The organism is Paenibacillus cucumis (ex Kampfer et al. 2016) (assembly GCF_019748695.1).
In the GTDB taxonomy this organism is placed as follows: Bacteria; Bacillota; Bacilli; order Paenibacillales; family Paenibacillaceae; genus Paenibacillus; species Paenibacillus polysaccharolyticus.
This window is the reverse complement of the sequence record NZ_JACLIC010000046.1, coordinates 57,672-115,342: the sequence shown is the minus strand read 5'-3', so window position 1 is coordinate 115,342 and position 57,671 is coordinate 57,672. Positions and strand designations below refer to the sequence as shown.

The following is a 57,671-nucleotide window of genomic DNA, read 5'->3' as shown; positions in this document are numbered from 1 at the left end:
CAGAGCGTGCTGGCTCCGTTATACGATTGACGGGAAGTCGCAGGAAAGTTATATACACTGCACGGATGAAAGGGTCGTTGAAGTAGCCCGCGCTACGGATGTCCCCGATTCGTTCCGTCTAAGTGACTTGGGTAATGTTCGTGAAGCCATTGATGTTCTGATTGAGCGGATGAGGTGGAGCGGCCATTCTCCAGTGGATAAACCGGCACTGATGTGTTCCAAGAAAAAGTTTTATGATGTCATGAACGGATTGAAGGGGTATGAAGTACAAACCGTGGCTGATGAGCTCTCACAGGAAACGAATGATCCTGAAGGTTCACTGGCATTAGCACGTTGTCTGGTAGGCAAGCAATCTGACGGAGAGCTCAGATTGCTTGTATGGGGACAGGAGGGCTGGCAGTCACAATCGGCGGCATTTACCGCGAGTGCAGCCTCCAACTGGTTATTCCGAATGAGCACGGCGGCTTCGGATGACTGGCTCGTTGCAGCGCTCACAACAAAAGAACAGTTTCACGAAATGCTGCTGGACTGGCTTAAACAGCCTGCAGGGGAAGAGGAAAGGTGATGGTAAATGCGCATTCGTGTGGAACCGGATGTGCTTCGGGCACTGAGCAGGCAGATTCAGTATGCAGCGGAGCAAATACAGCAAAAAATGACAGTGTTGGATCAGGCGATACATTCGCTGGATTGGGATATCGAGTCCCGTGCAGCGGTGATGAGCGAATGGAATCGTAGTAAACGGCTGGGTGAGGAAGCCCTTCGTCGTTTGATGGACTTAAGTGTACAGCTCGGGCGCAAGGCATTGTTATTTCAACAAGCAGACATGGAATATCGTTCCGTGCTGAGTCATGTCAATGTGGCCTATGGCAATGCGGTCAATATGCTGAATGTTCTTCAGAGTAGCCGCAGTGGCGATATCCTGCCTGCGCATGCTGCTGATGTAGCTGTTGTATCCGACCCGCTTTCCGCTATGGCGGCTGTGTATCGGATACAGGATAGTGCTCCACCTGATGGTTCTCCGGCAACCCTTGTTCAGGCTACACAGCCTGAGCCTGTTTCATGGAGATTCAGAGACCCCTCTTTTCGAGAAAGAAGAGGAACTGAACCTGTAGTTTCATAGCGGCCTACCAAATGTAGTACAACTGCACGTTAAATAAATTGTAAATAGTCTGTTAGTTGAAGTTTCATATGCTAAAAATGGGGTAAATAGGATTAGGTCCTTCGGCTTTTGTCCGAATGATCCTTGTATAGTACAATTTGAACAAACAAATTTAATTGCACACATCAAGGAGGAATTTAACAATGGCAGGACGTATTTTAGTTACCCCAGAACAACTGGATCAGGTTTCAAACCAATTCAAACAAAGTGGAGAGCAAAGTCAACAAATCGTATCTTCATTGACTCAATCCATCACAAGCATGGAAGGACAATGGGAAGGTATGACGAAGCAACGCTTCTTCCAAGAGTTCCAGGAAGCTAGCAAACAAATGCAATCCTTCGTTCAAACGTTGAATAGCATTAGTGTAGAACTTTCAGCAATCGCGACTAAATTCCGCACAGCAGACCAATCTCGTTAATCTGCTCTTACATAGGTCCAGACGATTTGATTATATGCATCGTCCTGGTCATATGCGGGCATCAAGTTAAAGATTGCAAGATTAAGGCAAAAACCGGGTGGATTACACCCGGTTTTTGCCGCAACTATGACACAAAAAACAGAGAGAGGGATGAGCATGTCTTTTCAACCGAATCCCGGCGATGAAGTGGTGATTAATGATATTGCCTATACGATTGGTCAGCATCCGGCTGCACCGGGGCTTGCTTATGCCCAAGCGGGAAGGCAAGGTATAGTTTATCAATTGATTCCCCGGACGGGTACCATTCATGGGGCCAAAGCACTAAAAGTATTTTTTCCAAAATTCCGTATCCCGGCTATGGTCTATCAGTCCGAGCATATGGAGCCATATAGTGAACTGCCAGGCTTGCGGGTATGCAAGCGTGAAGTGCTCACTCCGGAAAGAAACGGAGCGCTTATTGGAGAACATCCCGATCTGTTATATGCAGTACTGATGCCTTGGGTACAGGGTCTGACCTGGTTCGATGTGATCAGTGATCAAAAGCAGCTGACAGCGGAGGAAAGTCTGCAGCTGGCTAGAGCACTTGCAGGTACAGGTTCTGCAATGGAGCAACGTGGACTCGCACATTGTGATATGTCTGCTCCGAATGTAATGATTCCGTTTTTTTCCGAAGTGCAGAACTCGGCCCTGACTTCTGCAGTTGAACTGGTTGATGTGGAGCAGATGTACGGCTCCAAGATGGATCGACCAGATGCATTGCTTGCTGGTTCACCTGGTTACGCAGCCCATCGAACGGTGCACAGCGGCTTGTGGAGTTCTTATGCAGATCGATTTGCCGGAGCTGTTATTATCGCCGAGATGTTATGCTGGTCCGACCCCGCCATAGTAGAGAAAGCTTGGGGAGAGAGTTATTTTGATCAACATGAGATGCAGACTTCGAGCGAGCGTTATTTCGCGATGCGCGGTTCCCTTGAGAATCGCTGGGGCTCCAAATTATCAGATCTGTTTATCCGGGCATGGGAAAGTCATGATCTGAGCAGTTGTCCAACGTTTGGGGAATGGTACATTGCCCTTGCGTCTGTGGACACCGAGCAGGCTGAAGCCTTTCTGGCTGCTCTGGAAGCGCCGCAAGAGGATGTAACAGAATCTTCAGAAACTGATGTGGTTGCCACGCCAAAAGACTCTGAAACATCAACGAGTGTGAAACAAGATGCTAAAGCTGGAGATACATCGAATTCAAAACAATCTCCGGACCAGGAGGCCGTTGTAAACCGGCTGTTTTTACAAGCTAGAGCGCTGGAGGATGAAGACAAACCAGCAGCGGCCCTTGAGGTTTATCGGTCACTGTATCACTTCATTCCGGATAACAGTGCGATGCAGCTGGAAGTAGAGGCCGCGATCAAGGAACTGGATGCCAAAATCAACTCAAACACGGAGAGTACTGAGCCGGTAGTGATTCCATTCTACCGTTCCAGAAAATTCATGATCTCCTCGGCAGTGCTCATTGTACTGCTTGCCGGGGGTGTACCCACAGTTAAAATCCTTGCCGATCAGGCCGAGGTTAAACAGCAGGAGGCTGCTCGTATAGCCGCAGCAAAAGCGGCAGAAGATGCGGAAGCCGCCAAGCTCAAACAGGCAGAAGCCGAAAAGCAAAAGGCTGCAGAAGCGGCAAAGCAGGAAGCTGATGCAAAGAAAAAGCTTGTTGAGGCTAAACAAAAGGAAGCGGAAACGAAGAAACAAGAGGAAGAACGTAAAGCCTTGCAGGCTAAATACGAGAAGCAGGCTAAATATGAAGCTTATCTGGCGAAGCAGGAGCAACAGAAAAAAGAAGCAGCACGTAAAGCACTGCAAGCAAAATACGACCAGCAAGCGAAGTATGAAGCTTATATAGCGTGGAAAAAAGAAAATGACGCCAGAATTGCAAAGGAGAAGGCTGCTGCCGAAGCCAAACGTAAGCAAGAGTTGGCTCAGAAAGAAGCTCTTAAGAAAAGACGGGCTCAAAATGTCGTGACACTGATTGCAAGCTATAACAAGGCGTACAATGCACAAATAGGAAGAAAAACGGACAGCGCTCTTTCGTATGCTCGCGATTTCAAAAACCTATATAATACGGACGCTTCGTATTTTAAAGGTGTAGGTAAAGTGGCGGCACGAATGAGTGCGATCAACAAATTTTTGAGTAATTCCAAGTACTCACTGCCAGACTTATAAATTTATATTAAATAATAGAGGTGACACACTCTAGATGAACTACACAATTCAAGCATCGCAACGTACACCTGCACTTATTATTTATTTAATTGATATTAGCGCCTCCATGAATATGGTTCTGGACAATCGTCGCCGGATTGACATCGTTTATGATGCTTTATCTTTGGCGATCCGGCAGATGGTATTTCGTTCAACCAAAGGAAATCGGCTGACGCCGCGGTACCGAATTGCTATTTTGGCCTACAGTGACGATGTATATGATGTATTAAACGGGATTAAAGGAATCGATGAGGTTGCGGCTGTAGGTTCTTTGCCTGATTTGACACCTCGACGTTTCTCAGACTCCGCAAAAGCATTTTTGCAGGCAGAGAAAATTTTGCAAGCAGAAATACCTAACATGCAGGACTGCCCTGCACCACTCGTATGTCATATGACCGATGGTGTTGCGACTGGAGAAGACCCGGAGCCGATCGCCAAGCGCATTATGGGCATGAGTGTGCCGGATGGCAATGTTTTGGTTGAAAATATATTTATAAGTGATCATCTGCTGGAAGCTCCGATTGCAGAGCCTAGACGCTGGAAGGGGATCTCACCAGAGACAAACCTGCAAGACGAGCATGGGGAGAAGTTGCGTAATATGTCATCCGTGCTGCCTGAAAGCTATCGCGAAATGTTGGTGGAGGCAGATTATTTGCTAGCACCAGGCGCACTCATGATGTTGCCTGGTACTTGTGCAGAACTGGTATCCATTGGATTCCAGATGTCTGCTGCAACACCTGTAAGATAGGAGGGGAATCATGCGAGCAATGCGTATGGCAACATTGTCTGCCAGTGATCGAGGGGGACATGCGAAGCAGCAACAGGATAATTTTCGCTATGTAAGCATTCAGACTGGGGAACAGCCGTTAACTCGTTACCAAGGCAAGCTGAAATGCAGATACGGATATGGACGTGCAGCCGAAACCGTGAACCAGGGTGACGCAGGGCAAGACTTTGTTGCGATTCGCATGCAAGGTAATGTCTGTCATTTTGTATTGTGTGATGGAGTTGGCATGAGTTATCTGGGTGATTTTGCTGCGCGTTTTCTCGGTAGTGCGCTACTGGAATGGCTGGAAACGACGTCATCATTAACCGCTGAAGGGGTCGAACAGTTTCTGCAAAGTCTAACGGGTTCCGCATCTGAACAGTTAGAACAACTACAGCCCTTGGATACCTCGCCTCTTCTGCTACGGGAGGTATTGATGGAAAAGCGAAGCCAAGGAAGTCAGGCGATGTATGTATGCGGACGCATTGAACTCACATCTGGAAGACGAAAGAGCCGAGTATGGCTGGCATGGCAAGGAGATTCCAGAATCCGGCTCTGGCGTAATGGACAGGAGCAGTCGGAACAATTCCAAACACATTGCAAGACCAATGAGCGTTGGTCTACACGAGAAGGCTCCATAGGGGGGAGACCCCATGTTTTCGAAATGAAAGGTTCAGGAAGTGAATCATTTCGCCTTCAACTGTATACAGACGGACTGAATGATCTCGACGCCATTGGTACATACATCCCGGATGAACATATTCAAGTGTTGCTGGATGCCGCCCATACCGGCGGACTTGAGGATGATGCCGCTTTCATCGAACTGGAGTGGTGAACACGCCCTGTAACGAGGATCGTTTTCTGAGATAGATCTGCGTGTGGCTGGTGCAGATCGTCAGTGTATGTAACTGCCTGAAAATGAAAAAAGTTACGAGTGTTGATTTAAAAGCTGCTGGTTTTGGGTAATCTTGTGAAGAATTGATTGAAATAAAATCAGATTAAATCTTTACATAATTTCCAAGACGAAGGAGTGGTTGGGCTATGACACAACACAGCAGCAGATCACCATTTCAAGGTAAGGTGGCTATCATTACAGGAGCTGGCTCGGGAATCGGCAAGGCCACGGCACTCAAGCTGGCGAATGAAGGAGCGCATGTAGCGTTGTTCGATCTGGTGAATGATCGGATTTCAAAGACAGAAGCGGAGATTAATGCGAACCATGAAGGGGCTGCACGAGCATTCGATGTGGACATTTCCGATCCGGCACGGGTTGAAAAGGCTGTACTGGAAACGGTGGAATTGTTTGGAGGACTGGATATCGTTTTTGCTAATGCGGGCATTAACGGGGTGTCTGCTCCAATCGAGGAAATTCAGGTACAGGACTGGCAACAGATTATTACGACGAACTTGAACGGTACATTTTTCACTGTAAAATATGCTCTCCCACATCTGAAAAAACGCGGCGGCGGTAGCATTATTATTACGAGCTCGATCAATGGGAATCAGCGTTTCTCCAGCTTCGGTATGTCGGCGTACAGTACGTCAAAGGCAGGACAGGTTGCTTTTGCCAAGATGGCGGCTTTGGAGCTGGCGAAATTCAAGATCAGAGTCAACGTAATCTGTCCAGGTGCGATTGCTACCAATATTGATCAAAGTACGATCAAAACAGATGACCTGCAGGACATTATCATCCCGATGGAATTCCCGGAAGGACAGCAGCCACTCGCGGATGGACCAGGACAGCCCGAGCACGTTGCGGATCTGGTTAGCTTCCTCGCTTCCGGCGCATCCAAACATATTACTGGAGCCGAGATTGTGATCGATGGTGCGGAGTCTCTGCTGAGCTGATCAGGTAAACGATGGGGAAGTAACTGGATAAGACAGTAACCGTTATTCGTAGATGATTAGCCCACAAGCTGAATGTTAGATAATTGAATGAGTTTGGGTAATATCCATAAGTTATGGATGTCATATAGTCGTTCCTTCGGGACGGCTTTTTTTGTTATAATGCTAACATTCGAATACTGAGCTTATAGAATGATATCGAAACGGTAAGATATGCATTAGGAGCGATGATATGTACACTGATTTACCAATACAAGCGATTATTCCTGAGTTGCAGCAGCTGTTTTGTGAGCAGGACACAGGTGTTTTGATTGCTGAACCGGGCGCCGGAAAAACAACGGTTGTGCCGCTGGCAATGCTTGAACAGCCTTGGCTGGATGGCAAAAAAATTATTATGCTGGAGCCGCGGAGACTCGCTGCTCGTTCAGCCGCGTCGAGAATGGCAGCAACGCTGGGTGAAAAGGCAGGACAAACGGTCGGATACCGCGTACGAATGGATACCCGGGTAAGCCCAGCTACACGAATCGAAGTGGTCACTGAGGGTGTATTAACGCGTATGCTACAGCAGGATCAAGGACTTGAAGATACGGCAATGATCATTTTTGACGAGTTTCATGAACGACATCTTCACGGGGATCTGGGGCTTGCTTTGGCGCTGGAATCGCGGGCCATGTTGCGGCCGGATCTGAAGCTGCTGGTCATGTCGGCAACGCTTGACCCGGAACCGGTCTGTCGTATGCTGGGCGAAGATACACAAGTTGTGCATTGTAAAGGCCGTACGTTTCCGGTGGAAACGAAATATGCCGGGAAACCTGCCGCAGTTGAAATCGAGAGTTGGACGGCTCGTACCATTATTCGGGCATTGAGTGAAGAACAAGGGGACGTTTTGGTTTTTCTTCCCGGAGCGAGAGAGATTCATCGTACGGAAAGGGAACTGTTGCAAGCATCTCTTCCTCCGCAGGTCCTTGTACATACGCTGTATGGCAGTATGTCTGCCGAGAAGCAGGATGAAGCAATCCGGCCTGCGGCGGGTGGCTGGCGCAAGGTTGTGCTGTCCACTTCCATTGCGGAGTCGAGTCTGACTCTTCCGGGTGTAAAAGTGGTCGTGGATGCAGGACTCAGCCGGGCGTCGGCTTTCTCGCCAAGGACGGGTATGAGCCGGCTTGTCACACAGCCGGTCTCCAAGGCGTCCGCTGACCAGCGACGCGGACGTGCGGGGCGTATTGCCCCGGGGGTGTGTTACCGGCTATGGAGCGAGGAGGCTCATGGCGCGTTGCCTGAAGCAACACGCCCGGAGATCACCTCCGCGGATCTTGCGCCGCTGGCGTTGGAGCTTGCCGCGTGGGGTGTCCAGTCCCCAGCTGAGCTTAGCTGGCTGGACACCCCGCCTGATGCGGCTTACGCTCAGGCACAGGCGCTGCTGCGCCAGCTGGGCGGCCTGGACGACGCAGGCCGCCTCACGCCCTTTGGGCGGCGGATGAACACGCTTGGCGTTCATCCGCGGCTGGCCAGCATGTTGCTCCGCGCGGCGGAGCTTGGGCTGGCCAGCTACGCCAGCACGCTGGCGGCGCTGCTGCAGGAGCCGGCAGGCCTCCGCAGCAGCAGCGCAAGTGCTGGCGGCGCGGGCACGGACTTGCGCCCGCGCGTAGAAGCGCTGCTGGCCGCAGGCAGCAGCGGGGGGCCGCCAGCGGCAGCGGCTGGCGCAGACGGCGCTGCCGTGCGGCGCATGTTGCAGGAGAGCCGTCAGCTATGCTCGGCTCTCGGCAACATGGCGGCCGATCCGGTGCGGCCGGATGAGGACAGCTGCGGGTTGCTGCTGTCCTTTGCGTATCCGGACCGGATCGGGCAACGCCGCGAGGATGGCCGCTATCTGCTGAGCAGCGGCCGCGGGGTACGGCTCGCGGGGGCAGAGTCGCTGAGCCGTTCCGCCTATCTGGTCGCAGCCGAGGCCGACGACCAGGGGGCAGATGCGCGTATCCTGCTGGCTGCGCCAGTGCAGGAGCAGGCGATGCTGCGTGCCGCGCAGCATCTATTGCACGAGGAGGTGCTGGTGGCTTGGGATCGCACGACTAGAAGTGTGCGGGCACATAAGCGGCAGCGCATCGGAGCAATAATGATCAAGGAAAGCATGATTGCACAGCCACCGGAAGATCAGGTGCTGGAAGCACTATTGTCGGGGATACGACTGGAAGGGTTGGACATCCTGCCGTGGAGTAAAACATCGCGCCAACTTGCGGAGCGCATGCGTTTTCTGCATCTGCACATGCCAGACTGGCCTGATCTGATCGAGAATCATCTGACGGATGAGTTGCAGGAACAGCTTGCACCGTATCTGGCAGGAATGCGCTCGGCCGCTGATCTGAAGAAACTGTCCATGCATGATGTACTTTTTGGCGGACTTAGCTGGGCGCAGCGGCAACAGCTAGATGAAGAGGCGCCTACCCACATTCAGGTTCCGAGTGGTTCTCGGATTCCTGTGGATTACAGCAATCCGGAAGATCCAATCCTGGCTGTTCGATTACAAGAGATGTTTGGACAGCAAGAGACCCCTCACATCGGGGGCGGTCGCGTTCCGGTCACGCTGCATCTATTATCTCCGGCGCAACGTCCTGTGCAGGTTACAAGAGATTTGGCTAATTTCTGGCGTGAGACCTATTTTGAAGTGAAGAAAGATTTAAAAGGGCGATATCCGAAACATTACTGGCCGGATAATCCGCTTGAAGCGATCGCAACGAATCGTGCGAAACCGCGAACAACCTGATAATCAGGTTGTTCATAATCTACAGAAGTCAAACGGAACATGTCTATACCTACAGTCTGATGACAGAATAACCCTACGGAACGCTGTATTTTCACTTTGTCTTGTATGCCCCTCTCGTCGCGAAGCATATGCATCAGACGCAGATTTCATTTTGAGCGGGAACATCCCCGCAGTATCGCTGTTTCAGTTTTTTTCTATGGATGATCTCGTCATTTTTTGTCTCCAAAGGTATTCGGTCTTTTGGCTCAAATTAGTATTTATGCATATGATCATTAGCCCAGAGACGTTTGAAAGAGAGAATGACGGGTAATAACATAGCGAACCACTCAAATCCATGAGGAGGTATTCACTATGAAGAAGAAAATCGTAGGTGTGTTTAATACAGAGCGTGAGGCATCCGATGCTATTGAAAGTTTAAAAGCCGAAGGATTTACATCGGATGAGATATCTGTCGTAACGCAGGACAGAGATGAGCTGAAGGCTATTCGGGAAGAGACAGGCACAAAAGCGCCAGAGGGTGTAGCAGCAGGTGCAGCCACAGGTGGTGTGCTTGGAGGTGTAGCAGGTTTGCTTGCTGGCATTGGTGCACTGGCTATTCCGGGGATCGGCCCGATTCTGGCTGCAGGACCTATTGCCGCAGCATTTACAGGTGCAGCTGTAGGTGCAGGAGCCGGAGGATTGGTTGGCGGACTTGTAGGACTGGGTATTCCAGAAGAGGATGCGAGACAATATGAGGAGTATGTGCAGCATGGTAAAATTTTGTTGCTCGTAGACTCATCGGATCGGGATAGCGCGGTATACGATGTGTTTAACCTTAACCGTCAGACTCATTCCAACATCGATCCTGTGCATGGTGAAGATGTGAATACTGCTGATGCCCGTCCAGATCTTGATATGGAAGAACGCCGGATGGAAGCGCAGACCAAAGCTGCTCGTTTCGGCAACAACACCTTTTTGTAAAGACTGAACGCCACAGAACACATGCGGGCTCATTTGGGTTAGAGACTTGAAATAGCAATGATGCATGTGAACGATAAAACAGACTGAAGCCGGTCTCCGCTGAGGAGAGCGGTTTTTGTCCTCATACGGGATTCGGCTATGTCAGGCAGGGAATAACAATACATACAGCAACACCGCAAGCGCGAGGCCAATCACAAGCAACAGGAGACTGAGAAAGGTGATAAGTCCGGTAGTGGCTTGGAAGGTCTGCTCATTAATCTGTGTGCGTTTACGGTGGTAAGCAATGGCTGAACAACCAATGACGGCAATGCCGCCAAAGAGAGAAGTGATTCCCGTGATGATGGCAGCAAGATGGGCAATGCGGTCATAGGTGGTTGAATGAAAACCGAAACCGGCGGCAAGGAAACCGATCCCGGCCATTGCAATGCCTGTGCGCACCCAGGCGAGAAATGTACGTTCGTTAGCCAAGTGTTGTTGAACCGTTTTGGATTCAGGGATTCTGGATGATTTGTCAGACATTCGTTTTACATACCTCCAATGGATGGTTATCGTTTTTTATTTGATATTGCAAGAATTAAGAAAGGTAGGTTGAGTGATTTGCCTCGCAAAGAACGAATTACTGAAATCGAAACATTACGAGGCCTGGCCTTTGCAGCGGTTGTACTACAGCATTCAATTGCTCATTATTCGTTGGTTCCGCAGGCTGGACTTCAGGACGGCGTCGTGCTGGCCTTGCTACTGATGTTAGCGAAGTTTGCTGTGCCACTTTTTATATTTATAACCGGGATGGTGCTGTTCTACAACACAGGTGATAAGCTCCATTACGGCCAGTTTATGCGAAAAAGAGTCATGGATGTCATCTTGCCTTATGTGGTCTGGTCTCTTATTTATTTTATACTTGCCCCGCGTAACTGGGCAACATTCGGCTGGCAGGACATTCCGGACCTCGCTCTGAAGCTCGTGACGGGTAAGACGGCTTCACATTTCTGGTACATCATTATGCTCATTCAGTTTTACGTGTTTTTCCCGTTATTTTTGCGTGGTATTCGGTACGTGGTTCATCGTTACCAAGCCAAGGGGCGAATGCTCGCACTGCTGGGTTCAGGCGTCTTATTTCTGGTTCTATCCGATCAATTAAGGAATATTGCCGGATGGATGGAGCGGATGCAAATCCCCGTGCTGACAGATGCTTTTACAACCTATGCAGACCGTAATTTCATCTATTTCTTTTTTTATTTTGTACTTGGTGCTGCGGCAGGACTTTCGGTACAGCGCTGGAAAGAATGGATTAATCGGTTGCGCTGGGTCTACTGGTTGGTGTTTATAATCTTGGGTCTACGGTTTATGTATCTATTAATGCTGGAGTTTCAGAAACCCGAAGGAATTCAAATCCGATTTTATACCGTCAGCCTGATCAGGCCGGATATGATTTTGTTCCTGATTGCTTCCATCATGGTCATGTACCAATTAGCCAGTAAGCTTCATCACCATCGCGTTCTTTACTGGCTAGGATGGATTGGCAGTATGTCATATGGAGGATATTTGATGCACATGCTGGTACTGCGTTACAGTTACATTCCAGACGAATGGTTGTACGTGGCGTGGGGCTGGAATCCTGCGATACGCACGATTGTCACTTGGATTGTAGCACTGACCGTATCTTGTGTGCTGACTTGGCTGATCTCGCGTTTTAAATGGGGAAAATGGATCGTAGGCGTTGTACCGAAACACCCAAGCCAATAAAACACCTGCTTCGGACCAAAGATGATTATTTCATCATATGAAAAATTCATAACAATAAAAGCTGTGCTTTTCTTACATCAGCCCTCCTATATCCAATCTCTTGATCCTGCTTACTCACCATAACAACACGTTACAAGAGTGGAATCAGGATCAAGATGGCAGGATCAGAACATATGTTTTATAATGAGAGATAGACAGGTTCTGACAGGAGGGAAAGCTCATGGCTTTTATGATTGCACAGCGGGCATTTATCAAAGTTTATCTGATCACGATGGTGGAGCAACATAGAGGTTATGGTTACGAGATGCTGGAAGCGATGAAGCAGGAATTCAAAGATTACGGATATGTACCACCCCAAAGTGAAGTATATCGGGCATTACATGAGCTGGTGCAACAGGGAATCTTTTATCGAACCAAAAAATTAAAGGGAAACGACCCCAAAGTTGATTTCCAGGAAATTGTTCTTTATCACTTCACTGATGATGGGGCGGCCAAAGCAGAGTTGTACAAGAAACAGGTGAAAGCCGATCTGGATCGTTGTCTTGGCATTTTGCACAAGGCAGAAGCGGATAATTACGGTACGAAAGGAAGATGAGCATGAACAGACCTCTGCAGTGGGGTGTACTGGGTACTTCAACGATTGCCAAAAATGCTATTATTCCTGCAATTCAGCAGTCCGAACGTGGTGAAGTACTGGCGATTGCCAGCCGCTCCAAGGAAAAGGCTGAAGCTCTGGCCGAAGAGATGGACATTGTCAGATCCTATGGCAGTTATGAGGAACTTATTGCTGATCCGGATATCCAGGCCGTCTATATCCCGTTGCCAAATCATCTGCATCGAGAGTGGACGATTAAAGCTGCCGAGGCAGGAAAGCATGTGCTTTGTGAAAAACCTGCCGCGCTGAATGCCAAAGAATCCATAGAGATGATTAAGACATGTGAACGTCATGGGGTGTTGTTCTCAGAAGCTATCATGTATCGATATCATCCGAAGCACAGACGGGTGCAGGAGATTATCGAGAGTGGCGAGATTGGAACGGTCAGAGCGATTCATGGTAATTTTACATGTAATACCGCAGATGACAAAGACAATGTGAGATTCAAAAAACACATGGGTGGCGGTTCTATTTTTGACCTCGGTGTATATCCCATTTCTGCTGCTCGGATGTATCTGGGACAAGAGCCGGAAGCCGTTACGGTTCATGCCTTATTCTCAGAGGAACATGATGGTGTGGATATGATGGCTTCAGGGCTGATTGAGTTTCCGAACGCAGTGGCTCTGACCTTTGATTGTGGCATGTGGGCGTCAGGACGGGCTGAGATGGAGATTCTCGGAACGGAAGGACGTATTGAGCTGCCTAAAGTGTTCGGCTGGGAGAATAGTGATATTCCGCCTCAGATCATCATTCATACGGATTCCGTCAGCCGGGAGGAACGAGTTTCGGTATCCAACTCCTATGTGCTTCAGGTCGAAACATTTGCAATGGCAGCTCTTGAGGGAGAGGCGTTGCCATTCGGTCCGGACAACACCATTTTGAACATGCGTGTGATTGATGCCTGTTTGGAATCTGCGCGCAAGCGTCAGCGGGTGCTGGTGGATCGTAGTCCGATTTAAGCAACTGCTACAGCTGTAGTGCAATGACCTCCGGACTTTAACCTTTATTTAGGCTGTACATTTAAAATCAGGCATGATACAGGACTCCATCGATGACGATGAGAGTCTTTTTTGTGTGGTTATGCAAAGGCCAATCAGGATGGATAGTCAAGCCTGATATGTGTATAGATATTTAACGTTAAAAACATCCTTAAGGAACACGTTAAAAATATTTTCACGTTTGTATTGATTTTTGCATAAACTTCGTTAAAATAATATTAACATGAAAAATATTTTAACGTTGAGGAGTGGAACAGTGATGAACGAGGGTGCTGTGGCGGGGAAACAAGGTTTGGGAGAATTAATTCGAATCAGGCCATATATGCAATTTATGTTGAGTAAGATGGTGTCCCGCTTTGGGGATTCCATCGATTCGATTGCATATAGCTGGATGGTGTATATTTTAACCGGCTCCAAGGTACTGATGGGCACACTTCTAGCCGTTAACTTTTTACCGAATATTCTGTTTGGGCTGTTCGCTGGGGCATTGGTGGATCGATTATCTCCGAAAAAAGTCATCGTCATGACGAATACCGGACGCGGAGTGATGGTTGGACTCACAGCACTTTTATTCGCCCTGGGGCAACTTGAGGTGTGGCACTTATTTGTATTTACGGTTCTGAACTCCTTGCTGGAATGTTTCACGTCACCTGCCGAGGTGTCCAGCGTTCCCAGGTTATTGCCTCAGTCCATGTTGCTTTCAGGTAACGCGATGACCTCATCAGCCACTCGATTGGCTGAACTGGCGGGGCTAGCCGCGGCAGGCGCTTTAATTGCAACCGTAGGTATTGCGTGGACTATCTGGATTGACGCCGCGTTGTTTGCACTAAGCGCAATCTTGATGAGCCGGGTGGACTATCCAGAATGGATGTCACCGCGAGCAGTGTCATCTGGCGCCAAGAGTCTGATCTCCGAGATGGCGGAAGCTTTTCATTTTCTACGTAAACATGCCTTGTTATTCGTCTCTTCCGTGTTATTCGCTTGGGTTAACTTCTGCCTGATGCCATTTAATGTGCTACGTACACCTTACGTGATGGAAACACTGCAAGCAGGTGCTTGGGGATTAAGTCTGCTTAGTGGGCTTTTAGTTGGAGGGATCGTGCTTGGGGGTCTGTGGATGTCACAACAAGGGACGCGTTACCGTAAAAGCGTGCTGGTTATCTCCGGCATTGTTATGCTTGGTTGCGGATACGCCATGACTGCACTTCCGGCTTATATGACGTCATTCCAGCTTCCAACGGCAGGTGTGTTCTGTCTGCTTATGGGTTTAGGTATACCGCTTGCTACAACGCCGCTCGTTTCATATCTGATGGAAGTGACGCCTTCACATATGCTCGGAAGAGTGTCTGCGCTGCAAAGTATGCTGGTCCTAAGTGTTTCACCACTCGGTAGCCTTCTGTCCGGTGTTCTGGCCGACTGGTTTTCGATGCCGATCCTGTTCATTGTATTTGGCGTATTACTGGGGTTGTCTGCGATATTACTTCTTACCAGCAAAAGTTTTCGGCGGGAGATGTAAGTGTACGTCCTTTTGACCGAAGTCCTGTCTGAACGGTATAATATAGGGAACGAAGGGCAGGCAGGTACCCCGGAAATGAGGACTCGGATATGCAGCAACATAAAGTGCTCTCAACAATTGAAGAGATCAAAATATATTCTGATCCATACCGGATACAGATTATGAATATGTTTAACCGTCAGGGCAGACCTTCTACCGTGAAGGAAATTGCAGATCTGATGGGAGAAGTGCCTGCGAAGGTGCATTATCATGTGAAAAAACTGGAGAAAATCGGTCTTCTAACCATGGTATCCACTCGGGAAATCAACGGCATTATCGCAAAATATTACGAGCCCTTCTCGGGTGAAATCCACCTTCGTCACAAGGATGAAGAGGATGAAAATTCACCGCTGAAGCAGGTTTTTCGCTCCGAAACGCTAAAGTTGCTGAACGAAATGTTCGAACAGAGCCGACAGCGCTTTATGAATCATGCGGAGCATGATCGTCAGGAGAAACGTTTTATCTCAGACATGACGCTGTACGCTACGGCGGATGAAGTAGAGGAGCTATATCAGCAGATTGTGGAGCTGTGCAGACCGTATTTAACCAAGGATGAACAGAAATCAGACCATCAGGTTTTTCAGCTGTTCACGGCGCTGTCCAAAGAGGCACAGGTTGCGTCGCATTCTGATTCTGGAATTAAGAAGAAAAAGGCAGTTTCGGCTGGGCAGAAAAAAGAAAAAGAAAAAGAGTCTGCTTCCAATGCATCTACAAGGCCATCCTCAAAGGCATCGAAAACATCTGAAACATCAAGTACGGCGAAAAAATCGAAACCTGCTGCCAAACGGAAAGCCTCAGAACCTAAGGCCTTTGATTCTACAGATGAATAGCTGATCAAGATCGAAATGAAATATGTTAGTTCTTTCTAGTGTAAGGCGCAGGACGGACCAAATGTAGACGTATGATAGTCGATTCATTCATTTTAGGAAGAGAGAACAATCGGGTAGCATGGAGTTACAGCAAAAAAGCCGCCAATGGCGGCTTTTTATTATCATAATGCGATAGGGCTGATTCCATCCGAGTCGAAGTTACTTTACATGTTCTCGTCGTAATCCTTCACATCTCGTTTGGCGGCCATCGCGGGGGAATTGGATGTACCATAGTCCTCAACAGCTTCCCATGCTTCTGCATGGTCAAACTTGCCCGCGTTACGTTGTCTCACTTCCCCGGCACCACTCGGTGGCATCGTCATGACCTCTTCCTCAACAGGGCGATCATTACTTACGTTCCGGTTTGGAGTATCATCGATGCAATAGGCGGTATAAGGTATAGCTTGCAAACGTTCAAAAGGGATCTCTTTGCCACATGTAACACAGGTTCCATATGTACCCTCATTCATACGTTCGAGGGCTTCATTGACCTGATTAAACTCTTCGGTTAGTGTATCGTCGATTGCGAGGTCACGGCTACGTTCAAACGTTTCTGTTCCCGCATCTGCCGGGTGATTATCGTAAGAGGAGAGTTCGCCTGTAGAATCTTTTAACGACTCTGCTGGTGCGCCATCCTCCATACTGGATTCAAAATGACGTTGCAGATCCTCACGCTGCTCCAGCAGGGCTTGCTGCAATTCTTTACGTTGATCTTGGGTTAATGTACTCATAAGGACATGCTCCTTTCCCGCTTGAGGGGGTGTAGTGACTTCTTACCCGAAAAGCAAGTGAGGCAATCATTTTGCACGGGAGAGGGCGGTTTCGTTTTATATCTGATGCATTATGTGTTATAAAAAATAGAGAGAGAAATTGCCGTGTGTTCTTTTCGAATGAATGGAACCGCTGCTCGGCTATAATGGAGGGTTGTCAAGATGGATGAACATATGAAACGAAGATTGGACAAACAGAGACAATTGTTCAAACAACTGGGTGTACAGCTGGATGCTTTATCAATTCATGAGAAACAGTTCAATTATAAACTTCGTGGTTATGACCCGGACGAGGTAGATGCGTACCTGGATCTGGTGATTAAGGATTACGAGCGCTTTTATGCTAATATTGCGGATTTAATGGATAAATGGCAGGAACAACAGTTGACCATTCGTGACCTCAAAAATTCGGTCAAACCTGTCGAAGACCCGAATAAGATTGATCGCAAACAACTGGATGACATCGTGAAGCAACTGGAGTATACTGTGCGACAACTCAAAGTCAGAGCACGTCCTGAAAAGGATCTGTTTATGGAATAAGGCTGGAACATCCGGGATTATATTAAAAAAGGTGGTTAATCATGAGTACTCATTTTTCGGTCAGTGTGCATTGTTTGTTGTTACTGTCTCTCAGCGCGCCTGAACGAATCACGTCTGCTGAAATTGCGGGCAGCGTAAATACCAATCCTGTCGTTGTCAGACGTATACTGGGAGGGCTGAAAAAGGCAGGATTAGTCAATTCTTCACCAGGCACTCGAGGGTTTTATTTGGCAAAGCCAGCGAGTGAAATTACACTTGCCATGGTTTATGAGGCAGCCAAGGATGAAGGACCATTGTTCCCGATTCATGGCAATTGTAATCCCAATTGTGAAGTAGGCCTTCAAATCGATGGACTGCTGACCAATCTGTATCAGATTGCTGAATCTAAAGTGGAGCAGTTCTTTGCAACGATCACGCTTGAAGATATGGAGCGTACCAGTACCGAGCGGATCCAGGCTTCACAATTAGAGGCGAATCAGAAGTCGAACTAAGGGAAGGCGGTAATCACATGAAAATCATTGTTATCTCCGACACGCATCTACCCAAAAAAGCAAAAACGTTACCCGCACCATTGGTTGACGCATTGACTAGCGCAGATCTCATTCTCCATGCAGGGGACTGGTCAGACTGGAGTGTGTATGAACTGCTAAGCCATTACGCTCCGGTCGAAGGTGTAGCTGGTAACACGGACCCATCCGAGATTGGGGAGAAGCTGGGTTTCTCCCGAATTGTTGAAGCGGAAGGATTACGGCTTGGACTTGTGCATGGTCATCGTGGATCAAACGGAACAGAGCAGAACGCCATTCAGACCTTTGCTGGAGAGCAACTGGATGCGGTAGTCTATGGACATTCCCATATTCCGGTGATGCATACCGTAGATGGTTTACTTGTATTTAATCCGGGTTCACCCACGGACCGCCGGTTTCAGAAGCGATTTTCGTTCGGAATCATGACGGCAGAAGATGGGAAATTGCAGGCCGAACATGTTTTTTTTGATCGTGAATAGATCGTGTTTTTGTGGACAAGTTGGCTTGGATAACGATAGAACAACATTCCATATAAAAGGTGTCTCTGAACAGAAGTCATTTCTGATTTAGAGACGCTTTTTTGTTTTTGGAGGATGATTTTGACGTGAAACGTTATCTCTGAATGGGGAATATGTGCGGTTTGTTATCTGTCATTCATCTGTTTGCGTTATGCTCTATGGCAGTGATCGAGAGAGTGATACAATGCGTTTACGACATAAAATGAATGCGTTTACATAAAGGGGAGGTTCAAGAACATGAAACTGTCCATATTCACTGTTGCTGTCCCTGACCTGGATGCTAACGAGCTTGCTTCCGCAGCGGCGGCAGCGGGCATCGCTGGAATCGAGTGGAGATATCGCGGCATACCGGAGGATGCGTCGGCTGAACAACCTTCGTTCTGGCGGAACAATCGGTGCTCCATCGATCCGGACAGATGGCAGGAACAAGTTCCTGTTTTTCGGGAAGCAGCTGAAGCCCATGACAGAAAGTCTATCGCACTTGTGCCATATCTCAATTGTGGAGACATGGTTGCAACCGAGCAAGCATTCCAGGCCGCATCTACACTTGGCGCTTCGATGATGCGTGTGGGTGTTCCGGGTTATGACCGGAGTACAGCTTATCCCGAGTTATACGGGAAGGCCATTCGTTATCTAAACGAAGTTCAGGATATAGCGAAACAGTATAACGTTAAGGCTGTTATTGAAACGCATCATCAAACGATTGCGCCAACGGCTTCTCTAGCCTATCGTCTTGTACAATCTCTTGACCCGGAGCATGTCGGGGTACTCTATGATCCGGGCAACATGGTGCACGAAGGGTATGAAAACCATCGCATGGGACTTGAACAGCTTGGTCCGTATCTCGCCCATGTGCATGTGAAAAATGCAGGGTGGTACAAGAAGAATTCCGGGGACACATCAGATGCGAGATCGTTGGTTGGAAGCGGCGGCTCTGAACAATCACTAAGCACGTCATGGGAATGTCACTGGGCTCCGCTGACGGAAGGTATGGTGGACTGGGTGCAGATGGTACGTGATCTGAGAGCAGTTGGCTATGACGGTTATTATGGCATCGAAGATTTTAGCGGAACTTTGGATTCCAGAGCGATGTTACAGCATTTTGCAGACGTTTTTGCAGAAATTGAGCGTCGCGTAAACGAGGAGGAGCAAGCATGAGTATCGTTCGAGTAGCGGTCATTGGAATTGGAAATATGGGGGCATCACATGCCAGAACATTGGTGGCTGGAGAAGTACCGGGTGCAGAATTAGTAGCTGTATGTGATGTGAGAAAAGAGATGGAGAGCTGGGTAACGAGTAACCTTCCGTCTACCGTAACGTATTGGCAGGATGCGGAGCAGATGATGTCCTCGGGAACGATCGATGCCGTCATTGTTGCCACGCCACACTACGATCATCCCGAACAAGCGATCCAGGCGTTCCGTCATGGCCTGCATGTAATGATCGAAAAACCAGCAGGTGTGTATACAAAACAGGTACGGGAGATGAACGAGGCTGCCGCGGCAAGCGGTAAAGTGTTCTCCATCATGTACAATCAGCGGACCAATCCGCTGTACATTAAGCTGCGTGACCTGATTGCTTCAGGTGAGCTTGGTGAGGTGCGACGTACCAACTGGATTATTACGAACTGGTATCGCTCCCAGAGTTACTATGATTCCGGCGGCTGGCGTGCAACATGGGCAGGTGAAGGCGGCGGTGTGTTGATTAACCAAGACCCGCATCAGCTGGACTTGTGGCAATGGACGATTGGCATGATGCCTGTGCGTATGCGTGCCTTCTGCGCCTTTGGCAAATACCGGAACATTGAAGTGGAAGATGATGTGACCGCTTATGTGGAATATGAAAATGGAGCGACCGGTGTGTTTGTAACCACCACGGGTGAAGCACCAGGAACCAACCGCTTTGAGGTCAGCGGCGACCGCGGTAAGATCGTCATCGAAGACGGACAACTCACCTTCTGGCGCTTGCGCGAATCGGAACCAGAGTTCAATCAACGTTTTACCGGCGGATTCGGACAGCCGGAATGCTGGAAATGCGATGTGCCAATTACAGGCATTGAGACAGGTCATCCAGGGTTAATCCGCAACTGGGTTGATGCGATTCGAACAGGGGCACCATTGATTGCTCCCGGCCAGGATGGTATTCACGGCTTAACGTTATCCAATGCGATGTTACTCTCCACTTGGACGGATAACTGGGTTGATCTGCCGATCAATGAAGACTTGTTCTATGAGCACTTGCAGGAGCGGATCGCCAATTCAACTACGAAGAAAGACAAAGCGTATGCGGGCGGTCAGCCTGCCGATCTGAGTCAGACCTTTAAATGATGATATAGATAAGTTCAACTACAGATTTACACGGGACACTCCGATGACCTTTGAACTTCAAACTTGATCTATATGCGTTTATGAATATAACTTTTAAAAAGGATGGGATAACATGGCTAAAGACGGAATGTTCTATGCACCCAAAAGTGTGACAAAAGAAGTTGTGTGTCAACCGGGAGAGTTCACGATCGCAGCTGTAGCATTAGATCACGGACATATCTATGGTATGGTTGGCGGTTTGCTGGATGCTGGAGCTACGCTGAAATGGGTGTACGATCCAGACTCGGCTAAAGTAGATGCATTCCGTAAACAGTTCCCTCAGGCGCAGGTAGCCGCATCGGAAGCGGAAGTACTCGCGGATGAAGAGGTGTTGCTGGTAGCAAGCGCAGCTATAACATCAGATCGCGCACCACTCGGCATGAGAGTGATGGCGGCTGGCAAAGATTATTTTACGGACAAAGCCCCATTCACCACGATGGAGCAATTAGACTTGGCGCGTGAAGAAGTGAAGCGTACGGGCAAAAAATACATGGTGTATTACAGTGAACGCTTGCACGTGGAAAGTGCCATCTATGCGGGACAGCTCATTGAACAAGGAGCCATCGGCAAAGTAGTTCAAGTTATGGGTACAGGACCACACCGCTTGAACGCGGGCGGAAGACCAGATTGGTTCTTCAACCATCAGCAATACGGCGGCATTCTCTGTGACATTGGTAGTCACCAGATTGAACAGTTCTTGACCTTTGCGTCGTGCAGTGATGCACAGGTAGCATTCAGTCGGGTCAACAATTTCAATCACCCACAGTTCCCTGAACTGGAGGATTTCGGTGAAGCTTCCCTGATCGGTGATAACGGAGCATCCGGCTACTTCCGCGTAGACTGGTTCACACCGGACGGCCTCGGCACTTGGGGCGATGGACGTACCGTTATTCTCGGTACAGACGGTTACATCGAGCTGCGCAAGTACATCGACATTGCACGCGAGCCGGAAGGGGATCAGGTGTATCTGGTTAACCATGAGGGTGAGTTCAGATACAACGTCAAAGGCAAAGTCGGTTATCCATTTTTCGGTCAGCTCATCCGCGATTGTCTGGATCGTACCGAGACTGCTATGACACAGGAGCATGCATTCAAGGCAGCAGAGCTGTGCCTGATCGCCCAACATAAAGCCATGAGCGAACGCGTAGTGTGGAGTGTCGGTGGCAAGTAAGGTTTAGGAGTTGGGAGTAAGATTTTAGGTATGAGGCAGTAAGCCTTTAATATAAGTCAGAGCAGTCCCATTGTAACTGTAGGTATGCTTGTTAGTTCGTACTAACAAACGACGCGCGGTTGAGGGACTGCTTTTCTCTATTGACGACTTCGCAGATGGAACAAATTGGGTTATATTAGATGTAGTACGCATATGAGTTTGAAATGAGAGGTATATACGAAGTTCGTAGATATATCGGACTTAGCTAAATGTCTGGGACACTGTGAATGCAATAACACTTCTATAAACTCAACAATCGTAAAAAACACAATTATATGCAATTCGAAGTGGTTGATCTCCTCGTATAACAATATATTAATACATCAACACCTTCGGCCCTCAGTTCGCGAGGAGTAGTAGCAAGGGAGTGGAATCAGCGGCCACATTCTCATCGATTAACCGCTTCGCGGTCGGTTGCTGGCGTTGATTTAAGTAGGTGCGTAGTAAAAACGTTATACTACAGAATCAAATGAAAAGAGAGCCGTTTGGCTCTCAATTAGAATTTATATTTAATTCATTATGTAATTGAAGAGCATCTTTAAAACCTTGCAAGTAGATTTCACGTTCTAGGATTGTTTGAACTGAGAGGTCTGCATCATCGTAAAGAAATAGAGTTTTATGCATATCTTGAGGTAGAAGTTCATGTAACTGTTTGAAGTAAAGATTTCGATCAGATGAGAATTGATTATAAATAGTGTTGTTCTTGAGAAGGTCGCTATATAAGGCTTCAATCCGATTACGTATCAACGAATCAAGTAAGACTTCTAAGGAATTGTACATAAATGATCACCTTTCGTCATGTTTTATTTTGCAAACAAAAGTTTAACTTATTAAATATTATTTTATCATAACGAAATAAATAGTCAAGACATATAAAAGATATTTTTGATTAATAAAATATATTTTCATATAATTAAAGAAAAATTCAATTCAGATATGAAGGAGTACCAGATGATAAGTTATAAACCATTTCAAAAATTATTGATTGACAGGGAGATTAAGAAACAAGATTTATTGAAAATGACGGGGATTTCTTCGGCAACGATGGCAAAGCTGAACACGAATGAGTATGTATCTTTAGAAGTCATTGATAAGTTATGTACGGCATTGGAATGCCAGCCTGGAGATCTTTTGGAACATCTAACAGACCAATGAAAGAATAGAATATAAGAGGATGTTGGTTAACTCGAAGATGTGATTCCGTCGTATAACATAATATTCAAGCAGCGGCTCCAATGGAGCCTTGGTCTGCTGGATGAATTTTGTGGAAGCATTTCAGCAGACACATCCAACTTCGTTGGACGTCGTGAATACAGGAACGTTATCTGAAATCAAATTAAAGGAGAAATAAAATGGGAAAAAAATTAACTATATTTCTTGTGGACGGTTCGGAAACAGGACCTCGAACAATCGAAATCGGTAATTGGTCAGGAAAGGCTGTATATTCTCAACGTTCTTCTTTACCCAAAATTATAGAGCGCTCTGAATTTGATAGACCAGGAGTATATATTTTAAAGTCCTTACCAAACAGTGAAAACTATAATGAACGCATATACATAGGGGAAGCAGAGAATCTCAAAAAAAGATTAAAACAACATTTAGCGGATTCAGATAAGGACTTCATTGAGATTGTAGCTTTTATAAGCAAAGACGAAATGCTCACTAAGTCTCATATAAAGTATTTAGAATCTCGAATTATCTCTTTATCTAAAGAAGCAAAAACAGCCGAGATTGATAATTCGGTTCAGCCTGAACTATCAACTCTCCCGGAAGCTGATATTTCGGATATGGAGTATTTTCTAGAACAAATGAAATTAATTTTTCCAGTAGTTAATTTTATGTTCTTGGTTCCTTCTACCCTCAAACAATCAAGTGAGACTGTAATTGCTCCAGTACAAGTCAATAGCGATATTGTATACACGCTTAAAAGTAAAAGAGCTTCTGCTAAATTGATTGAAACTGAAAAGGGCTATGTAGTTCTGTCTGGATCTCAAAGTTGTAAACAAACGTCAAGTTCAATCTCTGAAGGATGGATCAAGCAGAGAAATAAGTTGATAGAAACCGGAGTCCTAATCGATAGTGGAGAATTTTATATATTCAAAGAGAATGCGATTTTTTCTAGTATTAGTGCAGCGACTGCTGTAGTCCTAGGACGTCAAGCAGCTGGACCAGTAGAGTGGGTAGATGCTAACGGAAGGACATTTAAGCAGAACCAAGAAAAGAAATTTGAAAGCGAAAACAGTGAAGGTTAATTTGACATCTCATAACAATATACTCACGCTGCGGGCATACGCCCTTGATCCGGCATTCGCCGGACACCCGACATGTGTCGGGTCGTGAATACAGGAACGTTATAAGAAATTGGCGCAAGATATTAAGAACCGGGGTGATACCTATGAAATTCATATTGATATTTGGCCCACAGGCCGTTGGAAAGATGACGGTTGGTCATGAATTAACGAAAATAACGGAATTGAAATTGTTTCACAATCACATGTCGATCGAGCTATTTCATCCCTTTTTTGGTTTTGGTAGTGAAACTTGGAGGTTATCAAGTATCGTAAGAAGAGAGCTTTTTGAATCGTTCGCAAGCAGCAACCAGTATGGACTTATTTTTACTTACCTTTGGGGGTTTGATCTTCAGAAGGACTGGGAATTCGTCAAGCAAACATGTAACTTGTTCGAATCGAAAGGGGCAGAAATTTATTTTGTTGAATTAGAGTCAGATATAGAAGAACGATTAAAACGAAATAAAACGGCGTTTAGACTTGATCAAAAACCAACAAAAAGAAATATTGAATATTCTGAAATGGACTTAATCAAAACGATGGAAGAACATCGACTCAATTCTAAAGAGGGAGAAATTACTAGAGAGAACTATTTGAGAATCAATAATACAAATTTAAGTGCAGATGAAGTCGCAAGATTAATTAAAGATGAATTTAATTTATAGTACGTGTGAGTAATTCAAGAAGACAGCAACATCCGATAACATAATATTCACGCTGTGGACATTCGTCCTTGGTCCGGCGTTGCCAGACACCGAGCATGCGCTGGGTCGTGAATACGGGAACGTTATACAAAACCTGTGCAAGTGATAATATATAAACAAAATCTTAAGATACAAGAAATTTAGGCTAGTGGGGGATTAGAAATGAATAAAATGGTTGAGTATGGTTTTTTATGTGGCAGTAAGGATGAAAAGGTGCTTATGAGTGCTCTTTACAGTTTTTTAGAACCATTAAATAGAACTTTCTCAAAAACGAGGAACAAAAGCTTGTTAGATTCGAGGCTTCCATATGTTTATAAATATTATTATTGGAATTTGAACAAAGAAAAACAAGTATATATAGAAGTTTATCCCAACAAAGATTTAGAAGGGAAATATAAGTTTTCGAACGAGGACGTTGGCTGGATACTCTTTGCTAATATTATAGATCAAACACCACCTTACCATATAACAATCGAAGAGCAAGAAAGGTATCTCCATGATATTTTAGCCTCATCGAATTTTGAGTATTTAAAGTTATATGAGTACAAAAATGGTGAGGAGAGATTGTAAAGGAATGAATATTTAATGATTTTAGTTTTGGAAGGCAGCGAATATGAAGGTGCCTATATCACTAAAGAACATATTCAAAAATTGTCTTCAAAATAGCAGAAGATTTTGTGAATTGGAAATATAGAATTGACACGGAATTATCTATCGATTCAGAAAAATGAGTTTCTAGATCAACTGAAAGTAATAGGAAGGCGAATAAACAATAACGAACCCCAAGCCGCTTATTCAAAGAAGAATGAATCTTCGTATAACATAATATTTACGCTGCGGGCATGCGCCCTTGAATCGGCATTCGCCGGACACCCAGCGTTCGCTGGGTCGTTAATGCACAAACATTATCTGAAATCTGCAATTAGGAAAAGTACAAACTAGGAATAATACAAATATTGAAAGGAGGAATACATATGAAGTCAAGATTGATACTGATAGATGGAATGCCGGGTTCCGGTAAGTCAACGATTGGAAAAATAATAGGTGCAAAGTTGAATAAGATGAATATTCAAAATAGGTTTTATCACGAATTAGAAGAGAACCATCCATTGCGAATATACGATAAGACGTTTACTTCCTTTACTATTCAAGATGAAGCGGAGTGGTTTACTACAAAAGTTGAACAGCTGTTCACTGATTTTGTCAATGAAAGAGTCGGGCGAGACGAAGTTACAATTATGGAAAGTTACGTTTTTCAGAATACACTTGGCTTTGCCTTTAATATGAAAATGGACAAACAAAGAATATTAGATTTGATTAAAAAAGTACAACTTATTTTAAGTCGTCTCGATCCGATCCTCATTTATTTTTATCAAACTCATGTAGAGCAACATTGGAAATGGATATGCAGTGTTCGTGGACCTGAGTTCACACAGGATCGTTGTGGACTTTATACGAGTAATGATTTTATTAAAGCGGGCCATTTTTGGACGAAAAACCAAGATTTCATTTTCAATATCGTTCAGGAATGGGAGATACCAAAACTGATCATAAGAAACGAAAAGTACAATTGGGAAGACTATGAGAATAAAGTGAATCATTTTTTGGAGGGATTTGAAGAAGACACTGACATCCGATAATTTAAGCAGACAACCCCGGAGTACATGAATACAGGAATGTTTAACTAAAATCGATAGGAAGAGGAATGAAAATGGATAACCAAATAACAATCAGGCACCTTTCAAATCATGAAGAAGTATCTTTATTAAATTTTGAATTTTCAAAAAGATATCCATGGTACACCTCGAATGAATATTTCTATAAGTGCTTGGAAGAAAATATAGAAGGCAAGAGAGTGACTTTAATGGCCTACTATGGAGATACATTGGCTGGGTGTTGCCACTTAATGTTTACTTCGGATTATCCGTATTTTAAAACAGGTAATATCCCAGAAATAAATGACTTGAATGTTTTTCCAGAGTTCAGGAGGAAGGGGATCGCAAGTAGAATGTTTGATGAACTTGAAAGAATAGCATCCAAGAGATCCAGATTCATTGGCTTAGGAGTAGGGCTCTATAAAGATTACGGTAATGCTCAAATGATGTACAACAAACGCGGGTATTACATGGATGGTCAAGGAATCGTCTATAACAATATTGAAGCAAAACCCGGAGAGCAAGTGATGGTAGACGATGATCTGCTGATGTATCTAATTAAACCATTGGATAATGAGCTGTGAATGTAGATTAAAGAAGTGTCGACATCAATTAACATTCTATTCAAGCTTTGGGCATACGCTGAGGCCGTGAGTACAGGAACGTTAAGTGAAATCACCAAAAGGAGTGAGCTTTTGATTCTGGAGTACTTAAAAAAGTATGCTAAAAAAGCATATGGAGAAGTTCATTCGATAACGACTTCCCCCGGTTTTTTATTTGCTAATGATCCCAAGTTAAGAGAGAAAGAACTCTATAATAACTACTTCTACATCCATGGATTTAACCGATTGATTAAGCATAATCGAATATCATCAGAGAAATTAATCGAAACCTTTTCTTATCTAGAGGAAGAGATTGAGCAGTATATTAAAACGTATTATAAGAGTAAAGACTTTATTTTGTATTTGAAAGCGGATTCCTTAGTACCTGCATTTACAGTGACATTGCTTTCTTATTATGAAGACGAGGGTTTGAAGGAAAGTTGCTCCTTGCCTGAACTAATTGATTGGTATAAAGAAAATGCTTGTTTTGATGGATTGAAAATCATAGAGAATGAAACAAGTGAAGACCATCTAGAAGTACAGTCTGAAGATATCTTTCCTGTTGTCGCAAAGACATATATAAAGATCATAAGGACCTAGTCGGGTCGTGAATACGGTAAGGTTATGTGAAATAGACTCAGAATTTATATGATATGGGGGATTAAAATGAAAATTGTTTTTAGAAATTTCGATGATTCGTATTATGAACAAGTTTGTGATTTTTTGATTGAACTATCAAAAGACGATCGTAAACATATCAATTGGAACTGGGCAAGGTGGGAATGGATGTTTTTTCATCCTGAATTTAATCGTGATTTAAAAAATAAAATTGGTTTATGGTATCATGCTGATGAGTTAGTAGCTATAGCAACGTATGACCATTATTTCGGTGAAGCTTTTTTTGCTACTAAACAGGGATTTGAAGAGTTAGAAAAAGATATATTAGAATATGCTATTGCTGCTTTCAGTAATGATAATGGCCTAGGGATTGCGGTGAATGATAAAGATACTCACATTTTAGATTTATTACGTAGTCATCATTTTGTGAAGCATGATCAGACGGAAAACATACTTGAGCTTGCACTAGAGAATGTTAGTCTTGAAGGTACAATTTCTGAAGGAATAACCCTAAAAAACATTGATATAAAGAATGACTTATATAAACTTCATCATATGTTATGGCAAGCATTTGATAACGAAGGGCCTGTACCCATTGATGACATTACGATGAGTAAGCAAAAAGAAATGTTGTCCGCAACCCATTTGAACCCGTTTCTACATGTTGTGGCTGAAAATAAAGATGGGGAATATGTTGCATACTGTGGCTTATGGTATAGTCCGAAAACAGATTATGTTTATGTTGAACCTGTATGTACGGTTCCTGAGTATCGTCATAAGCGGCTAGGCCAAGCAGTGGTTATGGAAGCTTTAAAAAGAAGTCGTTCCTTAGGTGCTGAGAAAGCATATGTTATTTCTGATAGTCATTTTTATAAGTCATTAGGATTTCAGCAACATTCACATTATACATTCTATTGGCAAAACATCTGATATTTCGATCATCGTTAAGTGATAGTTGTTGAGTCGCTGTCGATCCATAGTCCGAGTTGAAGCATAGATGAGGTTTCAAAGAAGCTTATTCAGTAGCAGGGAAGCATATTCGGTCGGACAACCTTGCACTGTTTAATCGCGGATCTCTCTATTCACTTAAGGCAGTGAAAATTCGTGAATACAGGAACAAAATAAAGAAATATAACTGGTGAATAGGAGGTAATAAAATGGGATTTCCAACACATATCGTATCAGCGGGTGGAATAGTAGAGGATGGAAACGGAAATATACTTTTGGTAAAAGCTCATGATGATGGATGGGTATATCCTGGTGGGATTACTGAAGTTGGGGAAAATCTAATTGATGGTGTGATCCGTGAAATCAAGGAGGAAAGTGGAATTGATGTTACAGTAAGCCATTTAGTTAACATTGTATCAAGCACGGGAATACATAAGTGGTATGACGGAGTAACTGATGTTCCAACGAAGGTTATGTTTGATTTTGTATGTAAAGTTGAGGGAGGAGAGTTAAGTACTTCTGAAGAAACAAGTGATTGCCGCTGGGTTGCAAAGGACAAGGTTCTGGATTTTATTACTCTCCCAGCCATTCGAACTCGTTACGAAGCTTATTTAAATTTTAGTGACTCGGTGAATTATATTGAGTATATTACTCCGACCACGACAGAATGTAATGTAAAAGTTCAAAGGTATTTATAATTTTTATTAAGGAGGATAAATGAATACAGAACTTAGAGACACAATGCAGAATACAATTGACCGTTTCGTATCGCCTAATGCAGAAATATTGAGTATTAAAGATCAGGATCTTGCTTACGGCACCTCAGCTGTAGAACTTAAAAGACATGAAATACTACTTAGAAATGATATTCATGATTGGAGTATTAATCTTATTTCAAAGAGAGCGTCACTCATTGAAAGGCGTACATTAAATTATCTATATGATCAATCAGCAAATGTTCCATTTGGTTTTACATTAAATATGACAAGTAACAGCCGAGAATATCTTTGCATGCAGGATGTAGATTATGAAACGGATTACAATAATTTAGATATCGAACTGCTTCAAAAAAATGAACAAGCTGCTCTGGCAGATATACATGCGTTCAACTTTGAAAAATATTATAAATTGCAATGGCTTCCATTGCTTGATTCAAGATATATTAAATCAATACTGAACGAGAAATGGGGACCGACTTGGAATAATGCAAAATCAGATCCGGATTTTATAAGTCATTTTGGTGATCTTATTCCAGAGATTGATAAGGTTGCAGAGCATATAGTTAAGGACATGGATAAAGTTCTCAGAGATGAAAGCTCCCATACCCTTGTACATAACGATCTACACCCCGGCAATACATTAGTTCACAAAAACCGAAATGTATATTTCATTGATTGGGAAGAAGCACATTATGGTTCCTTATACATTGATGTAGCGCTTAGGTATAGAGAGTTTTCTCAAGCCGAGAACTATAGAATGTTGATGAATTCGAGAGGATTAAATCTATCGGCGGGTAAATTTAAACTGAATTATACAATTACGTCCAGATACTTGGGATTACGATATATGTCATGGTTTTTATCCACGTGGAAAGATGATAAGAGATGGCTGGACGAATTAAACAAGTATATAAATATGACTGTATCCTAGATAAGATATGAACCTACTTTAGTGATGGAATATAACGTAATATTTATGTTACGCACATTCGCCCTTGGTCTGGTATGTACACGAAGGTGATTTAGGCATTAAGAACAGAGAGGCATTTGCAAGAAAGGACGTTTATGTGCCTTACAGCAGTGAAGGCGATGTGAAGTACGAACATCATCTATATGTCTGCAATAGAGAAAGTGAGGAACTACAAAGACATAGGTGAATTCAGAGACAATCGCAAAGCCTATACTGAAGGAAAAAAAATTTGATACGAGGATAATGAAAGAGTACAAAGATGTTTTGTAGCGTATTTCAGGTTATACATATCAGATAAATCCTTATTAAGGGCGGGGATTCCAATGAGTAGCGTGTTACTGACCTCTTGTGGGTTTAATACGGAAGATATTAAAAATCAATTTCTGGATTTTATTGATAGAGATATTTCTCAATTAAAGGTCGCTATTATTACAACAGGATCCCCTATGAAAGAAAATAATAGATATGCACAAAGGGCAATGCAAGATTTCAAAGACATGGGGTTTCAGAATATTGAGTTTGTAGATATCGAATTTGATGACCCGCAAATCCTTTTACATAGAGATGTTATATATATTAATGGGGGGAATCCCTTTACTTTATTGTATTACGCTAAAAAAAGTGGTGCTGATGCAATTATTAAAACATTGGCTTCGCAGAATGTAATTATAATTGGAGTAAGTGCTGGCGCGTTAATACTGGGACCGAATATTAACATTGTCGGTTACTTTACTCCAGAGATGAATACGATGGATGTAACGGATTTTAGAGCATTATGTGTAACCGACAAGTTTATCTTTCCTCACTATGATCGAGAGGACATATTTAGAGATAGTACGAATAGAACGATTGAAGAGAGAATCGTTGAATTTGAATCTAATGAGAATTGTAAAGTGACAAGGCTTAGAGATGATGAATATATTTCGATTTTAACGAATCAAACACAGTAGAAGTCGTAAATGCTGAAGCTCTTAAGCCATAGAAGGCTAAGTAAATACGAGATGTTAGGCGAGATCGTGATATAGAAAGGAAGAGATTTGATGGAAAAGCATGTTAAAGAACTATTTACTGAGAAAGTGCTTCATGAAGCAGCGCAAAAGTTTAATATTATTCAATCCAGTCTTCAAGATTTGGAAGGTTTTCAGAACTTTGTTTATTTTGGGGAGTCCAATGGTACAAATGTTGTTCTCCGGATAACACATAAATCCCATCGAACCGAAAAGGAGATTTTATCTGAAATAGATTTTATAAATCACTTGTCTTCTCATCATGTATCTGTTTCCAAAGCTATAACATCTATTCATGGGAAGTTTGTAGAGGAAATCAGTGATGGGGGATTTTATGCAACATCTTTTGAGTTTTCTAGTGGAAGAAAGGCTAAAATCGCTGAAGAGAGCGATCTGTTCTATCAAAGAATCGGTGGTTATACAGGGAAAATGCATAATATTTCAAAGACGTCAAATCTAATACATAAATTAAACAGGAGACAATGGCATGAAAAAGAGTTTTTGATCCATATGAAAGAGTATTTACCTGCGGAACTTTCTTATGTAATGGATCAATACGAAATTCTGAAGAGAAAGCTTAGTCAGCTTCCAAAGAATACGGATTCGTATGGAATGATTCATGGGGATTTAAATCATGGGAATTACTTAAATGTAGAAGACGATGTTGTATTTATTGATTTTGATGAAGCCGAATACAGTTGGTTTGTGAGTGATATTGCTATCCCGTTATTCTATGAAATTCCAATCCCTTGGGTAGTCGATGGAAAGCAAAGGTTGGAGATAATCAAGAGGTATTATTATAATTTCATGGATGGTTATGTTAAAGAAAATACAATAGATCGTACATGGTTAGAATTAATCCCTGATTTTATTAATCTTAGACAGTTTGGTGTAGTTTCCGCGATTTATAGAAGTTATAATTTTGATAACTATAACAACTGGAGTGATTGGGACAAGGAAGCGTTGAAATTCTATCTGAATAATATCGAGCATGATATCCCGTATATTGATATGGATTTTAGCAGGTAGTTTAATGTGGCATGGACTAAGCTTGTATTATAAATGCAGGACGTTTACTGAAGAAATCAACACTTAGAATGAATGAAGAGAAGAGGATCAAATGATGAGCTATAAATCCATTTTAACAGATCAAATATCGGCATGTTATAACGATAAAAGCTGGTTTATTCCGCTGGAGGACATATTGAAAGATGTAACAATGGAAGAAGCATTGACTGAGGATGATAATAAACAAACCATTTGGTCCATTGTGAATCACCTTATTTATTGGAATGAGAAATGGCTTGAGCGTTATAAGGCTGGAGAATTTGTATTAAATCATGGGATCAACAATGATGAAACTTTTGTTTTGAATGAAGATCAATTGAATGATGCTGGCTGGAAGGAAACATTAAATAGACTTGAGCATGTTTTTATCAGTTGGAGAGTAGTTTTAGAAGAAACAGATGAATCTAAACTAACAAAGCAACTTCCAGAATATTTTAATGCTCCTTGGTGGGGTGTTGTTTCTAATCTAAGTATTCATAGTGCATATCATATTGGACAAATTATGTTATTAAAGAAACAAATTCGAGGTAGATAATATCAGATTAGACTACTATCCATTCATGGGAGTGAATACAATGTTGTTTTTTGAGAATCTGGCTATTTACAATTTCAACTTAACAACTGAAGAAGAAGCAACAATTTTAAGTCAGTTTATAGATGCAGACCATGACTTGTTATTTCCTTATTTTGAATGTAATTTTCGGGCATTTCCTGAGGATCGGGCATATATTGAAGAGCGAACAATAATAAGGAGCAAAGAGAAAGTTTTTGAAATGAATTATTCATTTATCGAGAATGAATTAGTTTATTGGTATAAGCCTCATGATCGAGACGATTTAATACATATTATTAATAGGGACAGGATTACTTATCGAAGCATAGTAGTACCAAAGAATGGGGGGCTGAATGACTGTAGATTCAAACTTTTTACATATGAGCATGCTATCTACAATGAAGAAGAAACTAGGGTGCTTTGGATAGAAGAGGCCATTGAAAATGACTATATCGAAAATATTTGTCCTAAAATAATAAGTCAAACAAATGAATAATTAAAAAGGATAGGTGAGATGACATAAAATTACTGTTTATTTGCAGCCGGAATAAATGGCGTAGCTTAACTGCTGAGAAAATTTTTGAAGGGTACAACGGATATGAAGTAAGGTCGGCTGGAACCGAAACTGGAGCAAGAATCAAGGTTACGGGAGGGCACATTGGATGGTCAGAATTAATTTTTGTTATGGAGAAAAAACATGTGAGAAGATTGAAGGAAAAATTTCCAACAAGTCTAAAAGATAAACGTTTAATCTGTCTGGATATTCCAGATGATTATCAATTCATGGATGAAGAATTAATAGAAATTTTGAAAGCAAGAGTGTCCGAATATATTGAAGTGCCCATCTAAATAAGGAGTTGATTATTTTGGACATCGAATCAGCTATATCTCTCGCGTTACAAGCTCATAAAGGGCAGCTTGATAAAGGTGGGCAACCTTATATTTTACATCCGTTAGCTGTTATGAACAGAGTGGAAAGCATGGAAGAAAAGATCGTGGCTGTTCTCCATGATGCCATTGAAGATTCAGAAGTCACAATTGAAGAGTTAAGAGGTTTAGGATTTTCGGAAGAAATTTTAACAGCCATTCAGTTGTTGACGAGATCTACAGAGGATAGTTACGAAGAATTTATTGAGAAGACAACAACGAATCGAACTGCAAGAAATGTAAAGATCGCAGATATTAAAGAGAATATGAACATATCAAGAATAAAAAATCCGACGCAGGAAGACTATAATCGACTTGATAAATATAGAAAGGCGTTGGAAAGATTAGAGCGTGAATAACATGTGAAAGAAACTAAAAAGAGGTACGTTATGTCCCAGACAATTACAATTCCTAGAATACAGATAAAATTTCAAAGTGCTGTGTGGACAGCAGTAGTCTTAAGACAGAAGGATATAAATATCAAAGTAAAAGAAGAGCTGGGTCATCTACTCTTAGTAGATGCTAAGGACTGTCCTGAAATGTTTCTATTAGCCAGTTTATTTCAGCACGCCATGTATACTCACGACATTATTTATTTTGCGAGAGAAGATGATTCAAGTTGTGATCTCTTGGTATTTAACGGTGCGATAACTCCAATAAATCAAAGAGATTTAAAAAATCTAAAAACAGTGATAAAGCATATACAGCCAGGAACTTATACAATTCCGTTGATAGATTCTCACGATGAATCAATGTGGAAGACTTGGCAACATTGGAAATACGATGAACAATTGAGAGTTATGGCGAACAAAGATTTAGCCATCATTAATGCATCTCAGCTGGGATACGAACTATTGATTCATCAATGTGCATACTTAGCAAGCTCGTATTCAGGGCATTCACATTTTGATCAGTATTCAACCAAGAAATCTATAGAACTGATTATACGTAATTTGAAGCGAAATAATTAAATGAGGTATGTTATATGAGTGAGCCAGTGCATTTTTTTTATAATGATGATCTTATAGGAGTGTGGTCATCTGAAGCGTTTTTTTATGATGCATTTGAAGATACACAATTAGAATTTCATGCGGATGGCACGGGATGTCATGCCTATTTAAGACCTGATGGTCAAGAGATTACCTTATTCCGATGGACGTTAATTAAGGATCGAATTGAATTTGAGGAATATTTCACGGTATCCATTGAAGTGAGTGAGGTTACGGGAGAAGAAATTTGCTCTACAGATCGATTTGAAAATAAATATTCAGCAAGGTTTTTCAAAGCGAAGGGATTAAATGTAGCTAATGAAGAGATTAATGTGATCGTATTCTATTCCCCTTTGATTGAAGGGATCAATTCACAATCATTTGGAAAGATTTCAAAAGCATTGGATAGACTTATTGATGCAGCCATGAGACATGAGCAGGACATCTAATAGATCATGGAAGCTGGGCTGCTCAGAGTAATCTGTACAAATACTCAATGATTGGAGTCCAGGATGAGTAAATTAATTCCTATATTGATAGGTATCCTTCTACTTATAACAGGTTGCAGTACTACACATAAGATCCATACCGATTCAACCAAAGAATTAACAAAAGAGCTGAAGGAACTTTTTCCGTCGATTGAAAAAGTTCATTTTACGTTTACCCGTCCAAATCTCTCTTGCAGAATAGACATGAGCAAAGAACCGAGTAAAGAAGAACTGGAAGCAATTCTTACAGTAATCAAGAGATTTACTACAGTGGATAACATGAATGAGATTGCTCGTAGCGTTAAATGGGGACTGGAAATATCCAAAATTTATCTTGATATGAATACGGATGAGGATACGAAAACCATTGAACATGCTTATTATGCGAGATATTTCAAAACATCCAACGCTAGCGACTATTCTGAAACAAACATTGAGGGTTATAGAATTTGGTATGAAATAAATGAGAAATAGTGGCGACTGTACCTATTAAATTCTCAGATTAGCAATTAAACGCTACCCTAACCATTGAGAGTCTTATAAAGAATAGGAGTGCAATGAGTTGATTACTTTTAAGGAGATTTTAGAGCGTGTTACTTTCGATGCCGTTTGGGATAACATGATTAAATACTATCCTGATATGGCTCAAATAAAAGAAAAATATGTAACAGTATATGAATCCATTCTTTTACAAAACCCTGCAACTAATGTAGTTGAAATGATTGTTCATATAGACTCGATTGATTCTGATGATGATAAGGATAAAAAAGACATCGAATATAGAGTACACGGAAAGAATAATTCACCTGAGTGGGAAGGATATTGGGATCTTTCCGCAAGTAAGTGGGGAGAATGGTTAGGTTTTTATGTAGATCAACAGGTACTTGAGCAATTCTCAAATGAACAAATCGTCGCAATTTGTTTGGTTGAAATGACTTGGTTTGGTTTTTCTGAAGAACAAATCAAAGATCGGATTGATCATCTTGAAGATGATTAACAATCGGAGTGAACACAGGGACTTTAGGCAAAATTGGCGCAGATATGATGTTGGGGTGATCAGGATGAAGCACAAAATAAATACCATTACCAAGCTTGTATACAATGTTGCTAATTATTTGGTCGAGGAAGAGGACTATACAAGTACATATAATAAATTAGGTTGTTAACCAGAGAAGTATGGAATATTCATCACAACGAGCTATCGAACGAACTAAGTAAGTTAGATAATCCTCCTGCTGATTATCAATTATTCTGGCTGGAATGCCTTTTTTCTGTGAATGATCTAGGCACTATAATGGATCAATAGTTCTTTTGAAATGAAATAGCCCAGTCACTGGACTATTTTTTATTATTTATGGGTTCAAAAATGGAACAAGTTGGGTTATATTAATTACAGTTGGGATTAGGAGGGAGAAAATTAGTATAAAAAATGTGACATTTTAGCTCGCATTCAATTTTACATGAGTATAAGGAGAGAAAATGAAGAAAAATATTGGAATCATTGTATTAACGGTTGGTCTGATTATAAGTTTGTTTTATAACTTTCAATTGAAAGGATATAAGGAATTTCAAGAGAGAGATTACAATCTAAAATTAAATCACGGTTTTCAAATTGGAATAAAAGAATCCATTAACAATCTGGATGTTATCATAAAAACGTTGAAGGATGAATCTCCAAAGGAACAGGTTATTCAATCATTAGTAGAATTATTAGTTTCATTAAAAGTAGGCGAAGAAGCCTTTACCTTTCTAAATACGGATTTTCAGGAAAATGGACAAGCATCGAGTTACCTTATTTATAATACCTTCAGAGATTTTTATGTATATGCAAAAGTAGAATTAATGGGTGACATCGCTTCAAATCGGCTCTCACTTGATCCAGATTCCAGGAATCAATTGGCTAATGATATAGGTATTCTCAAAAAGGATCTGGAGTATATAGATAGTCAATTCAACGAGGAGGTTCTGAAAGATCAGAGCCCTAAGTGGATTGAGGATAAATGGAAAGAGTTAGTTACAGAGCTTCTAAACCAACATCCTGATTTCAAATTATATGAGAGAATGAAAATGAAATATAATTTGTAAACCGAGGAGCGAATGAATGGCATTTTGTATTGATTTTAAATTAATTTGTGTCAATGACGGTACTGCAACGTATGCTTACGGAGACTGCTCTGAGAATCTTGAAGGCCGGTTTGAATTAAATATAGAACGCCTGCTCACAGGAGAAATGAGCATGGATACAGATATGAGAGAAGTTGTTAAGGTAACCAAGCCGTGTTTAAGTGATGGAGAACATCAACATAAAGCAAACCGGGCATTCAGTAAGATCTATAAACATTATAAAGTTACGGCTTCGTATCTAAAAGAAGGAGGGTACTATGCCTGATTTTACTATATAAGATGGAGTCATTGAAGCTAGCCGTAAGGATCATGGCTGCTTCTTTTTTTATTTTTCCACTTCGCAAATGGAACATTGTGGGTTATATTGGATATGATTTGATCCTGTAGTAAACGATTGGAGCGGTGTTAAATATGGACTTAGATGAAAAGATACGTTTTCCGATTGGACACTTTGAGCCCCGATTTGAATTTACTGATGAGAATCGAAAACACATATTGGATCAAATTCCCGAGATTGCAAAGACCTTGAGGGAGATCACACAAGATCTTAATAATGAGCAACTTCGTACTCCTTATCGTACAGGCGGCTGGACGATCATCCAAATTGTACACCATCTTGCAGACAACGATATGAACGCGTACATAAGATTCAAAAGAGCATTAACTGAAGAGGAACCACTAGCAAGCTCGTATCGCGAGGATTTGTGGGCATCGTTACAGGAGTATAAAGATTTGCCAATGGAAGATTCAATCATGTTGCTTGAAATACTGCACAAACGATTTCTCACACTGCTACGTGGTTTACAACCTGAGCAATTCAAGCGGAAGCTGCGAACAGAGGTATTGGGTAGCATTACGCTGGATGTCGCCATTCAACGATTGGTCTGGCATGGACAGCATCATATTGCTCAGATTAAATCTTTAAAAAGTGTCACAAAAATAGGAGTGCTTAACCAAGAAGAAATTTACCCTCATTGTCCCATGAAAATAAGAGTCATTGAAGTTGGGGGAGTAAGCAAACCGCAGCTTAAAGATAAATTACAGCAGTGTTCAATTCGAATGAATGAATACGGAAATAAACTGTTTGATGATGAGAAATTTGTCATTTCTCCCATCAAGAGGCGGCTAGAGACGGTCGAGTTATCAGTTAGAAATCTAGGATTTTTGGATGGAGCTACGACCCTACAACTCTTTCAAATGGCAGATACTCTTGGTTTGCAGTTATGTCCTATTGATTTGGGTCCCTTTCTTAGAACTCAGTATTTGGATCAACCTGAGACATGTACATCAAGCACTGAAAAAGGAAACCAAGCACCATCAGGTTCGATTACAATAGCTTCTAAACCTCTTATTAAGGATGATTATTTTCCAAAAGGCTTTTATCTCAGACGTACAAACGACGAGTTGTGGTTACGAGGTTACATTGCGGATGATCTGCATGTGTGGAACCCTCATGACCGTTTTATCTTTTGCAGTACTTGACTGTAGCGCAAGATTGAGAGGGCTTGGTCGGATCATTCAATCGGAGATGGAAAGATACGGCATCATTTTACGAAGAATTGATTCGATATGTGGTATATCCAGATGTATAAATAGAAGGTGAGGACAACATGAGTCAAACCATATACGAGATCTCGGGGCCGGCTGGGGTAGGAAAATCGACAACGTCGCAAAAAATATATTGAGCTTAACCCGGAATCTGTTAGAACAGAATTATGATGTTGTCATTGACTACATTACTTTCCCTTCAGAAATAGAATGGCTTGTGCAGCAGTTAACGGATTTTCAATTCAGGGTTGTCTATGTTGTCTTGTTGGTAGATCGAAGTACCCTGATCGCCAGGGATAAATTGAGACCCTCAGAAGCACAAATGGGTGAGCGCAGTTTGGATTTACTAAAGGAATTTGAAACATGCTCAGAATTAAAAGAACAATATAAACTCTATACGCAGCTGTACAGGCGAGAACAAGTATCTGAAATTGTTGAGGAGTTACGAAACAATCTGAGGTTTATCTGGAAAGGAGGTCACTCGAGTTGAAGGCACTACCCAAAATTTTTTCGTTCATTCTCATTATTGTTGGAATCAGTATAGTGACACTTACCAAAACGATTGAACAGGTCATACCAAAATTGGGATATGCCGCGTTTCAGTCCGCAGGAGCAGGAAGTTACAGCCCGATTAACTATGAGATGAATTTGGACTTGAACTACTTGGTGGGAGGCATCTGCATCTTGGTGGGAGCAATGTACTTCATTCGTCACATCGCTTTCTTTCAACATTCGATCACCGAAATGAAAAAGAGAAACAAAGAGTTTGAGGATAAATATAAATAATATCGGGTAATTGTACGCTGAAGTTAATTATATTAATTTTCAGGTGGGTGATCGGTATGGATGATCAAAATCTCTTGGATTTTTATTTACATATGAGGGAGAAGGAAGCCTATCAGTGGAATCTCTCGCCTGCGAGTTTGTATTTGGAATTGGAAACCAGAGATTTTCTAGCAAAATACTTTGACGTGTTCAGTGGCATGAATGCGCTTAACGTTGGCATTGGAGTAGGAGAATGGGACGATTATATCGGTTACTTGTTGAACGGTGCGGGTTGTTTAACAAGTATTGATATTAACAAGGATATATGTGAAATATTCAAATACCGACAAAAAAAGGAGGGCCATCCCAATGCTTCTACTGTTATATGTGAGGACTTCTTAGCATGCGAATTGCCTCAAACTTATGATCTGGTCACCATGATTGGCTCTGCTCTTCAAGAGACCGGCAAATACCGCAAAGGTTTGCAGAAAATATCAGAGGTGTTAAAACCGGAAGCTCAATTCATGTATATGGATTTTAATAGATACCACAAAAAAGAAAATCTATTCGAACTATTGACTGAATTGAAATTTGAGCTAAAGCATATCGAAGAATATAACCGATTTTCAAATGTCAGTTTTTACTGCATGAAGATCCAAAAGGAGGGGGTTCTATGAATCGAACTCTCATGATTAGTGATATTCATGGTTGTATTGATGCATTAAATCAATTGTTAATTAACGTAGACTACAATTCAAAATATGATCAGTTGATCCTTCTGGGAGATTACGTGGATCGAGGTTCTAATAGTAGAAAAGTCGTTGATAAGGTCATGGAATTAGTACAAGAACATCACGCTATCGCGTTAAAAGGAAATCATGACCAAAGATTCGTGGATCTCATATATGACGGAACTTCATCCATTCAATCCAAGTTTATGGAACATGGAGGACTTCGAACCCTTGAAAGTTACTGTCAACTGAACGATGAAGTTTCGAATGAAGTGTTAGAAACGGCAAGGAAGATCATAAAGGCGGATTATAGTCATCATATTAATTTTTTGAGCAATTTACCTTTATTCCACGAGGATGAAAATCATATTTATGTTCATGCTGGATTGAATCCGGATTACAGTGAATGGAGGCAACAACCCGAGCATGATTTTATGTATATTAAAGATAAATTTATCCACCATAGATTCGAAGATCTTCACAAAAAAGTTGTCTTTGGACATACCAAAACGAAAGACATACATGGATCAGCGGACGTTTGGTTTGCTGAAGATAAGATTGGCATTGACGGTGGATGTGCTTTTGGAATGCAGCTTAATTGTTTAATTTATCAGAATGGTACTTACTCGGTAGAACACTTCTAAAAAATTGTAAACGATCTCGCTTGAATTAATGAGCGTTAGAGTGTGTATTGGTTCATGCTGTAAAATATTTATAAATTCTTATTTTAGCAAAGGGAGATATCATAATGGATAGAGGCAGAATTATTTTTTTGAATGGTGTAACGAGTTCGGGGAAAACGTCTATAGTCGAGGCGATGCAGTCATATGACGATCCGTTCTTTTATGTTGTGGCGAACGATTTATTTGAGAATACAATCGGAGATAAACATCTACGGACCGATTACTGGAAATACCTAAGCGAAGCCATCATCATGATGTATCACACAGCGAAGGTATTCTCAGACCATGGCAAGCATGTGCTGATCGATGGGATTTTGGTGGAGAGACCGGAGCTTGCACCGCATTATGAACAAGTGAAAAAGATATTTGAAGGATATCCACTAGAGATTGTGGAGCTACATTGCCCTCTCGATATCTGTCGTCAGCGTAACCTTGAACGGGGAGACCGCAGAGAAGACCAGTCTGAAGAGCAACATCGTATTATGGCGTCCGACATTCAGTATACGTACTCGGTTGATACGAGTCAGCATACACCTGAAGAATGCGCGGAGATGATTATCAACACGTTATTCAAAAGTGAATAAGGTTTCTTCTGTGGCATGAAACGAGGAGAATAAAAATGAAGCTGGGACGTCTAAAGCAAGATGGACCAGCTTCTTGACTATTTCAGCACAATAGCAGGAAGAAGGAGCAAACAGATATGCAATTTGGGAAACATAAAGAGCGCTCGAATCGAGAAAGAATACTTCTTCAGTTCATAACCTTGCGCTGGGAGAAGGATGTGAGAGGGGCCCCTTTTTCCACTGCCCGAAATGATATGGAGAAAGCCTTCCGTTTACCGGATATGCTGTTCAGTTACGACACATCCTATGGTCTGCCTTACCACCGAATGCTCATTTTGCAGAACAAGAACGGTTTTGAGAAGATTCAAGATAAAAGTGTCATTCTGAAACCTACTGCAAAGAATTTCAAATTGGGTTGTGTTTTGATTGATAATAAGGAGCCTGAATCCGAAAATTCCGAATATGATGTAACCTTCACCTACTCCCCGGAATGTGGGAAACCTATCCGATATGATAAGCGATATCAGCCTTTGACAGAGCGGGCATTTGGATTGACTTCAAACGAATATGGAAGAGTGGTGTACAACGGAAGGCATATCTATCAGGATACCGGAGAATGGTACTACGAGTTAAATATATTGAATATGTTACTTACCGAGCAGAAAGATCCAAATGTGTTGATTGATCAGGAGCCGCTGAACGTATATAACCAGATCGAGATTTTATATTAATGTAATTTAGAAACGAATGATTGATATAAAATGTGCGCTAGGAGTGGGACACATAATGATAAATCCTCAAGAGATCTTACCAGTAGTCAAACGATTAGAAGCAAATCATATTGCATATTCACTGGGTGGAAGTGCGATGTTGTGTTTTTTTGGCTTGGTTGATTCCGTGAACGATTGGGATCTGATGGTCGATTGTCCAAAACTCAAATTTATAGAAGCGATTGCTGGATATGAGTGGATCGAGAAGGAAAGCGGCGACAAACCTTTTGCAAGTGAATATAGAATGGAGATTGAGTCGTTAAACGTGGATGTAATTGGCGGATTTGCTTTTGATGTAGATGGAAAACGGCTGAAGTTACCTATATTGCCTATTCCAAATGTAAAATGGCACGGTATGCAGGTTTCAAGTCCTGAAGTGTGGTACGTTGCTTATCAGATGATGGGTAGACATGAGAAAGCGGATTTGATTTTAGATTATTTGCAAACAAGCAATGAGTATGTGAATCAGGATCTGATTAAGAGCTTGTTAGCGAACGACATTTTAACGTATGGGATTAGAAAAGGATTGAACACACTGCTTGAGACTTAACTTCACGAACAGAGGTGTATCAAATGCTATATCATTTCAGTGAAGAATCTGATATTCATATCTTTATACCAAGAGCGAAGCAGAATCGGCCTGAGTTTCCGGCGGTTGTCTGGGCGATTGATGAGCAACATGAATTCAGTTATTACTTTCCGAGAGATTGTCCTCGCATTGTTATTCGAAGAACGAACGACATTAGTGATGAGCATCATGAGTTGTTTTTTAAACACTCAAATGCAGACCTCATTGTAACGGTTGAGAACGAGTGGTACTCCAGGATCATGCAACAAACGTTGTATCGGTATCATCTGGATGCAGCGTCGTTTAAACTTTTTGATGAAACCGCAGGGTACTATATTTCTGATCAGGTGGTTACACCAAGTTACATAGAGAAAATAGATCATCTGCTAGAGAGGCTTTTGGCCAGAGGGGTTGAGTTGCGATTCACGACAAATCTATATCCTCTGAGAGATGCTGTGTTACAGTCAGACTTCCAACAATTCGGAATACATCGTTTCAATCATGCTAAACCATTGTAGGGGCGGGGAATAGCAAGCTGGGGGGATGACCATGCTTTCTGCCTATTGGAGGTATTTCTTATATGTAACTGAACATAAGTTGAACGTTTTCATTGAGTGCTGGCATGAAGGGTTATATTTACAAGGGATATTTCATGATTTAACGAAATTTTGTCCTCACGAATTTTTCCCTTATGCAATCAAGTTCTATTCGGACCGTAAAGATGAAGTCACAGAACTAAGGTGGAAGAAGGCATGATGAACTCGGAAGATATTATTTTGCATCCAAAGACGAGAGAATCGCTTGAACAGTTGCTTACTAGAAAGGGCGAATCGTGATGATTCATCTTCTACAAAGTGAAGGGGGAAATTTGTTGTGAACAAAGAAACGGAACAACTGCTTTTAGCTTTTGAAGAATGGACGCTATTTGTCAAAACGTTGAGTCGTCTCGAAGAAAAGACCTGGAATTCCAGTCTAGAAAAAGGAAAGTGGACGATCAAATCCATCGTAAGCCATATGATGTTATGGGATCGATATTTTTACAAGGAAGCGATTGAGAAGATTGCCCTGAATCAGCAGATTACGTTGAAGCATCTGGATTTTGATGAGTTTAATCGCAAAGCTGTGGAGTACGGGAGCCGCACAGAGCCGTCCGAAATTGTCGACAAGGCTATCACGTACCGTCACAAAATTATGAATGACATTCGAGGGTTATCGGAGGAACAGCTTTATCAACGATATGTGGATCCAGAGAACAAGGATAATGTATTTTACATTCCCCAATACCTTAAAGATTTTATATGGCATGACCAGCATCATATGGAGCCGTTAAAACAATATCTGGCCGGGGAGGGATTGTTGTGAGTATTCATACGATTACATTGGCTCAGGAAAATCTGATTGGTTCATTTACGGATGAGGTAACGCCGATTTTAAAGATCAAGTCAGGTGATTCCATACGTTTTCAAACGCTGGACGCAGGTTGGGGCACGGGAGTAAGTTATGCGAAACGAATCAAACCTTTTCCACGACAAGGTGAAAAAGATGGAGGGCACGCCTTAATCGGCCCAATCTATATTGAAGAGGCGAAGCAGGGAAAGACACTCGAGATCATTTTCAATGAGATTATACCAGGCAGTTACGGGTTTACTTCCGCAGGTGGATATCCCAACTGGCAGAATCAGAAATTGCATCTAACAGAGGTCGAAGAACTGTCTCTAAATTGGACACTTGATCGACAAGCGATGAGTGGCTCTTGTGAGGTACGGGGCAAGTCATACAGCGTATCCTTAAATCCATTCATGGGTGTCGTCGGCATGCCGCCAGAATCAGGAGGGATTCATACGACATGGCCGCCGCGATATTGTGGAGGGAACATCGACTGCAAGGAACTAGTACAGGGAAGTAAGTTATATCTGCCTGTTCCTGTAGATGGGGGTTATCTGGCGATTGGTGATGGTCATGCACGGCAAGGCGATGGGGAAGTCAGCTGTCAGGCGATTGAATGTGCCATGGAGCTTGTAGATATTACAGTGAATGTCATAGATGATATAAAGCTGACCAATCCACGTGCGCATACGCCTTCTGGATGGATTACCTTTGGTTTTGATGAGGACTTGAATGAAGCAACGGTTCAAGCGTTGGATGGCATGTTAGGCCTGATGGGCGAGTTATATGGCCTGGACCGGGTAGAAGCGATTGCGCTGGGAAGTTCGGTGATTGATCTGCGTATCACGCAAATTGTGAATGGTGTGAAAGGCGTGCATGCCTTTCTGCCCCACGATGCTTTTATAAGTGATTCAAACTAGCGGCAACTCTAAAAAATTTGCATTCTGCTAAACCAGATCATATGAAGCCCTCTACGATGTCATTTAGTCTGATGTTAGAGGGTTTTGAAGATTTATCCCCTTTAAGTGTTATGTTTTCCTTAAATTGTGCGGAATGAATTAGAAGGGATCAAAATATTCTAAATAATAACAGAATATGTATTGACCCAAGGCTTTTCATGATACTATAATGAAATGGGTTTCATGAAATCCGTTTCATTAACTCCTAACAATTTCGTAAGCGCTTTCTGTTGAAGGGGGTTGGCAGGTTTTCAAGTTCCTATCCGTGACAGCCTTGTGATGAATTAAGTCACTCGAGGAAGTCATCCAAGTATGATGCAAGCTTGATTCATCTTTATCTAACTTTGAGGGGGAGCGTGTGAAAGATGAAGTTTGTGAGAAAGAAGAGGTTCAGCCTGTTGGTGATTTTCACCTTACTGGTAACCATTATTGCTGGTTGCAGTGGTGGAAGTACACCATCTGATACAGCGACCCAGCCACCGGCGGATAAAAACAAAGAAGCGGCAGTCGAACCTGTACAGGAAAAACAGGAGCCTAAGGTGGATTTGAACGGCAGAGCTGTTCGCATATCGAACTGGTGGGATGCATCTCCCAAAGGAGATTCGGAGGCAGATGAGCGCGCTCGTGAACGAATCAAAAATGTAGAAGAGAAATACAACGTTAAAATTTCTTACTTGAATACAGATTACGGAGCAACATCCGAGAAAATTTCTTCATCCGTGATGGCGAATGAACCATTTGCAGAGATTGTGCGTGTGCCTGACGGTAATATTTGGGGTCTTATGCAGGGCGGATTCCTTACACCACTGGACGAATATCTGAAGGATACGCAGATCAAGCCGGATGTCATCGATTCGATGCGATTTGGCAGTGATAAAGTATATGGACTGACGGGTTGGTATACCCCGAATGACAGCGGAATGTTTTACAATAAACGAATATTTAAGGAAGCTGGTTTGAAAGATCCGCAGCAATTGATGGAAGAGGATAACTGGAACTGGGATACGATGCTGGATGCTGCCAAGAAGCTAACCGTAGATAAAAACGGTGACGGCAAGATGGATCAGTATGGTCTGTCGGGTGCGTACTACGTACTTCACGAGATGCTGATTGGAAGCAACGGCGGCAAGATGTATGACGAGGCAACGCAAAAGGCAGCGTTTGATTCACCTGAATCCTTGGAAGCGCTTAACTTTTTGTATAGTCTGTACAACGACCACAAAGTTGTGAAGGCCAATGCCGGTAATGATTGGGAAGACCCATCCAAATTTTTCTCAGAAGGCAATATTGCGATGTACCCTGGCGGATTATGGGAAGTCGAAGGCCGTATTCTGGATAAGTTAAAGGACGACTGGGGTTATGTTTACATGCCTAAAGGTCCAAAAGCAAAAACGTATCTGGATACAGTCAACAGTACAGAAAGTTTCGTTATTCCCAAAGGCGTTAAGGATGCCGATATCATCGTGAAAATTTGGGAAGAGCTTCAGGACTTTGACAACTGGCAGGATAATCACCGTCTGTGGTTAGAAAACATTTTGCCTGACGAAGCTTCGATCGCTAATGCCATGAATGACAACGGACAGGTTGAACGTGTATACGGTGCTCGTGCTGGAGGATTAGGTGTTAAGGAAGCTCTCGGCAGTGTAACCGAAAAGTTTGTGAAAGGTGAAGTGACTCCATCTACAGGTGTTGCTCAGGTCATCGGACCTGCACAGGCAGGAATTCAGAAAGTACTGAAGGGCGAAAAAAGCAAGTGAAGTAAAATCATTTACTTAAGGGAGGCAACCCATGTTGAAAAAATTGATTTCTAACCAAATCATGTTCATCGTTTTGTTTGCCGCTTTGATTATGCTTTTGTCTGCATGTAGTGGTTCTAATGATAAACCAGCCGAGCCTGTTGCGACTAAACCAGCTGAGACGGAGACTAACACCACACCTGCCAAGGAAGAAGAGAAGGAAGAGGCTGTGCCAGCTCCTGATTTGAACGGACGGGTCATTCGCATATCTCACTGGTGGGATGCCACTCCCAAAGGAGATTCAGAGTCAGATGAATTGGCGCGTGAGCGAATCAAAATGGTGGAAGAAAAATATAACGTGAAAATCAAGTATCTGAACACCGAATACTGGTCTACATCTGAAAAACTGTCTTCCTCTGTGCTTGCGAACGAACCTTTTGCGGAAATTGTCCGCATTCCCGACGGTTTCATCTGGGGACTTATGCATGGTGGATTCCTGACCCCGCTGGATGATTATCTCAAAGACACTCGGGTCGAGAAGGATGTTGTGGACTCGATGCGCTTTGGCGGTGACAAGGTGTATGGTCTCGAAAGCTGGTATACACCGAACGAAAGCGGCTTGTTCTATAACAAGCGGATTTTCAAGGAAGCGGGCTTGAAAGACCCACAGCAGTTAATGGATGAGGATAATTGGAACTGGAATACGATGCTGGATGCAGCCAAAAAGCTAACCGTTGACCGCAATGGTGACGGTAAAATGGATCAATACGGTCTGGCTGGAGCGCATTACGTACTTTCGGAGATGCTGATCGCGAGCAACGGCGGCAAACTGTACGATGAGCAGACAGGTAAAGTGACGTTTAATTCTCCCGAAGCGATGGAAGCGCTTAACTTCCTGCATAGCCTGTACACCGAGCATAAAGTGATCAAAGCTAACGGGGGAAACGACTGGGAAGATCCAGCCAAATATTTCGGAGAAGGCACGATTGCAATGTATCCTGGTGGACTCTGGGAGGTTGAAGGCCGGATAGTAGATAAGCTGAAGGATGAGTGGGGATATGTTTATATGCCTAAGGGTCCTAAAGCGAACTCTTACTATGAACCATTTGGTCAGACGGCAGCTTATGTTATTCCGAAAGGTGTTAAGGATGCGGATGTGATCGTGAAGATCTGGGAAGATCTGCAAGACTTTGATAACTGGCAGGATAACCGCAGATTGTCTCTTGAAAACATTTTACCGGATGAAACTTCAATCGCGAATGCGATGAATGATGATGGCAAGGTACAACGTTTGTTTGGCGGACGCTTCGGCGGTCTGGGTATCAAAGAGCAATTGGACAGCGTAACCGAGAAATTTGTGAAAGGTGAAATTACACCTTCCACAGGTATTGCACAAGTCATTGCACCTGCTCAGGCTGCGGCGAAAAAAGTGCTAAGCGGAGAGCAGGACAAGAAAAAATAATGCATATAAGTTGACGGCCTCATTTCTGGTTCTCGGTTAGCCGGGGAGCAAATTTGCGGGCCGTCCATCTGATTACGTTTACGAGAGTCAGTTAAAGGAGGGGCATTGGGTGAAATTCACATTATCCCGAGTGACGGTTGTTGTCGTCATGGTCATGCTCGTCGTGGTGTATGCGATATTCAGTTCCGGTGGAAGCGGTAGTTCGAAAACCGGAAATCGAACATCAGATCCGAGCCGTGTGATGCCGATATCGGAGTCTGCTGCGGAGGGAAGCTATGATTATTATCTGCAGCAACACCAGAACGAGAAGCGGCCTTCCAAAGAAATTGTCATTCAGGGAGCAGATTATACAGCTGCTGAAGGAATGAAACCAGAGATGATCACAGAGCTCGGCGGCGAAACGGGCAAGTTCATACGAACAGAGGAAAGTGGTTCCGTGCAATGGGACGTGGATGTTCCGGAATCCGGGATGTATCGCATGACGTTGCGTTATTACCCGATTCAAGGAAAGAGTTCTGCCATCGAACGCGAGTTATGGATTGATGGAGAGATCCCTTTCAACAGTGCACGCAACATGAGCTTTCATCGGGTTTGGGTCAATGAAAAATCCGAAATTGAGCAAGACAATAGAGGCAATGACCTGCGTCCGCGTCAGATTGAAGCACCGATGTGGCAGGAGTCCATCCTGAGAGATAAAGAAGGCTATTATGAAGAGCCGTACCAATTTTATTTTTCAGCAGGGAAACACTCCATAAAGCTTGTATCAACGCGGGAACCTATGGTTATTGATTCGATCAAGCTACATCATTACGAAGAACCGCCTTCCTATGCGGAGCTCGAGCAGCAGTACGAATCGAAGGGATACGCGGAAACAAGCGGGCACTTGATCAAAGTTCAAGGGGAACAGGCCGCATACAAATCGTCACCGACATTGTATCCGATTACAGATCGATCTAGCACATCAACGGAACCGTATGATGTTTCCAAGATCAGAATGAACACTATTGGTGGAAACAACTGGCGTGTGCCGGGGCAATGGATTGCATGGGAAATGGATGTACCGGAGGATGGCTTATATAAAATTGCGATCAAAGGCAGACAGGAGTTGCTGAGAGGCATTTATTCCACACGCTCGCTACAGATTGATAACCAAACGCCATTCAAAGAAATGATGCAGATTCCATTCTTCTATGATTCGGATTGGCAGATGCATGTGCTTGGGAGCGAGGAAGAGCCGTATTTATTTTATTTAACCAAAGGAAAACATGATTTGCGGCTTGAGGTCAGTCTAGGTGCCATTGCGCCTTTGATCCGTCAGGTTGAAGCCAGCGTGCTTGAGATCAATGCAATGTACCGGAAAATTCTGATGATCACAGGCAATGTGCCAGACCCGTATCGCGATTATCAATTAGAGAAGCAGATTCCAGATATGGTGGAAGTATTTCATAAGCAAAGTGATATCTTGAATGCGGTTTCTGAAGAATTAATTCGTCTAACAGGTGAAAAGAGTGATAAAACCGCGATTTTGAATAAAACCGCTTATCAACTGGCTGATCTGGCCGACAAACCGGAAACGGTTCAGAAACGGTTGTCTCAATTCAAAATCAACGTCGGAAGTGTCGGCTCTTGGCTTCTGGAAGTTCGGGAGCAACCGCTGGAAATTGACTATCTGCTCTTAGCTTCCCCTGATGAGAAGTTGCCAAAAGCAAATGATTCGGCTTTCCGCAAAGCAGGGCATGAGGTGTCCTCTTTCTTCCATTCTTTCTTCGAAGATTACGACACCATCGGTAGCACAGCGGATGAAGATAAATCCGTTACCGTCTGGATTGGTACAGGCCGAGACCAGGCGCAGGTATTAAAAGCGATGATTGATGACACGTTTACACCGCTGACAGGTATTAGTGTCAATCTCAAGCTGGTCAATGCCGACGTGTTGCTCCGCGCCTCCCTTGCAGGAGAAGGACCGGATGTGGCGATGCAAGTAGGCAATGATGTGCCGGTTAACTTCGGGATGCGGCATGCGGCAGAGGATCTGTCTACGTATCCGGGGTACCACGAATTGATCAAACAGTTCAGGGACAGTGCCATGGTTCCTTATCAATTTGAGGATCAAGTATTTGCCCTACCGGAACAGCAAATATTCAACATGTTATTTTACCGGAAAGATATTCTGGAACAGCTTGACCTTGAGCCGCCGCAGACGTGGGAAGATGTGTATGCCATGATTCCGGTGCTGCAGAAGCATAACATGGAAATGGCACTGCCGCTTGCTCAAACCACAGGTGTACCGGTACTCGAAGTGAACCGGGCGTATGCAATGCTGCTCTACCAAATGGGTGGTTCATTCTATCTAGATCAAGGTGCCAGAAGTGGTATGGATACGGAAACGGGACTGGAAGCGTTCAAAGAATGGACGAATTTTTATACCAGTTATAAACTTCCGCTCACCTTTGATTTCCCGATGCGCTTTAGAACAGGTGAAATGCCAGTTGGTATTATGGATTACACCTTCTACAACTATTTGTCTGTATCTGCGCCAGAGATCAAAGGATTATGGGAGTTCATCCCGGTTCCAGGAATCAAGCAGAAGGACGGAAGCATCAAACGGGATGTGGCTAGTGGTGGCACGGCGACGGTCATGCTGAAACAATCCAAACATAAGGATGCGGCATGGGAATTCATGAAATGGTGGGTTAGTAAGGATGCACAAGTTCGATTCGGACGGGAAATGGAAGGTCTGATGGGAGCTGCGGCGCGCTATCCGACAGCCAACATTGAAGCATTACAGGAATTGCCTTGGCCAATCCGCGATTATCACAGTTTGGAAGAACAATGGGAGTGGGTGCAGGGCGTGCCTGAAGTGCCTGGAGGTTACTTTACAGGTCGCCATCTGGACAATGCATTGCGTGAGGTCGTGAATAACGGTACCAATTCCACGGATGCCATCTATGATTATGTGCAGGAAATTAACTACGAAATTCAGCAGAAACGAAAAGAGTTTAAATTGGACGGAATGCGCTAGGGAGGGAATCTTTTGCAAAAGACAGAAATGGTGAACAAAACCGGTTCTCGGCCCAAGCGCACGCCTGCCGGCATGCCGGGAAAATGGGAACTCTTTGTCAGAGATATGAAGCGGGATAAACATCTGTATGTCCTACTATCTCCGTATATGTTGTTATTTTTACTTTTTACCGTGTTTCCCGTCATCATCTCCATTTTCTTCAGCTTTACTAACTTCAATATGCTGGAGTTTCCGCAATGGGTCGGCTGGGAGAACTATTCCAAGCTGCTCTGGAATGATGATGTGTTCTTGATTGGTCTCAAAAATACAATTATTTTCTCGGTGGTCACCGGCCCAATCAGTTACATCGCTTGTTTTGTATTCGCGTGGCTGATTAATGAGCTGAATCCCAAGGTGAGAGCCTTTATGACCCTGATCTTTTTTGCACCTTCAATTTCAGGCAATGTGTTTTTTATTTGGCAAATTATATTCTCCGGGGATTCATACGGCATTATGAACGGTTTCTTGATGAAAACAGGCATTCTTTACGAACCGATCCTGTGGCTTCAAGATCCGAAATATATGCTGGCGATCATCATGCTAGTGCAGCTGTGGCTCAGCTTGGGAACCAGTTTCCTGGCGTTCATCGCCGGTTTGCAGACCGTGGATCGTACGCTGTATGAAGCAGGAGCAATCGATGGGGTACAAAATCGCTGGCAGGAGTTATGGTACATTACGCTGCCTTCGATGCGGCCTCAGTTGATGTTTGGTGCGGTCATTCAGATTACTGCGTCCTTGGCGGTTGCAGAAGTTGCTACGGCGCTAGCAGGGTTCCCAAGTGTGCAGTACGGTGCGCATACGATCGTCACTCACTTGATGGATTACGGAACGATCCGCTTCGAAATGGGTTACGCGTCTGCCATTGCAACGGTGTTGTTCGGTCTGATGCTGGGTTCCAATCTGCTTGTACAAAAGCTTCTGAAGAGAGTGGGGGAATAGCAGATGAAGATAGCCCTGCGTATGAAACGAAAAATCAACCGATCCTGGCAGGTCGACATCCTGCTGTTCCTGCTACTTGGCGGATTTGGCGCATTTATGGCGGTTCCGCTCATCTATGTCATTAATAATGCGTTTAAACCGCTGGATGAGCTGTTCATTTTCCCGCCAACCCTGTTTGTTCGCAATCCGACGTTCGAGAATTTCTCGGATTTGTTTCAGGTGATGAAAAATTCATGGGTTCCTTTTTCGAGATACATTTTTAATACCGTGTTTATTACTGCGGCGGGTACGTTCGGTCATATCATTCTGGCCTCGGCGGCTGCATACCCACTAGCGAAACATAAATTTCGCGGACACAAGGTGCTGTTTACAGTCATCGTATTGTCGCTTATGTTCTCGCCACATGTCACGGCAATTCCGAATTACATGATCATGTCGACCCTTGGGTGGCTCGACTCGTATCAAGCGATTATTATCCCTGCCTTTGCTTATCCGCTGGGTTTGTATCTGATGAAGCAGTTTATGGAGCAGATCCCGGATGCATTGCTGGAAGCGGCGAAAATGGATGGTGCGAGCGAATACCGGATTTTCATACAGGTCGTTATGCCGCTCGTTAAACCGGCTTGGTTAACCCTGCTAATCCTGATGATGCAGATGCTGTGGGGAACGGATGGCGGCAGTTTTATCTACAGTGAGCAGCTCAAAACGATGCATTACGCCATGGGACAGATTGTTCAAGGGGGAATTGCTCGTGCAGGGGTAGGCGCTGCAGTAGCGGTCATCATGATGACGGTGCCGATCGTGACGTTTGTATTGTCGCAGAGCAATGTCATTCAAACGATGGCTTCATCCGGCATGAAGGATTAAGGGAGAGGGTGTTACAGATGAGAGTGAAATCATGGCTAATCGTTCTGGCAGCTTCCCTGCTGATTGCCGGATTCGGACATAACCAGGCTCATGCGGCACCGTATGAGGGATATACCTACAACTATTGGGGAGATGCAGTGAAATCACCGATTGCGTTTCTTCCCTCCAGAGTAATCACAGGGGATGAGGCCGGAACAGGAGCATGGCAGTCTCCGCTGGATTTATATGCTGCGAAAGATGGCTTGCTCTATATTCTGGATTCAGGCAATGGACGGATCGTTGTCTTGAACGAGAAATGGGAAACGGTTCGGGTCATTCAAGAGTTTAACCATGACGGTAAAAAGGACAGCTTTAACAATCCTGAGGGACTTTTTGTGACGGAAGCAGGTCAAATCTACGTTGCGGATACCGAAAACAGACGAATCGTAGAGTTGAATCAAGATGGTACTTTTGTGCGGGCCATCGGTGCACCAGAGTCGGATGTGCTTAGTGATACGTTTGAATACTTTCCTCGCAAGGTTATCGTGGACAAAGCTGGACGGATCTACGTGGTTGGTCGCGGGGTCTTTGAAGGACTGATCGAGTTTGATAGTGACGGACGTTTCACCGGATTTATGGGTACCAATCGAGTGCAGTTTGATCCGGTCGACCTGTTCTGGAAAACCGTATCCACCAAGGAACAACGGGAGAAAATGATTCGTTTTATCCCACTGGAGTTCAACAACGCGGACATCGATGATGGCGGTTTTATCTACACCACAACAGCGGACAAAAACTCGCTTTCTGCGGTCAAAAGATTGAATCCCTCCGGTATTGACGTACTTCGGGTTAACGGTGAATTTTCACCGGTCGGAGACTTGACCTTTAATCGTTCTTCCTTCGTGGATATCCAGGTGTCCAGTAACGGTGTCTATCGTGCGCTGGATTCAACAAGAGGTCGGGTGTTCACGTATAACGAGGATGGTAATCTGCTCTATGTCATAGGTCAGCTTGGCAACCAGATCGGTACATTCAAAAATCCGGTCGCCATCGAAAGCTATGGGGACGCTATCTACGTACTGGATCGGGATCTCGGGCGAATTACGGAGTTCAAGGCAACAACGTTTGGAAGCCTGGTTAATGAGGCCAATCGGTTGTACAGCTCTGGCAAACATACGGAAGCCGCGAAGTTATGGCAAGAGGTGTTGCGCCTTGACGCGAACTATGAGATGGCCTATATCGGTATCGGCAAATCGATGCTGCGAGAAGGGAAGTATAAGGACGCCATGACCTATCTGAAGTTAGGGAATGACCGCGAATACTATTCCAAAGCTTTAGCGAAGTATCGGAGAGAATACATGCGTGAATATTTCGGGATGTACATGACTGTAGCAATTGCCTTGCTAATCAGCGTCATCGTCTGGCGCCGGATCGCCAGAACAAGGAATGAGAGGGGGGTCAGAGATGTCGCTAATTAAGGAACTCAAATACTCTCTGCATGTCGCGGTACGTCCTTTTGACGGATACTGGGATTTGAAATATGAAAATAAAGGCAGATTGCGCGTTGCATTGCTAGTGCTTCTGGCTGTCACGATAACGATGATCTTGAAGCGACAGTTTGCCGGGTATGTTGTCAATGATAACTATCCGCTCTCGCTTAATAGTATTAACGAGTTCAAATATATCGTTCTCCCTTTTCTACTCTGGTGTATTTCCAATTGGTCCTTGACTACGCTGATGGACGGGGAAGGTAAGTTCAAAGACATCTTGATTGCAACAGGATATGCGATGCTTCCGCTTATTCTGGTCAACATTCCTAATATTTTACTAAGCAATGTGATCACGCTACGTGAATCTTCTTTTTATTACCTGCTTGACTCGTTTGGTGTGATCTGGTTTGTGTGGTTGCTTTTTATCGGAACCAAGACGGTACATCAGTATTCAGTCATGAAAACATTGATGACGATGCTGCTTACGCTGGTGGTGATGGGGGTTGTGATCTTCCTGGGCTTGCTTTTCTTTAGCCTGATCCAGCAAATTATCAGTTTTGGTTATACCCTCTTTCAAGAGATTACACTGCGCGAATAGGAGAAGAAAGGAGGTGCGTGATATGAGAAAAAAGCGTACTGCGTTTGCAGCGGTCATCCTCATTGCAAGCTTGATCTTGGCTCAAAATATCAACTATGCGGAGTCCGTATCGGAACGAGTGGTGACCACATCAGGTGATTCACAAGAGGCAGATCAGAGTACGTCTCCTGAGACGTCTGCAACACAAGAAAATTCAACAGAACAAGAGGCTACGGCTGCGGATCCTGAACGTGAGGGGGAAGAGCAATCCGATGCGACCAGCTCTGAACCGCAGACGCCATCTGCGAATGAACAGAAGAACGAAGCCGTAGCTGTTCCTGAGGGGATGGAAGCTGTTGCGGAAAAGGATGGCCTGATCCTGTATCTAAAGCCGGAAACGACAGAGATTGCGGTCAAGGATAAGAAGAATGGTGCGATGTGGTTTTCTAACCCGCAGGATCGTGAACAGGATACCATTGCGACCGGTTATAACAAGTCCCAGCTGAATGTGCAATTTGAATTGACGTATTACGATAATACGGGCAATGCGCTCAAATACGATAATTTTACGCACAGTGTAGAGAGTGGTCAGTTTGAAGTTGAAAAAGTAGAGGACGGTTTCAACGTTGTATACACGCTGGGTGAAGTCAAAAGTGATATTGAAGCCATCCCTAAATATATTAGCGAGGAACGCTTTAACACGTTGATTCTCGGGAAACTGGAAGAAAAAGACCAGAAAGAGATTGAGAAGCGCTTTAAGTATGATGAGCAGAACAAACGTTACGAAAGACGGGATTCATCTCTGAAAGGCGTAGGTTTGTCCAAAGTAACCCGAATTTTCGAGTCTGTCGGCTATGACGAGGCACAGATTGCAATAGACAAAGCGGCCTACGGTGAAGAGGAAAGCGGGAGCGCAAGTGTCATTGTGCCTGTCCACTATCGGCTGGAGCAAGGACATCTGCGTGTATCCATTCCGGAAAATGGTATCCAATACCCGGATACAATGAAAATTCAATCCTTGTCCCTGTTGCCGTTTTTTGGAGCGAGCGGTCCAAAAGATAAAGGATACAGTCTGGTCCCAGACGGATCGGGATCTCTGATTTATTTTAATAATAAAAAAACGTCAGTATCCCCATATAGTACCGCTCTGTATGGAAGTGATCATGCTGTAAATCAGCTCTCCCAGATCCAGAAGGAACAGAAGGCGAGGATGCCGGTGTTTGGCATGAGTTACGGAGACAAGGGATATCTTGCGGTTATTGATAAAGGTGATGCGGTTGCGTCTGTTGAAGCGGATGTCAGCGGCAGATTGAACCAGTACAATACGGTGCATTCCAGTTTCTCACTCAGCAGTATGGAAGAGGTTACCCTGACGAACGGCTGGCGTTCCAGCACAGTCAAACGGTTTCAGGCACAGCCTTTTCATAATGAAATGTCCGTTATCTATGAATTTTTGAGCGCAGATGATGCGAGCTATTCCGGTATGGCCTCGACTTATCGGGATTATCTGACGGAGCAAAAGAAACTCACCCGTTTAGGTGATGATACGGAACTCCCTTTTTACGTGGAATTAATCGGCGGTATTCCGAAGAAAAAGTTTTTCCTCGGCATCCCGTACAATGCTTACGAGTCGCTTACCACGTTTGAAGAGGCACAGGATATTTTAAAAGAAATGCAAAGCCTTGGTGTGGAGGATATTCAGCTTCGGTACTCGGGGTGGTTCAACGGAGGTATGCATCATGATATGCCGAAGTCGATCGATGTTGATAAAAAGCTTGGTGGCGCTAAAGGTTTGCAAAGCCTACAGGCCTATACACAAGAGAATGGTTTTGGATTATACCCGGACGTATCCTTCCTGGAGGTGTTCCCAGAAGCAAAGGGATTCAAAAAATCGTATGCTTCTCGCCAAATTACAGGTAAACTTGCGCAGTTATTCCCGTACTATATCTCCTCCTTTACAAGGAATGATGAAGCATCTCCGGGTTATGTTCTGAGTCCGGAAGCGGTGCCGGGCAT

At 43.5% G+C, this 57,671-nt stretch carries 65 protein-coding genes and 1 pseudogene (2 of these 66 cut by a window edge); 63 read left to right on the top strand and 3 right to left on the bottom strand.

Annotated elements, in window-relative coordinates; all coding sequences use genetic code 11:
- The 9 genes from H7T88_RS25670 to H7T88_RS25630 form a co-directional block, all read left to right on the top strand.
- On the top strand, positions 1–565 hold the 3' portion of the coding sequence (locus tag H7T88_RS25670; protein ID WP_090921057.1) for a hypothetical protein. The gene continues 266 nt to the left of window position 1, outside the view; only the last 565 of its 831 coding nucleotides appear in the window; the start codon falls outside the window, past its left edge; the stop codon is at positions 563–565.
- A 6-nt stretch (positions 566–571) separates the two neighbouring features.
- Positions 572–1,120: a WXG100 family type VII secretion target gene (locus tag H7T88_RS25665; RefSeq protein WP_221791096.1), complete on the top strand. Its 549-nt coding sequence runs from the start codon at positions 572–574 to the stop codon at positions 1,118–1,120.
- Between the two features lie 182 nt (positions 1,121–1,302).
- Positions 1,303–1,578 carry a WXG100 family type VII secretion target gene (locus tag H7T88_RS25660; protein WP_090921054.1) on the top strand — a complete coding sequence of 92 codons (276 nt, stop codon included), beginning with the start codon at positions 1,303–1,305 and terminating at the stop codon, positions 1,576–1,578.
- Between the two features lie 156 nt (positions 1,579–1,734).
- Positions 1,735–3,789, top strand: coding sequence for a protein kinase family protein (locus H7T88_RS25655; RefSeq protein ID WP_221791094.1), 2,055 nt, complete (start codon positions 1,735–1,737; stop codon positions 3,787–3,789).
- 34 nt (positions 3,790–3,823) lie between these two features.
- Complete coding sequence (locus H7T88_RS25650; protein WP_090921050.1) at positions 3,824–4,576, top strand: vWA domain-containing protein; 753 nt, start codon at positions 3,824–3,826, stop codon at positions 4,574–4,576.
- A 10-nt stretch (positions 4,577–4,586) separates the two neighbouring features.
- A complete protein-coding gene (locus H7T88_RS25645; RefSeq protein ID WP_090921048.1) occupies positions 4,587–5,429 on the top strand; it encodes a protein phosphatase 2C domain-containing protein in 843 nt (280 codons plus the stop codon).
- A 206-nt stretch (positions 5,430–5,635) separates the two neighbouring features.
- Complete coding sequence (locus H7T88_RS25640; RefSeq protein ID WP_090921046.1) at positions 5,636–6,442, top strand: SDR family oxidoreductase; 807 nt, start codon at positions 5,636–5,638, stop codon at positions 6,440–6,442.
- Between the two features lie 229 nt (positions 6,443–6,671).
- Positions 6,672–9,200: an ATP-dependent helicase HrpB gene (gene hrpB / locus H7T88_RS25635; protein WP_221791092.1), complete on the top strand. Its 2,529-nt coding sequence runs from the start codon at positions 6,672–6,674 to the stop codon at positions 9,198–9,200.
- Between the two features lie 351 nt (positions 9,201–9,551).
- On the top strand, positions 9,552–10,160 hold the full coding sequence (locus H7T88_RS25630; protein ID WP_090921042.1) for a general stress protein: 609 nt from the start codon (positions 9,552–9,554) through the stop codon (positions 10,158–10,160).
- A 141-nt stretch (positions 10,161–10,301) separates the two neighbouring features.
- Here H7T88_RS25630 and H7T88_RS25625 read toward each other — a convergent pair whose 3' ends face one another.
- The gene (locus H7T88_RS25625; protein WP_090921040.1) at positions 10,302–10,679 is read right to left on the bottom strand and encodes a YidH family protein; all 378 of its coding nucleotides are present in this window, start codon (positions 10,677–10,679) and stop codon (positions 10,302–10,304) included.
- Positions 10,680–10,757: 78 nt separating this feature from the next.
- Here H7T88_RS25625 and H7T88_RS25620 point away from each other — a divergent pair, with 78 nt between their 5' ends.
- The 5 genes from H7T88_RS25620 to H7T88_RS25600 all read left to right on the top strand — a co-directional run bounded on the left by H7T88_RS25620 (position 10,758) and on the right by H7T88_RS25600 (position 15,941).
- On the top strand, positions 10,758–11,903 hold the full coding sequence (locus H7T88_RS25620) for an acyltransferase (RefSeq protein ID WP_221791090.1): 1,146 nt from the start codon (positions 10,758–10,760) through the stop codon (positions 11,901–11,903).
- A 220-nt stretch (positions 11,904–12,123) separates the two neighbouring features.
- Positions 12,124–12,498 carry a replication termination protein gene (locus tag H7T88_RS25615; protein WP_090921036.1) on the top strand — a complete coding sequence of 125 codons (375 nt, stop codon included), beginning with the start codon at positions 12,124–12,126 and terminating at the stop codon, positions 12,496–12,498.
- A 2-nt stretch (positions 12,499–12,500) separates the two neighbouring features.
- Positions 12,501–13,517 (top strand): Gfo/Idh/MocA family protein, encoded by a 1,017-nt coding sequence (locus tag H7T88_RS25610; RefSeq protein ID WP_154983855.1) that lies wholly within the window; start codon positions 12,501–12,503, stop codon positions 13,515–13,517.
- Between the two features lie 298 nt (positions 13,518–13,815).
- On the top strand, positions 13,816–15,072 hold the full coding sequence (locus H7T88_RS25605) for an MFS transporter (RefSeq protein WP_186812276.1): 1,257 nt from the start codon (positions 13,816–13,818) through the stop codon (positions 15,070–15,072).
- Positions 15,073–15,161: 89 nt separating this feature from the next.
- Positions 15,162–15,941 (top strand): ArsR/SmtB family transcription factor, encoded by a 780-nt coding sequence (locus H7T88_RS25600; RefSeq protein ID WP_260511137.1) that lies wholly within the window; start codon positions 15,162–15,164, stop codon positions 15,939–15,941.
- 203 nt (positions 15,942–16,144) lie between these two features.
- On the opposite strand, the gene H7T88_RS25595 is transcribed toward H7T88_RS25600, so the two are convergent.
- Positions 16,145–16,711 carry a TraR/DksA C4-type zinc finger protein gene (locus H7T88_RS25595; RefSeq protein WP_154983853.1) on the bottom strand — a complete coding sequence of 189 codons (567 nt, stop codon included), beginning with the start codon at positions 16,709–16,711 and terminating at the stop codon, positions 16,145–16,147.
- 201 nt (positions 16,712–16,912) lie between these two features.
- Between H7T88_RS25595 and H7T88_RS25590 the strand changes: the two genes are divergently transcribed.
- From H7T88_RS25590 to H7T88_RS25565, 6 genes are all read left to right on the top strand, one after another.
- A complete protein-coding gene (locus H7T88_RS25590; RefSeq protein ID WP_154886309.1) occupies positions 16,913–17,290 on the top strand; it encodes a DivIVA domain-containing protein in 378 nt (125 codons plus the stop codon).
- Positions 17,291–17,331: 41 nt separating this feature from the next.
- Positions 17,332–17,781 (top strand): Rrf2 family transcriptional regulator, encoded by a 450-nt coding sequence (locus H7T88_RS25585; protein ID WP_154886308.1) that lies wholly within the window; start codon positions 17,332–17,334, stop codon positions 17,779–17,781.
- A 17-nt stretch (positions 17,782–17,798) separates the two neighbouring features.
- Positions 17,799–18,296, top strand: coding sequence for a metallophosphoesterase family protein (locus H7T88_RS25580; protein WP_090921023.1), 498 nt, complete (start codon positions 17,799–17,801; stop codon positions 18,294–18,296).
- A gap of 276 nt (positions 18,297–18,572) precedes the next feature.
- Entirely contained in the window at positions 18,573–19,493 is a 921-nt protein-coding gene (locus H7T88_RS25575; protein ID WP_221791085.1) for a sugar phosphate isomerase/epimerase family protein, read from the top strand.
- Entirely contained in the window at positions 19,490–20,662 is a 1,173-nt protein-coding gene (locus H7T88_RS25570; protein WP_221791083.1) for a Gfo/Idh/MocA family protein, read from the top strand. Before H7T88_RS25575 ends, H7T88_RS25570 begins: the two co-directional genes overlap by 4 nt.
- 112 nt (positions 20,663–20,774) lie before the next feature.
- Positions 20,775–21,872, top strand: coding sequence for a Gfo/Idh/MocA family protein (locus H7T88_RS25565; RefSeq protein ID WP_154886305.1), 1,098 nt, complete (start codon positions 20,775–20,777; stop codon positions 21,870–21,872).
- Positions 21,873–22,403: 531 nt separating this feature from the next.
- On the opposite strand, the gene H7T88_RS28915 is transcribed toward H7T88_RS25565, so the two are convergent.
- Positions 22,404–22,691 (bottom strand): hypothetical protein, encoded by a 288-nt coding sequence (locus tag H7T88_RS28915; RefSeq protein WP_079696379.1) that lies wholly within the window; start codon positions 22,689–22,691, stop codon positions 22,404–22,406.
- Positions 22,692–22,862: 171 nt separating this feature from the next.
- Between H7T88_RS28915 and H7T88_RS25560 the strand changes: the two genes are divergently transcribed.
- From H7T88_RS25560 to H7T88_RS25355, 43 genes and pseudogenes are all read left to right on the top strand, one after another.
- Positions 22,863–23,066, top strand: coding sequence for a helix-turn-helix domain-containing protein (locus tag H7T88_RS25560; protein WP_024629424.1), 204 nt, complete (start codon positions 22,863–22,865; stop codon positions 23,064–23,066).
- 197 nt (positions 23,067–23,263) lie between these two features.
- Positions 23,264–24,163, top strand: coding sequence for a GIY-YIG nuclease family protein (locus H7T88_RS25555; RefSeq protein ID WP_154886304.1), 900 nt, complete (start codon positions 23,264–23,266; stop codon positions 24,161–24,163).
- A 143-nt stretch (positions 24,164–24,306) separates the two neighbouring features.
- The gene (locus H7T88_RS25550) at positions 24,307–24,864 is read left to right on the top strand and encodes a DEAD/DEAH box helicase family protein (protein ID WP_154886303.1); all 558 of its coding nucleotides are present in this window, start codon (positions 24,307–24,309) and stop codon (positions 24,862–24,864) included.
- A 201-nt stretch (positions 24,865–25,065) separates the two neighbouring features.
- On the top strand, positions 25,066–25,473 hold the full coding sequence (locus H7T88_RS25545; protein WP_221791082.1) for a hypothetical protein: 408 nt from the start codon (positions 25,066–25,068) through the stop codon (positions 25,471–25,473).
- Between the two features lie 404 nt (positions 25,474–25,877).
- A complete protein-coding gene (locus H7T88_RS25540) occupies positions 25,878–26,543 on the top strand; it encodes a P-loop NTPase family protein (protein ID WP_221791080.1) in 666 nt (221 codons plus the stop codon).
- Between the two features lie 71 nt (positions 26,544–26,614).
- A complete protein-coding gene (locus tag H7T88_RS25535) occupies positions 26,615–27,142 on the top strand; it encodes a GNAT family N-acetyltransferase (RefSeq protein WP_221791078.1) in 528 nt (175 codons plus the stop codon).
- Positions 27,143–27,157: 15 nt separating this feature from the next.
- Positions 27,158–27,760 carry a hypothetical protein gene (locus tag H7T88_RS25530; RefSeq protein ID WP_221791076.1) on the top strand — a complete coding sequence of 201 codons (603 nt, stop codon included), beginning with the start codon at positions 27,158–27,160 and terminating at the stop codon, positions 27,758–27,760.
- A gap of 66 nt (positions 27,761–27,826) precedes the next feature.
- Positions 27,827–28,708 carry a GNAT family N-acetyltransferase gene (locus H7T88_RS25525; protein WP_221791074.1) on the top strand — a complete coding sequence of 294 codons (882 nt, stop codon included), beginning with the start codon at positions 27,827–27,829 and terminating at the stop codon, positions 28,706–28,708.
- Between the two features lie 227 nt (positions 28,709–28,935).
- A complete protein-coding gene (locus tag H7T88_RS25520) occupies positions 28,936–29,424 on the top strand; it encodes an NUDIX hydrolase (RefSeq protein ID WP_090920989.1) in 489 nt (162 codons plus the stop codon).
- 19 nt (positions 29,425–29,443) lie between these two features.
- On the top strand, positions 29,444–30,376 hold the full coding sequence (locus H7T88_RS25515; RefSeq protein WP_221791072.1) for an aminoglycoside phosphotransferase family protein: 933 nt from the start codon (positions 29,444–29,446) through the stop codon (positions 30,374–30,376).
- A 362-nt stretch (positions 30,377–30,738) separates the two neighbouring features.
- Complete coding sequence (locus H7T88_RS25510; protein ID WP_221791070.1) at positions 30,739–31,365, top strand: Type 1 glutamine amidotransferase-like domain-containing protein; 627 nt, start codon at positions 30,739–30,741, stop codon at positions 31,363–31,365.
- 90 nt (positions 31,366–31,455) lie between these two features.
- Positions 31,456–32,451 carry a phosphotransferase enzyme family protein gene (locus tag H7T88_RS25505; RefSeq protein ID WP_221791067.1) on the top strand — a complete coding sequence of 332 codons (996 nt, stop codon included), beginning with the start codon at positions 31,456–31,458 and terminating at the stop codon, positions 32,449–32,451.
- Positions 32,452–32,542: 91 nt separating this feature from the next.
- Entirely contained in the window at positions 32,543–33,025 is a 483-nt protein-coding gene (locus H7T88_RS25500; protein ID WP_260511136.1) for a DinB family protein, read from the top strand.
- Between the two features lie 40 nt (positions 33,026–33,065).
- Positions 33,066–33,539, top strand: coding sequence for a hypothetical protein (locus tag H7T88_RS25495; RefSeq protein WP_221791065.1), 474 nt, complete (start codon positions 33,066–33,068; stop codon positions 33,537–33,539).
- Positions 33,540–33,562: 23 nt separating this feature from the next.
- Positions 33,563–33,892 carry a low molecular weight protein tyrosine phosphatase family protein gene (locus H7T88_RS25490; RefSeq protein ID WP_090920973.1) on the top strand — a complete coding sequence of 110 codons (330 nt, stop codon included), beginning with the start codon at positions 33,563–33,565 and terminating at the stop codon, positions 33,890–33,892.
- Positions 33,893–33,909: 17 nt separating this feature from the next.
- Positions 33,910–34,329 carry an HD domain-containing protein gene (locus tag H7T88_RS25485; protein WP_221791063.1) on the top strand — a complete coding sequence of 140 codons (420 nt, stop codon included), beginning with the start codon at positions 33,910–33,912 and terminating at the stop codon, positions 34,327–34,329.
- A 30-nt stretch (positions 34,330–34,359) separates the two neighbouring features.
- A complete protein-coding gene (locus H7T88_RS25480; protein WP_221791061.1) occupies positions 34,360–34,941 on the top strand; it encodes a hypothetical protein in 582 nt (193 codons plus the stop codon).
- Positions 34,942–34,955: 14 nt separating this feature from the next.
- Positions 34,956–35,408: a hypothetical protein gene (locus H7T88_RS25475; protein ID WP_221791059.1), complete on the top strand. Its 453-nt coding sequence runs from the start codon at positions 34,956–34,958 to the stop codon at positions 35,406–35,408.
- Positions 35,409–35,471: 63 nt separating this feature from the next.
- Positions 35,472–35,921 carry a hypothetical protein gene (locus tag H7T88_RS25470; protein ID WP_154886293.1) on the top strand — a complete coding sequence of 150 codons (450 nt, stop codon included), beginning with the start codon at positions 35,472–35,474 and terminating at the stop codon, positions 35,919–35,921.
- 88 nt (positions 35,922–36,009) lie between these two features.
- On the top strand, positions 36,010–36,444 hold the full coding sequence (locus tag H7T88_RS25465; protein ID WP_221791057.1) for a DUF6557 family protein: 435 nt from the start codon (positions 36,010–36,012) through the stop codon (positions 36,442–36,444).
- A 482-nt stretch (positions 36,445–36,926) separates the two neighbouring features.
- Positions 36,927–37,532, top strand: coding sequence for an oxidoreductase (locus H7T88_RS25460; RefSeq protein ID WP_221791054.1), 606 nt, complete (start codon positions 36,927–36,929; stop codon positions 37,530–37,532).
- Positions 37,533–37,548: 16 nt separating this feature from the next.
- Positions 37,549–37,836: a hypothetical protein gene (locus H7T88_RS25455; RefSeq protein WP_154958883.1), complete on the top strand. Its 288-nt coding sequence runs from the start codon at positions 37,549–37,551 to the stop codon at positions 37,834–37,836.
- Positions 37,837–37,982: 146 nt separating this feature from the next.
- Positions 37,983–38,489 (top strand): annotated as a pseudogene (locus tag H7T88_RS28910) (YfiT family bacillithiol transferase); the annotation flags it as partial.
- Positions 38,490–38,552: 63 nt separating this feature from the next.
- Positions 38,553–39,053, top strand: a complete 501-nt coding sequence (locus H7T88_RS28905; protein WP_260511147.1) for a helicase — start codon at positions 38,553–38,555, stop codon at positions 39,051–39,053.
- A gap of 199 nt (positions 39,054–39,252) precedes the next feature.
- Positions 39,253–39,609, top strand: coding sequence for a hypothetical protein (locus H7T88_RS25445; protein WP_221791050.1), 357 nt, complete (start codon positions 39,253–39,255; stop codon positions 39,607–39,609).
- The gene (locus tag H7T88_RS25440; protein ID WP_154886289.1) at positions 39,606–39,905 is read left to right on the top strand and encodes a hypothetical protein; all 300 of its coding nucleotides are present in this window, start codon (positions 39,606–39,608) and stop codon (positions 39,903–39,905) included. The genes H7T88_RS25445 and H7T88_RS25440 overlap by 4 nt, the downstream gene beginning before the upstream one ends.
- Positions 39,906–39,961: 56 nt before the next feature.
- On the top strand, positions 39,962–40,561 hold the full coding sequence (locus H7T88_RS25435) for a class I SAM-dependent methyltransferase (protein ID WP_221791048.1): 600 nt from the start codon (positions 39,962–39,964) through the stop codon (positions 40,559–40,561).
- Positions 40,558–41,259, top strand: a complete 702-nt coding sequence (locus tag H7T88_RS25430) for a metallophosphoesterase family protein (protein ID WP_221791046.1) — start codon at positions 40,558–40,560, stop codon at positions 41,257–41,259. Before H7T88_RS25435 ends, H7T88_RS25430 begins: the two co-directional genes overlap by 4 nt.
- Positions 41,260–41,363: 104 nt before the next feature.
- Positions 41,364–41,882 (top strand): phosphotransferase-like protein, encoded by a 519-nt coding sequence (locus H7T88_RS25425; RefSeq protein ID WP_221791044.1) that lies wholly within the window; start codon positions 41,364–41,366, stop codon positions 41,880–41,882.
- Between the two features lie 233 nt (positions 41,883–42,115).
- Positions 42,116–42,592 carry a hypothetical protein gene (locus H7T88_RS25420; protein WP_221791043.1) on the top strand — a complete coding sequence of 159 codons (477 nt, stop codon included), beginning with the start codon at positions 42,116–42,118 and terminating at the stop codon, positions 42,590–42,592.
- A 55-nt stretch (positions 42,593–42,647) separates the two neighbouring features.
- Complete coding sequence (locus H7T88_RS25415) at positions 42,648–43,181, top strand: hypothetical protein (RefSeq protein WP_221791041.1); 534 nt, start codon at positions 42,648–42,650, stop codon at positions 43,179–43,181.
- 23 nt (positions 43,182–43,204) lie between these two features.
- The gene (locus H7T88_RS25410) at positions 43,205–43,717 is read left to right on the top strand and encodes a DUF6886 family protein (RefSeq protein WP_123066757.1); all 513 of its coding nucleotides are present in this window, start codon (positions 43,205–43,207) and stop codon (positions 43,715–43,717) included.
- A gap of 25 nt (positions 43,718–43,742) precedes the next feature.
- Positions 43,743–43,955: a DUF5662 family protein gene (locus tag H7T88_RS25405; protein WP_312027659.1), complete on the top strand. Its 213-nt coding sequence runs from the start codon at positions 43,743–43,745 to the stop codon at positions 43,953–43,955.
- A 117-nt stretch (positions 43,956–44,072) separates the two neighbouring features.
- The gene (locus H7T88_RS25400; protein ID WP_186809546.1) at positions 44,073–44,561 is read left to right on the top strand and encodes a DinB family protein; all 489 of its coding nucleotides are present in this window, start codon (positions 44,073–44,075) and stop codon (positions 44,559–44,561) included.
- A complete protein-coding gene (locus tag H7T88_RS25395) occupies positions 44,558–45,505 on the top strand; it encodes an acetamidase/formamidase family protein (protein ID WP_221791039.1) in 948 nt (315 codons plus the stop codon). Before H7T88_RS25400 ends, H7T88_RS25395 begins: the two co-directional genes overlap by 4 nt.
- 404 nt (positions 45,506–45,909) lie before the next feature.
- Positions 45,910–47,301 (top strand): ABC transporter substrate-binding protein, encoded by a 1,392-nt coding sequence (locus H7T88_RS25390; protein WP_090920937.1) that lies wholly within the window; start codon positions 45,910–45,912, stop codon positions 47,299–47,301.
- A 31-nt stretch (positions 47,302–47,332) separates the two neighbouring features.
- Entirely contained in the window at positions 47,333–48,742 is a 1,410-nt protein-coding gene (locus tag H7T88_RS25385) for an ABC transporter substrate-binding protein (protein ID WP_221791037.1), read from the top strand.
- Between the two features lie 148 nt (positions 48,743–48,890).
- On the top strand, positions 48,891–51,764 hold the full coding sequence (locus H7T88_RS25380; protein WP_221791132.1) for an extracellular solute-binding protein: 2,874 nt from the start codon (positions 48,891–48,893) through the stop codon (positions 51,762–51,764).
- A 72-nt stretch (positions 51,765–51,836) separates the two neighbouring features.
- Positions 51,837–52,742 (top strand): carbohydrate ABC transporter permease, encoded by a 906-nt coding sequence (locus H7T88_RS25375; RefSeq protein ID WP_240037208.1) that lies wholly within the window; start codon positions 51,837–51,839, stop codon positions 52,740–52,742.
- Between the two features lie 3 nt (positions 52,743–52,745).
- Positions 52,746–53,609 (top strand): carbohydrate ABC transporter permease, encoded by an 864-nt coding sequence (locus H7T88_RS25370; RefSeq protein ID WP_090920933.1) that lies wholly within the window; start codon positions 52,746–52,748, stop codon positions 53,607–53,609.
- A gap of 17 nt (positions 53,610–53,626) precedes the next feature.
- On the top strand, positions 53,627–55,066 hold the full coding sequence (locus tag H7T88_RS25365; RefSeq protein ID WP_221791035.1) for a gluconolactonase: 1,440 nt from the start codon (positions 53,627–53,629) through the stop codon (positions 55,064–55,066).
- The gene (locus H7T88_RS25360) at positions 55,053–55,676 is read left to right on the top strand and encodes a Yip1 family protein (protein ID WP_221791033.1); all 624 of its coding nucleotides are present in this window, start codon (positions 55,053–55,055) and stop codon (positions 55,674–55,676) included. The genes H7T88_RS25365 and H7T88_RS25360 overlap by 14 nt, the downstream gene beginning before the upstream one ends.
- A 22-nt stretch (positions 55,677–55,698) precedes the next feature.
- On the top strand, positions 55,699–57,671 hold the 5' portion of the coding sequence (locus H7T88_RS25355; protein WP_221791031.1) for a DUF5696 domain-containing protein. It continues 700 nt past the right edge of the window; the window shows 1,973 of its 2,673 coding nt (coding positions 1–1,973); its start codon is at positions 55,699–55,701; its stop codon lies off the right edge, out of view.

Coding starts and splice junctions, on each gene's coding strand:
- H7T88_RS25430 (WP_221791046.1), top strand. CDS start 40,558: ATGAATCGAACTCTCATGATTAGTGATATTCATGGTTGTATTGATGCA.
- H7T88_RS25390 (WP_090920937.1), top strand. CDS start 45,910: ATGAAGTTTGTGAGAAAGAAGAGGTTCAGCCTGTTGGTGATTTTCACC.
- H7T88_RS25420 (WP_221791043.1), top strand. CDS start 42,116: ATGGAGAAAGCCTTCCGTTTACCGGATATGCTGTTCAGTTACGACACA.
- H7T88_RS25370 (WP_090920933.1), top strand. CDS start 52,746: ATGAAGATAGCCCTGCGTATGAAACGAAAAATCAACCGATCCTGGCAG.
- H7T88_RS25610 (WP_154983855.1), top strand. CDS start 12,501: ATGAACAGACCTCTGCAGTGGGGTGTACTGGGTACTTCAACGATTGCC.
- H7T88_RS25500 (WP_260511136.1), top strand. CDS start 32,543: ATGATGAGCTATAAATCCATTTTAACAGATCAAATATCGGCATGTTAT.
- H7T88_RS25595 (WP_154983853.1), bottom strand. CDS start 16,711: ATGAGTACATTAACCCAAGATCAACGTAAAGAATTGCAGCAAGCCCTG.
- H7T88_RS25585 (WP_154886308.1), top strand. CDS start 17,332: ATGAGTACTCATTTTTCGGTCAGTGTGCATTGTTTGTTGTTACTGTCT.
- H7T88_RS25455 (WP_154958883.1), top strand. CDS start 37,549: ATGGCATTTTGTATTGATTTTAAATTAATTTGTGTCAATGACGGTACT.
- H7T88_RS25385 (WP_221791037.1), top strand. CDS start 47,333: ATGTTGAAAAAATTGATTTCTAACCAAATCATGTTCATCGTTTTGTTT.
- H7T88_RS25645 (WP_090921048.1), top strand. CDS start 4,587: ATGCGAGCAATGCGTATGGCAACATTGTCTGCCAGTGATCGAGGGGGA.
- H7T88_RS25540 (WP_221791080.1), top strand. CDS start 25,878: ATGAAGTCAAGATTGATACTGATAGATGGAATGCCGGGTTCCGGTAAG.
- H7T88_RS25545 (WP_221791082.1), top strand. CDS start 25,066: ATGAATAAAATGGTTGAGTATGGTTTTTTATGTGGCAGTAAGGATGAA.
- H7T88_RS25630 (WP_090921042.1), top strand. CDS start 9,552: ATGAAGAAGAAAATCGTAGGTGTGTTTAATACAGAGCGTGAGGCATCC.
- H7T88_RS25580 (WP_090921023.1), top strand. CDS start 17,799: ATGAAAATCATTGTTATCTCCGACACGCATCTACCCAAAAAAGCAAAA.
- H7T88_RS25480 (WP_221791061.1), top strand. CDS start 34,360: ATGTCCCAGACAATTACAATTCCTAGAATACAGATAAAATTTCAAAGT.
- H7T88_RS25640 (WP_090921046.1), top strand. CDS start 5,636: ATGACACAACACAGCAGCAGATCACCATTTCAAGGTAAGGTGGCTATC.
- H7T88_RS25405 (WP_312027659.1), top strand. CDS start 43,743: ATGACCATGCTTTCTGCCTATTGGAGGTATTTCTTATATGTAACTGAA.
- H7T88_RS25415 (WP_221791041.1), top strand. CDS start 42,648: ATGATAAATCCTCAAGAGATCTTACCAGTAGTCAAACGATTAGAAGCA.
- H7T88_RS25625 (WP_090921040.1), bottom strand. CDS start 10,679: ATGTCTGACAAATCATCCAGAATCCCTGAATCCAAAACGGTTCAACAA.
- H7T88_RS25655 (WP_221791094.1), top strand. CDS start 1,735: ATGTCTTTTCAACCGAATCCCGGCGATGAAGTGGTGATTAATGATATT.
- H7T88_RS25550 (WP_154886303.1), top strand. CDS start 24,307: ATGAAATTCATATTGATATTTGGCCCACAGGCCGTTGGAAAGATGACG.
- H7T88_RS25660 (WP_090921054.1), top strand. CDS start 1,303: ATGGCAGGACGTATTTTAGTTACCCCAGAACAACTGGATCAGGTTTCA.
- hrpB (WP_221791092.1), top strand. CDS start 6,672: ATGTACACTGATTTACCAATACAAGCGATTATTCCTGAGTTGCAGCAG.
- H7T88_RS25520 (WP_090920989.1), top strand. CDS start 28,936: ATGGGATTTCCAACACATATCGTATCAGCGGGTGGAATAGTAGAGGAT.
- H7T88_RS25650 (WP_090921050.1), top strand. CDS start 3,824: ATGAACTACACAATTCAAGCATCGCAACGTACACCTGCACTTATTATT.
- H7T88_RS25460 (WP_221791054.1), top strand. CDS start 36,927: ATGAAGAAAAATATTGGAATCATTGTATTAACGGTTGGTCTGATTATA.
- H7T88_RS25495 (WP_221791065.1), top strand. CDS start 33,066: ATGTTGTTTTTTGAGAATCTGGCTATTTACAATTTCAACTTAACAACT.
- H7T88_RS25665 (WP_221791096.1), top strand. CDS start 572: ATGCGCATTCGTGTGGAACCGGATGTGCTTCGGGCACTGAGCAGGCAG.
- H7T88_RS25570 (WP_221791083.1), top strand. CDS start 19,490: ATGAGTATCGTTCGAGTAGCGGTCATTGGAATTGGAAATATGGGGGCA.
- H7T88_RS25535 (WP_221791078.1), top strand. CDS start 26,615: ATGGATAACCAAATAACAATCAGGCACCTTTCAAATCATGAAGAAGTA.
- H7T88_RS25525 (WP_221791074.1), top strand. CDS start 27,827: ATGAAAATTGTTTTTAGAAATTTCGATGATTCGTATTATGAACAAGTT.
- H7T88_RS25505 (WP_221791067.1), top strand. CDS start 31,456: ATGGAAAAGCATGTTAAAGAACTATTTACTGAGAAAGTGCTTCATGAA.
- H7T88_RS25375 (WP_240037208.1), top strand. CDS start 51,837: ATGCCGGGAAAATGGGAACTCTTTGTCAGAGATATGAAGCGGGATAAA.
- H7T88_RS25470 (WP_154886293.1), top strand. CDS start 35,472: ATGAGTAAATTAATTCCTATATTGATAGGTATCCTTCTACTTATAACA.
- H7T88_RS28905 (WP_260511147.1), top strand. CDS start 38,553: ATGAAAATAAGAGTCATTGAAGTTGGGGGAGTAAGCAAACCGCAGCTT.
- H7T88_RS28915 (WP_079696379.1), bottom strand. CDS start 22,691: ATGTACAATTCCTTAGAAGTCTTACTTGATTCGTTGATACGTAATCGG.
- H7T88_RS25560 (WP_024629424.1), top strand. CDS start 22,863: ATGATAAGTTATAAACCATTTCAAAAATTATTGATTGACAGGGAGATT.
- H7T88_RS25360 (WP_221791033.1), top strand. CDS start 55,053: ATGTCGCTAATTAAGGAACTCAAATACTCTCTGCATGTCGCGGTACGT.
- H7T88_RS25575 (WP_221791085.1), top strand. CDS start 18,573: ATGAAACTGTCCATATTCACTGTTGCTGTCCCTGACCTGGATGCTAAC.
- H7T88_RS25435 (WP_221791048.1), top strand. CDS start 39,962: ATGGATGATCAAAATCTCTTGGATTTTTATTTACATATGAGGGAGAAG.
- H7T88_RS25555 (WP_154886304.1), top strand. CDS start 23,264: ATGGGAAAAAAATTAACTATATTTCTTGTGGACGGTTCGGAAACAGGA.
- H7T88_RS25380 (WP_221791132.1), top strand. CDS start 48,891: ATGGTCATGCTCGTCGTGGTGTATGCGATATTCAGTTCCGGTGGAAGC.
- H7T88_RS25600 (WP_260511137.1), top strand. CDS start 15,162: ATGCAGCAACATAAAGTGCTCTCAACAATTGAAGAGATCAAAATATAT.
- H7T88_RS25565 (WP_154886305.1), top strand. CDS start 20,775: ATGGCTAAAGACGGAATGTTCTATGCACCCAAAAGTGTGACAAAAGAA.
- H7T88_RS25425 (WP_221791044.1), top strand. CDS start 41,364: ATGGATAGAGGCAGAATTATTTTTTTGAATGGTGTAACGAGTTCGGGG.
- H7T88_RS25410 (WP_123066757.1), top strand. CDS start 43,205: ATGCTATATCATTTCAGTGAAGAATCTGATATTCATATCTTTATACCA.
- H7T88_RS25365 (WP_221791035.1), top strand. CDS start 53,627: ATGAGAGTGAAATCATGGCTAATCGTTCTGGCAGCTTCCCTGCTGATT.
- H7T88_RS25510 (WP_221791070.1), top strand. CDS start 30,739: ATGAGTAGCGTGTTACTGACCTCTTGTGGGTTTAATACGGAAGATATT.
- H7T88_RS25615 (WP_090921036.1), top strand. CDS start 12,124: ATGGCTTTTATGATTGCACAGCGGGCATTTATCAAAGTTTATCTGATC.
- H7T88_RS25605 (WP_186812276.1), top strand. CDS start 13,816: ATGAACGAGGGTGCTGTGGCGGGGAAACAAGGTTTGGGAGAATTAATT.
- H7T88_RS25515 (WP_221791072.1), top strand. CDS start 29,444: ATGAATACAGAACTTAGAGACACAATGCAGAATACAATTGACCGTTTC.
- H7T88_RS25475 (WP_221791059.1), top strand. CDS start 34,956: ATGAGTGAGCCAGTGCATTTTTTTTATAATGATGATCTTATAGGAGTG.
- H7T88_RS25590 (WP_154886309.1), top strand. CDS start 16,913: ATGGATGAACATATGAAACGAAGATTGGACAAACAGAGACAATTGTTC.